The organism is Limnothrix sp. CMB-01, from assembly GCF_055193175.1.
The window spans coordinates 1,914,378-1,972,048 of the sequence record NZ_CM143720.1 but is presented as its reverse complement, the minus strand read 5'-3'; the positions used below and the strand labels follow the sequence as shown (position 1 = coordinate 1,972,048).

Here is a 57,671-nt window from a genome sequence, read left to right as displayed (position 1 = left end):
GCAATTTTCGGACTGTCACGCCACTACGGCCCCAACCGCCCGAAGTGGCCCGGCTGTCCCGTTGCGCTGATATCCTGAAAAGCATCAAGACTAATCATAAGAATTTCCCTTTTTCGCCCGCCATGTCCGTTACTGCGCCGCTCCAAACCCGAGACCCGATCGCCTTTCCGCTGACGGCGGTGATCGGCCAAGAGTCGATCAAGATGGCCCTGCTGTTGGCGGCGATCGATCCGGGCCTGGGGGGCGTGGCGATCGCCGGGCGACGCGGCACGGCCAAATCGGTCATGGCCCGGGCGATCCATGCCCTGCTGCCCCCGATCGAGGTGGTGGACGGCTCCCTCAGCAATTGCGACCCGGACGCGCCCGATCGCTGGGAAGACGGCTTGCAATTTAGCGGCGAAGTGCCCCGGAAAGTGATTCCCGCGCCCTTTGTGCAAATTCCCCTGGGCGTGACCGAAGATCGGCTGCTGGGTTCGGTGGATGTGGGCCAGTCCGTGAAGCGCGGCGAAACGGTGTTTCAGCCCGGCTTGCTGGCGGAGGCGAACCGGGGCGTGATGTATGTCGATGAAATCAATTTGCTTGATGACCAAATCGCCAATTTGTTGCTGGGATCCCTGAGCGAAGGGCGTAACCAAATTGAGCGTGAAGGGATCAGCTTTGCTCACCCCTGCCAAGCCCTGTTGATCGCCACCTACAACCCGGAAGAGGGGCCGCTGCGGGAGCATTTGCTCGATCGAATTGCGATCGCCCTGTCCGCCGATGGAGCGTTGGGCTTGGATCAGCGGGTGGAAGTGGTTGATCGCGCCGTGGGCTATGCCCGATCGCCCCAAGATTTCCTGGGGCAATACGCCGAAGAGTTGGACGGTCTGAAAACCCAAATCCTGTTGGCGCGGGAATGGTTGCGCGATGCCACGATCAGCCGCGAGCAGGTGGAATATTTGGTGCAAGAAGCCGTGCGCGGCCGGGTGCAGGGCCACCGGGCGGAACTGTTTGCGGTGCGGGTCGCCAAAGCCCACGCGGCCCTCGATGGGCGGACGGCGGTGAATGCCGATGACCTGCGGGTGGCGGTGGAATTGGTGATTGTGCCCCGGGCCACGGTGATTGAAACGCCGCCGGACGAGCAACAGCCGCCGCCGCCCCCGCCGCCGCAACAGCAGCCGGAAGCGGAGCAGGAACAGGACAACGAAACCGACAACGAAAACGAAGATCAAGACGAAAACGAAGACGAGGATCAACCGGACGAGCCGCCCGCCATCCCCGAGGAATTCGTGTTCGACCCGGAAGGGGTGGTGATGGATCCGTCGGTGCTGCTGTTTGCCCAAACCACGGCCCAGCGATCAGGCGGTAGCTCCGGCAGCCGATCGATCATCTTCTCGGACGATCGGGGGCGTTACATCAAGCCCGTGTTGCCCCGGGGCCCCGTGCGCCGAATTGCCGTGGATGCCACCCTGCGATCGGCCGCGCCCTACCAAAAAGCCCGCCGCACCCGCGCCGCCGCCGCTGGTCAAACGGGCCGCCGCGTGTTCGTCGAAGAAAGCGACGTGCGGGCCAAGCGCCTGGCCCGCAAGGCGGGGGCCTTGGTGGTGTTTGTGGTGGATGCGTCGGGGTCGATGGCCCTGAACCGGATGCAGTCGGCTAAGGGTGCGGTGTTGCGGTTGCTGACGGAGGCTTACCAAAACCGTGATCAGGTGTCGCTGATTCCCTTCCGGGGTGAGCAAGCGGAGGTGCTGTTGCCGCCCACGCGATCAATCTCGGCGGCCCGGCGACGGCTGGAAACCATGCCCTGTGGTGGCGGCTCGCCCTTGGCCCACGGTTTGACCCAGGCGGTGCGCGTGGGAACCAACGCCCGTCAGTCGGGGGATGTGGGTCAGGTGGTGATCGTGGCGATTACGGACGGTCGGGGAAATGTGCCCCTGGCGCGATCGCTCGGCCAGCCGATGGAGCCGGACGAGAAACCGGATGTGAAGCAAGAGCTGCTAGACATTTCCGGCAAAATTCGCGCCCTGAACATCAAGCTGCTGGTGATCGACACCCAAAGCAAATTCGTTTCGACGGGTTTCGCCAAGGAGCTAGCGGAAACGGCGGGCGGCAAGTATTACCACCTGCCGAAAGCCACCGATCGAGCGATCGCCGAAATGGCCCGAGGAGCGATCGCCGATTTGAAATAAGGGCGATCAACCGGTTACGGTTCCCGGCGCTTGAGCCAGCTAAATAACTCATCTACGGTGAGTGCCAAGGGCAAGTCCGGCAACACCGGCAGGCGATCGCTCCCCGACAACTCCAGCGGCAACGCATCGGGCAAAAACACCACCACCACCCGATCTCGCGGCATCACCAACCAGCCCAACTGGCTCCCGTGGCGTAAACAGTGCAACAGGTTTCGCACCACGCGGGTTTCACCCTGGGCTGGCGACAGGATTTCGATCGCCCAGTTAGGAGCCGCCGTCATGCCAAAGTCCGAAATTTCACCCGCCTGATCGATCGGCACGTCGGTCTCGCGGACAACGATCAGGTCAGGCACGATCGAGCGATCGCCAAAGGTGCAGCGCATCTCCGTTAGCGCTTCCCAGGGTGAATTAATAGCGTTAATCGCCCCACCTAAGCGAATTTGCAGACGGCTATGTTTTCCACCCGGCATCGGTTTTTGAATTGGCCCTTGATCGTGAAACTCCCAGGCCGGCGAGTCATCAATCTCCGGCTGCTGTAAAAATTCCGCAAGCGATAAACCCGGGGCGATCGTGACAACCATGATCGAATTGTTACCGTTCGATGAGTCAGGTCGATCCCTCAATCATGACGCAGCATCGGCCGAAATTTCTTGATCACCCTCATTGAGGAGAAAAGGATCAATCACTCGATGAGCGATTGATCCTTCAAGCGAAGTTATGAATTAACGTTGATCGTAATGATCGATCGTCGTCAAAACGGATAACATTTACGCTTCACTGACTAATTGATCGTCATTGCGACCTCCACAAAATACGTGAGGAAATTGTCAAAGGTCAGCGTCATGAAGCCATCACTAGGATCCTTGTAGGGATCTTCAGGAGCGATCACGTTTTTGCTATTGTCTTTCCCCCAAGGATTCCGAACCATAATCATCTGGTTCTGAGTGCTCGGGTCAACATAGGCGTTGTGAACACTGTAGGCATGACCTCCGGGGATGAGACCGCCAGAGCGCTGCGTCGCATCACCTGGGCTGCTGGCGACTACATAGCGCCCACCATCGAGAGCTGCCTGAATTCTCTGGAAGAGTTCGTTCCTGCCAATGGGCGCGTCAGTTGACGGTTGAAAGTCATTAACACCAATGTTGCCCGTCTCATCCGTTTCGCTAGAAGTTTCTACTGCAAGGAAAGGTTGAAACTTCGTCTGATCCTCTGTCCGTTCTGGCTTCAAATTAATGAATTCCGTCCTCTTACCGGTGAACCGACGGAGGGGAACAAAGCCAATGTCGCCATTGCCAATCACCGTGTATCCATCGCGGTTCTCGTCAATTCCGCGCTGTTTTGCATAAGCACGCTCCGCCACTGATCCCCAAATTGCAACACCATTAGCTTGCTCTGGATCATAGAGTCCTGGAGCAGGCAAATTGGAAAACAACCGTTGCGAATCGGGTTTGACAATCACTTGATTGTTGACACTTTGAACCTTCTCCTGGCCAGTCACGTAGTCATAGGTCTTGAGGCTATAAGTATTTGCTCCAGTCACCTGCAAATTGCTGTTCAGAATTGCGCTAGTAGCCGTTGCCGCGGCCGCCGGATTTTCAATCTTGCCAAAGGTTGCTGTGATGGCAGCCAGTGCCGCACAGTTGCCCAAACTGGTTTGGTTGATGCCATTGATGCGATAGGGCGCTTCAACCACACCGCCTGTCAAGGGCGCGTATTCCAGGTTAACGACCTTGGCGGCCGCTTCACCCCTTGCGGTATCGCCTTTACCGGTGTAGACGGGCGGTGGCAATTCTTCATCGGTACGACTGATGCGCGGAACGGTTGTGGTTGGAGTGCCGGTGACGCTAGCGGTGATGTTGTAAGCTCCCAAACCGGGAGCATCAACACTGGAGGCATAGACCAAGTACTGGCGAGCGGCATCCGTTGTGAACGTCACGCGAGCGTCATAATTACCGCCCTCGGTGTCAATATCATCATTCTCCGCAATCACTTCCCCAGTGAGGGCATCAACCACCGTCAAATAAGCATCAAACTCAGTAGACGATTGGGTTAACTCCACCGTTAGCCCGCTGAGCAAGTCCGGCAACTGATAGACATCCGCATAGTTATCCGGATCTCCAGGATCGGGGAAGTCGTTTTGATCAAGCCGCCCCCTATTGTCAATACCTGGGAGCAGTGGCTCAAAGTTCTCGATCTCCGCCCGATTGCCTCTCTCATTGAGAGCAGTGATTTGGTACGGTGTGGCAGCACTAGCTGCTTTCACGCTCACGTAGTAGTCCCCGGGTGTCAGCCCCCCATCCAGCAGGATGTCATTCTTGCCCTCGGCCACGACTTCCGACGGATCCAGCTCCCCATTCCCGTTGCTGTCGCGCCATAGTTGCAGATCCACATCACCCGTGCGATTGGAAGTGGTGATGTCCAAATACCCAATATCCACCGCCAGACGGTAAGTGTCGCTCTGGTCACTACCGCCAACAAAGTCGTTCAGTTGAGTATCCTCATTGGTCGGCAATGCTCGTGCAGAAGCTGCATTACTACCGGCCAGATCCTGTGGTGTTCCAGCGGTTCCCGCCACACTCAAGGTGTAGTTGCTGCTGCCTTCAAACTGAGTAACAGCTAGGAAATAGTCTCCGGGTTGCAGCAACATGTTGCTGATGGATTCTGCGGCATTTCCTGACTGGGCGGAAGAGGCGATCACTTCATCGATTCCCAATTCCCCGTCTCCGTCTGCATCTCGATACAGCTCAATGTCTATATCGCTGCCATTGGCAAGACCTGTGAGATTTGCTTCTAGGACTGATGGGTTGGTGACCGTAAACCGGAAGTAGTCGTTATAGTCTGCATCGCCAACAAAGTTGCTCGTGGAGGCTGCTACGCCGAGGTTACCCAGATTGTTGGCACCTGGCTCTACGTCATCGATCGTGGCTTTTCGGGTACTAAATGTCCCCGCCAATGCTGTGGGAGCGACTCCCTGCACACGAGCCAAGATGGCCCCGGTGGATGCGAGGCGGATGATGGTGTCGCTGCCATTGGCTTCCAGCCTGACATCGGCTTCGGAGAGGTTGTCGTTGTTGCCATCCGTCAAAGCGAATAAGTCGCCAGCTTCGGCATTGAAATCGGTGATTAGATCGGCTGAGGTAATGCTGGTAGCAGTTTGCAAGGTTGATAAAACAAATGCATCCGATCCATCACCACCAGTTAGGGTATCAACACCCACATCTCCGGCGAGAAAGTCATCCCCTTCATTACCTTCGAGGAGATCATTTCCGGCTCCACCCAATAAGACATCATTACCCCGCTGACCAAAAATTCGATCGGCCCCCTGACCACCAGCTAGAAAGTCGGAGTCTCGCCCACCATAAATCACATCATCCCCAGCATTGCCGAGGATATAGTCCCCACCGTTGTTGCCATAGATCACATCGGCACGCGCTGCCCCAAAGATGCGATCACTGCCATTCAATCCGCGAACACTAGCACCATTGGGAACGGTTGATCCAATGGTAAAGACATCATTTTGAGGAGTGAGATCAAAGTCCATCGATTAACTTATCCCTGATGTGTCAAGTTTTTAACAAAAGTATGCTTCAAGGAACGAAATTTCCTCGAAAGTCACGCTAGCTGCTTTGCAGAAAGTTTGTCAATTTAGAGAAAGAATTTGTAAGGTATTTAAGAGATTTTAGAAAAATTAAACTTAAAGAGAAAATGATGCCATCACTGATACTTTTTTATGAAAATTTTATAAACCAATTATCGTGGGTGTTGATTGTCAGTAGTGTTGGCAGCAATTCTCTCAGCTCGGAAAAGCGATCGAGCGTTCTCAATCACCCAGTAATTTCCAATTGCTCAAGAGTTCTCAGTCGTTGACGGCGGTTAAAACCGCCCGATGATGGTTGAAGATTCACCGGGAGAGAAAATGCCGTGACCGTCGCTTCCCAGCCAACGCCCGAGACCGATCGCACCTGGCATGGATCGTTTGCGTTGCGGTTTGACCGATCGGGCGATCGCACTCAGGTTCAGGCTAAAACCCGATCGCCCCTGCAATTTCAGCGGCCCTTTTATCCCGAAGGGCCAGCGGTTTGCCACGCGGCCATGTTGCATGTGGCGGGGGGGATGGTCGGGGGCGATCGCCTGTCGATTACGTTGGACTTGGAACCGGCAACGGCGGCCTTGGTGACAACGGTTTCGGCAGCCAAGATCTATGGCAGTCGGGGGCGATCGCTGGTTGACCCAGCCGGGCGGTTTGCCCAGCAGTCGGTGCGGGTGCGGGTGGGTGAGGGGGCGCACCTGGAATGGTTGCCCCAGGAGACGATTATTTTCGATGGCGCGTTGTACGAGCAGCGATCGCGCATTGATCTGGCGACCGGAGCCAGTTGGCTGGGCAGTGAGATTGTGCGGCTGGGGCGCACGGCCGGCGGTGAGCGCTACGGCTGCGGTGAGTGGCGATCGCGTCTGGAAGTGTGGCAGGGCGATCGATTGGTGTGGCTCGATCCCCAGCGGATTGACGCGACCGACCCGGCCACCCGCGACGGTTCCCACGGGTTGGTCGGCTGCCCGATCGTCGGAACGCTGGCTTGGATTGGTCAAGAAGTCCCGAAAGAGCTGATCACGGAAGCGCGATCGCACCTGCCCACAGGCGATCGAGTTGATTGCGGCATCACGCGGCTGCAAACGGGACTGCTTTGTCGCTATCGGGGCCATTCGGTGAGTGAGGCGCGGCGCTGGTTTTGGCAGGTGTGGGATTTAGTACGTCGCCACCAGCGCGATCGCCGGGCGATCGTCTCCCGGTTTTGGCCGCTATAGCTGCGATCGCCCCGAAACCCAAAATCTTCGCAATCAATCGGTGGCCTGCTAGACAAATCGCGGTACAACCAACAACAGAGTATTGGCAAGATGACCTGCGCGATCGCCCTATGCAACTCACGCCCCAAGAAAAGGACAAGCTGCTAATTTTCACCGCCGCGCTGCTGGCCGAGCGCCGCAAAAATCGCGGACTGAAGCTCAACTATCCGGAAGCCGTGGCCTATCTGACGGCGGCCATTTTGGAAGGGGCGCGAGACGGCAAAACCGTGGCGGAACTGATGGCGGAGGGGACAACGCTGCTCACCCGAGATGAGGTGATGGAAGGGGTAGCAGAGATGATCCACGATGTGCAGGTGGAGGCGACGTTTCCCGACGGCACGAAATTGGTGACCGTGCATGATCCCATTCGTTAATTTCGGTTGCGGCTTTGGTAGGGATCGATTCGCAATCGGCTCCTAGGATGATTGTCATCATTTGCGATAAGGAAAAATGCCATGATTCCCGGTGAATTAATTGTTGAACCTGGCGAGATTGAATTGAACGTGGGCCGATCGCCCGTGACGATCACGGTGGAAAACCGGGGCGATCGCCCAATTCAGGTTGGCTCCCATTTCCATTTTTTTGAAGTGAATGAAGCTCTTGTGTTTGATCGCGCGGCGGCTCGGGGAACCCATTTGGATATTCCCTCAGGAACGGCGGTGCGTTTTGAACCGGGGGATGAGAAAACGGTGACGCTGGTTCCTTTTGCCGGAACTCGGGAAATCTATGGGTTTAATGCACTGGTAGAAGGGCCGCTGGAGGGCAATCAGCCCAGCAAGAAGTCAAAGGAAAAAGCTGAGAAGAAAGCCGAGAAAAAATCCCGAAAATAACGTCAGATCGGGACAGATTACAGGGCTGGATGTATTAACTGATCGAGGGTTGGTGGGCCTCAGATGTTCTTGATTCTGATCTAGAGCCTGTAACGTAAACTTCTAGCCTGTCATTAACTAAACCCGATCAAGCAGTCAAAACGACCGCGCTGCTGATGACCTAGCTGACAATATTTGTAGGAGGTTGATATGTCAACAGAACCCAGTTTGCAAGGTATTGCTGAAAAGCTTGATGCACTCTCTGATGAATTGACAAAAACAAATGTTCGGTTGGAAGAAACGAACGCACGGCTCGATCGCAGTGATGAACGGTTTGAGGTTTATCAAAAAGCAACACAATGGGTTGTGCAGCTTGCCTTTGGGTTAATTGCTAGCGCCACGGTGACAATTTTGATTACTTCGATCGTTCGGCGATAGATTGGCTGATGATGCTCCATGGATCGGATTAATTGAACCCTTGTTTTTAAACTAAGGACCCCATTGGGAGAGAAGACGTGCCCTACAGAATCGATCGCCGCACCTACGCTGAAACCTATGGGCCCACCACGGGCGATCGCCTGCGATTGGCCGATACCGAATTGCTGATTGAAATCGAACAAGACCTGACGGTTTATGGCGATGAAGTGAAATTTGGTGGCGGCAAAACAATTCGGGATGGCATGGGTCAATCGCCCATTACTAACAGCGACGGGGCGATGGATACGGTGATTACCAATGCCGTGATCCTCGATTGGTGGGGCGTAATTAAAGCCGACATTGGCATTAAGCAGGGCAAAATCGCGGCGATCGGGAAGGCCGGCAACCCCTACACCCAAGCGGGCGTGGACATCATCATCGGCCCCGGCACGGAAATCATTGCGGGCGAAGGGGCGATCGTCACGGCCGGCGGCATCGACACCCACATCCACTTCATCTGTCCCCAACAAATCGAAACGGCTCTGGCCGCTGGGATCACGACGATGATTGGCGGCGGCACGGGCCCCGCCGCCGGCACCAACGCCACCACCTGCACCCCCGGCCCCTGGCACATGGCGCGGATGCTGGAAGCGGCGGAAGCCTTTCCGATGAATTTGGGCTTTTTGGGCAAGGGCAATAGTGGCCAACCGGCGGGCCTGGTGGAACAGGTGAAGGCCGGGGCGATCGGGCTGAAGCTGCATGAGGACTGGGGAACCACGCCCGCCGCGATCGACACCTGCCTGAGTGTCGCCGACGAGTACGACATCCAAGTAGCGATCCACACGGACACCCTGAATGAAGCGGGCTTTGTGGAAGCGACCGTGGCCGCCTTCAAGGGACGCACGATCCACACCTTCCACACCGAGGGCGCGGGCGGCGGCCATGCTCCGGACATCATCAAGGTCTGCGGTTTGCCCAACGTGCTGCCCTCTTCGACCAACCCAACGCGCCCCTACACGGTGAACACGATCGAGGAGCACCTCGATATGTTGATGGTTTGCCACCACCTCGATCGGGCGATTCCCGAGGACGTGGCCTTCGCCGAGTCACGGATTCGCCGGGAAACGATCGCCGCCGAAGACATCCTGCACGACCTAGGGGCGATCGCCATGATGTCGTCGGATTCCCAAGCCATGGGCCGCATCGGCGAAAGCATCATCCGCACCTGGCAAACGGCCCACAAAATGAAGGTACAGCGCGGCTCCCTGCCCCAAGACCCCGCCCGCCACGACAACACCCGCGCCAAACGCTACATCGCCAAATACACGATCAACCCGGCGATCGCCCACGGCATTGCCAACCATGTGGGGTCGATCGAACCGGGCAAACTGGCGGATCTCTGCCTCTGGAAACCGGCGTTTTTTGGCGTGAAACCGGAGTTGGTGATCAAGGGTGGGGCGATCGCCTGGGCCCAAATGGGCGATGCCAACGCCAGCATTCCCACGCCGCAACCGGTGCATGGCCGTCCGATGTTCGCCAGCTTCGGCAAAGCAATCCAGAGCACCAGCCTCACTTTTGTTTCTAAAGCGGCTCTGAAGGCTGGGGTTCCCGAAAAACTCGGTCTCCAGCGGCAAGTGGTGGCCGTGTCGGGGATTCGATCGATCCGCAAATCCGATATGAAATTGAACGATGCCCAACCGGCGATCGAGGTGGATCCGCAAACCTATGAAGTGTTTGCCGATGGGCAACTGCTGACCTGCGAACCGGCGGCGGTGCTGCCCATGGCCCAGCGATATTTCCTGTTCTAGCCTGTTCCAGATCGCTTGAGGGATTGCCGTTTGCCTGGGGGGCCAGTTTGGGATGCTTGGTTGAACCTGCTGGCCCCATTGGGCGATTATTTGATTTTTGTACAGATTTTTGCTAAATTGGAGAAGCTCTTTCGTCTTGAGGGTTTTCGGGATGGCCGCTGCCTCCGTTGCGACTCCAGTTCCTCCTACAATAGAAGCCGCTTCGATCGCTCCCCTAGCAGGCACCCCGGCCGATCAGGGCTTGCCGGAGCCGGCCACGGTGCGATCGGGCAGAAAATCTTCCATCACCGTTGACCCCCAGGCGACTATGGCTTCCAACGCATCCGCAAATTCTGACCCCACGGCGAAGACGGCCACCGCCAAGGAATCCGCCAGCAGCGCTAAAGGATCCAAGGACGCTAAGGAAGCGGCTAAGGAGTCGGCCAAAGAGAGCGCCGCCAAAGACGGGCCGACCAAGGAAATTAGCAAGGAAAAGGAAAAAGCCCTGGGGCTGGTGGTTCAGCAGATTGAACGCAGCTTTGGCAAAGGGGCGATCGTCCGGCTGGGAGATGCGGCCCGAATGCGGGTGGAAACCATTCCCAGCGGGGCCTTGACCTTGGATTTGGCCCTGGGCGGCGGCATTCCCAAGGGCCGTGTGGTGGAAATTTATGGCCCTGAAAGCTCCGGAAAAACGACCCTAGCACTCCATGCGATCGCGGAGGTACAGCGATCGGGCGGTATTGCGGCCTTTGTGGATGCAGAACACGCCTTGGATCCGGTTTATGCCAAGGCCCTTGGGGTGGATATTGATAATCTGCTGGTTTCCCAACCGGACACGGGGGAAATGGGGCTGGAAGTGGTGGATCAACTGGTGCGATCGGGCGCAATCGACCTGGTGGTGGTGGACTCGGTGGCCGCCTTGGTTCCCCGATCGGAAATTGAAGGGGAAATGGGCGCGGCCCAAGTGGGCAGCCAAGCCCGCCTCATGAGCCATGCCCTGCGGCGCATCACCGGCAACATCGGTAAATCGGGCTGTACGGTGATTTTCCTCAACCAATTGCGCCAAAAAATTGGAGTCACCTACGGCAGCCCGGAAACCACCACGGGCGGAAATGCCCTCAAGTTCTATGCGTCGGTGCGCTTGGACATTCGCCGCATTCAAACCCTGAAGAAGGGAACCGAAGAGTTTGGGATTCGGGCCAAGGTCAAAGTCGCCAAAAACAAAGTCGCGCCGCCGTTCCGGATCGCAGAATTTGACATCATCTTTGGCGAAGGCATCTCCTCGATCGGCTGCTTAGTGGACTTGGCTGAATCCACCGGAATTTTGGTGCGCAAGGGAGCTTGGTATAGCTACAAGGGCGAAAACATCAGCCAAGGGCGTGACAACGCTATTCAATATTTGAAGGAAAATCCGGCGATCGCGGCAGAAATGGAGTTGGCCGTGCGCCAAAAGCTGGAGGAAGCGGGGGCAATTACTGGGGGATCCACTGACGAGTTAGATGAAGCAGATCTGAGCGAAGCGTTCTAGGACAAATCTCGGAACACTCAAAATTTTGAGACACTCGATCGAGCGGAATCGACAAGCTGAGCTGAGTTAAACCCGACCAGACCAAACCCTAAACAGCGGTAACCCCAATCATTAGTTAAGCGGCCAGCTCCCTCATTCAGTTGGGGAGGTGGCTGTTTTTGATCAGCTTTGCATTTTGGGCTAGCGGCTGGGTTGAGGGCCTGGGGGAACGAAATCCCGGGGATTGAATCCCTGAACTGAAACCGAGAGTCTAGGCGTAGGATAAATCGCGGGCGGTGCAGGCCGGGGCGATCGAGTCAGCCACCGCCGCGATCGTGAAATTTTGCTGACCCAATAACCGTTCACGGGACTCTTGGCGCAAGCTTCCTGACAAAAACGCCCGCTGAAGGGCCATAAACGCTTCGAAGTCATCGGGGCCATATTTCCCGCGCATGAGTTGGCGCAGGGATTCCTCTGCCTCGATCGACAGGTATTGATGAGCTAACGCTTCGGACACAATCTCGCGAATGGAAGTCATGTTGCTTTGAGACCTACTCAACGACTGCAAGGATCTGGGAAGTTTCCGGTTGCCACAGTTTTTAGTATCGGGGGAAAGTCTAATCAGCGAAGTGACCGATCGCTGACCCCGCATGGATCTTGAGCGTCATCCCCTGAGATCAAAACAGGGCTTGGGTGCGATCGCCGTCACAGGGTGAAACCCCCTCCCCCAATGGACTGACCAGCCCTTGAATTCAGCCAGGCTGGAATTCAGTCACGGCCGATCGAGATCCAGTTGAGATCCATCGAGACCAAAGCCCACAACCAAGACTGATGCTGGGTTGCTGGTTCGTGGAGTGATTGAGCGAGCGTGCATCTAAGGCCCATGGCTGAGTGCGCTCCTGACCGCAGCCATGAGCCTTGATTCCCATTCCGAGGGCCAGAGGGTCGATCGCGATCGCAGCCTGGTTTCAACAACGGCTCAGGTTCCGGAACGAAGCTTTTGCTCCGCCCAACTTGCGCAACCGGTCACAATTACGGACGAAAACAGGAAAGAAAACGACGCAGGGAGACTAAGGAGAACCTAATTGAGATGCGTAGAAGCTAAGCGTAGATTGAGCAGTGGCAAGGTAAGGGAGAGTGCTCAAGGCTGAGGAAAGTGAAAAAAACAGCAATCAGCCGTTTTTCAAGGCGATTTAGGCAAATTCCTCAAATTTTTTGCCAAATTTGCTGAACCCTGACGAACTGTCTTCCCAAAAAGTTTCTTCGGAAAAAGTTCCTTGGGCAGCGCAACTCAATCGGGTCGCCATGGAAATGGTAGCAATCGAGCGCAATCGTCGGATCTCAGTTTAGCGACCCGTTTCCGGATTTGGGTGTGGTGATCATCACTTTTTGGCGGGTTTGGTCTGGCTGGGTCTGGCTGGGCCGGGTGAATGGAGACCTGGGTGGGGCGATCGCCTAAACATCACTTCGGGTCTGGCTCATGAGGGTCGATGACTAGCCGTTGCTGTGAATTGGCAAGGGCTGGCGGTTTTGGCGGCTCCAGGCCGGGGTTGGGTGCTAATGAAGAGCGCACCGATAGGCCAATGCGGCGGCGGTGGCATTGTTGGAGTCGATCGCCAGGTCACCAATCAAGCGCCAAAGATCGGGGCGGTGGGGCAAGGCCAAGCCGCCCGCCGGGGGATGATGCAGCCGATCGAGCCAAGCAGCCATGGCTTGCGACATTCCCTGTTGTTTCCCCTGTCGCTCCAAAACCGTCAAAAGATTCGCAATGGGTTCATGCCAGTAGGTATCCTTTTCCAGGGCTTGCAGATAGGCCACTAGGGGTTCCAAATCGTAGCCAGTGCCGACAGGCAAGGTTTTGAGGGCAAAGCCAGGGTGACTGTGGCCAAAGATCTGGACTAGCGATCGGGTCAAGGGCCCGTAGTGCGCCAGGTCTTGATCACTAAACTCCGGCTGGCGCTGGGCCCAAATTTCCGCCAGGGTGAGATAGGGAGCCGCCACTTGGGGAGCCAGCCCGATCGCCCGCTCGCAGAGTTGTTGAGCCGCATCCCACTGGTGCGATCGCGCCAAGGCCCAAGCCAGAGCATCCAAGAGCAGCGGATCCGTTGTGGCCTCAGCCGCCCGTTGCCAGGGAGCCGTGAGGGGTTGCCAATCGCGAACTTTGCGCAAAAAAAGCTGATAGCCGCTGAAAACCACCTCAAAACAGTGGGTAAACAGCAACATAAACAAGTCCACACCGAATTGTGGGCAATCTTCCGGCAAACCCACATAACGATAGTCATCAATCACCACCAGCCCACCCACCTTCACCAGGGGCCAGGTCATGACGGCATCGCGGAAGGCCACCCAAGGCGCATGGCAACCGTCAATGTAGGCCAGGTCGTAGTGATCAACCGGTAGCTGGGCCAGGGCTTCCCAAGAGAGCTGAGACAGAAGGGTGACCTGCGGGGCCCGACCGGTGCGATCGAGATTGTCCCGCAGGATGGGACGAATTTCCGGCTCAATGCAGGTGAGCCTTGCTTCCGGATTCAGCAGGACGCGATCGAGCAACCAGCAGGCAGACATCCCTTCAAAGCTGCCAATTTCCAAAGCTTGTACCGGCCCCCGATCGGCCAAGGGCTGCACCCAGTTCACCCAGTTGGGCAATTGATTGGAAAACCAGTCCCGGGAAAACCAATAGCCCCGATCGCCACTTTCGGGCCAGTCCCGCAGGCGATGGGCCTTGGCAAAGCAGGTTTGCGCCTCCGGAAGCTGATCACGACTGACCAACAGGGTTCCCAAATCCGTCCAGGCCTCGGGCATGGTGGGGTGCTGTCGAGCGAGGCGACGCAGCAGGGCTTCCGCCCAATCCCACTGGCCCGCCTGTTGGAACAGTTCGCCCCAACGACGATGCTCTTGGGGTTTTAGGAAGTCGGTGACCTGCAAATATAACTGACCGGCGCGATCGACCTGGCCCGCTGCGATCGCCGCTTGGGCCTGCTCAAAGCAAGAAACAACAGAATCCGCCATGGAAAACCATCCGTAAAAACCGCGAGCCACAAATAACGCAAGGGCAGTTCTGCGCTGCAAATTCTGCGCTGCAAACTTTGCCCGGCAAGTTCTGCCCGGCAAGTTCTGCCCGGCAAATATCTGCACCGCGAATCATCATGCGCCCGGGAACTCATCATGCGCCCGGGCCTGTACCCTAGCGCAGGGGAAAAGCCGTGTTGATTTGATTGCGCCCCCGCACAAACGCCCCTGCAATTACAAACCGTTGCCCATCGTTGGCCTCGCAAAACCGACTGGCTTGGGCGATCGGGGAATTTTCCGCCGCCGAAGGATCTTGAGGGAGTGCCAAGGCGGTTGTCCCAGGCGCAGCGGGCATCAGTTGAGCAACCGGCGCAACCACCGCTTGGGCCGAGGTCGATCGGTTGCCAGGCCGGTTATAACCGCACCAAGCCCAATCGGGCGCGCCCCCTGGGCAACTAATTTGATTGCGAGCCGCATAGCGAATCGATTCCAACACCTGTGCTTGGGAGCAGCGATCGGGAAACATCGTGGAAAACTTCTCCCGACTGGGATCGGCCCCATGGCTCCAGCGCACCCCATAGATCCCTCGCCGGTTGGGTGGTTGGGTCACTTGAAACCGGGCGACCGTGCGGGGATTAGTGCCGCCCGGTCGGGAATGGAACCCCTTGGGCCGACCGTTGCTAAATTCACCACAAAAAATATGGGGTTGGTTCACCTGGGGGCCGCTGGCAAAGTTGCTCCAGTGGGGCAGGCGATCGCAGCTCACCAGTTTGGGGGCCGCGGTTTGGCCCTCGGGAACCGCCAGCACCAGGGCCACAATTCCCGCCAGCACCAGACTCCAGCGCGATCGCCCTTTGCGGTAAGCCGAGGAGGAGGCAGTTTTCCCGATCGTTGGCTGATTCAACGGCTGAGTCATGTTGGTGTTGTCTGTGTTGTCTGTATTGATTGTCTGTATTGATTGTTGGTGTGGTTGCTGTGCCGGTGACTGTTTTTCGCTGGATTTGTGCCGGATTTGTGCCGAGTTTCCGGTGGGTTTTCGCCGGGTTCCCGCTGCGCTTCTGTTCTGTTATTGCCGTCTTTGTGCTGCTTTCCTGACTTTTGCCGGATTGCTATTTCGCCGTTGATTAACCCCTTGCTCAGCAAGCTCTTGCCACACAAGTTAAAGACTCGAACAGAGGACGGGTGCGGCAGGATTCGAACCTGCGACCGGCCGCTTAGAAGGCGGCTGCTCTATCCACTGAGCTACGCACCCAGACTGAGATCTGTAGAGATTTCCGTGAAAATTCCCACACACAACCCGGGGAAAATTCATCGGCGGAAGTTCCCAGGGCCTTGAAAAAACCATTGCTTCTCTTGATTGCAACAGTTCGCCAACGAATGCTGTCATCAGGGCGCTTCCGGCTCGATCGCGGCGGCGTGGGTTTCATCCGCGATTCAGGATGACACGCCCGGACTGGCCGCCTTTCAAGGTTTACGAATTGTATCGAGTTAACCTAACCCCAAGCAAGGCCGTTGAGGAGGTTGATGGGAGTGATCAACCCACCCTCAGAACATCCATTCAGAGGCAATTCCGCCAAGAGCCAGTTTTTAGAAGGTCGCGGGGTACACTTGAGAGACCAAAGTTGATTTTCGACCCTAGATCCCCCAATAGCTCTACGCTAAGGGCCCTGGGCTAGAATGATGCCCAGCGCAGGCTCAGTTCACCGGTTGGGAAGCTGTCTATGCAGCCCTCACGACCTTGCTGGGGCTAGCTTCTGGAGCAGCTCTGGTTGACCGACTGCATGAGTTCAAGCTAGATCAGCCCTGTGGCCTCTGGTTTGGATGGCGTAGCTCCAAGCATGAGTTCTTTGAATAACGCATGTTTATTCTGAAGCGGCAAGACGTGGATATTTCCAACGTCCGGCATCCCGAAAAAGATCAGCAAATTCCGATCCTGAGCTATCAGGGTCAAACATTCACGTTGCTGAATGTTTTTAGCGCAAATCAGGCGGAAGAGGCGCGGGCCTTGTGGCGAGATCTGACGGATAACCGAGGGAAAGCTTGCGTCCTGCTGGAAGAGCCGGATCGGTTCAGTGTGTGGGGCAAGGTGCGGCTCGATCGCCTGGGAGTCGCGGACGCTGGCGCAGGCGACAGCGGGGCGGCGAAGTCGTCCTATGTGCTGGCGGGGATGCTGCTGCTCCAGGCGGTGTACTTCGACATTGAAGATTTGCTGGGAGAACGCCAGGGCGCAAAGTTTCGCCAGGAAATTGGCGAGGTGTTCAAGCGGCTCCAGTTTCCAGGGCTGGACAACCAGGCGGCCGTGAGCAACATTTTGGAAGTGAACCCCTTTGAAACGGCCTTGCCGCCCTGGCAAGAATTGCAAATCGTGGGGTTGCTACAGGAACTGCACACGCTGGGTAAAGGCTATTTTGGCAATACCAATTTCACCAGCCGAGCGTTTGATGCGTTGCAGGAGATGGACGCGGGCGAGCGTTCGGAATTCATGGACTGGCTGGGGCGATCGCCCGCGGCCAAGCTCTGGCGCTAGCCTTGGGCGGCGCTAAACCGAATGGCCATGGCCGTCTGGGGCAATGGGGGCGATCGAATGCCCAACTGCAATCGACGGCTCCAGGCTCAGGGATGTTGGGCGATCCATCCCCGGTCTGCGGTGGTCTGTGTCCCTCATGAGATCGTCACCTCCTGGTTTTTAGAACCTTTTGAAGCCAACCCCTATGACTAAGACTGCGAGCGAATCGCCAAAACTGTTTTCATCGCGCAACCTAATTATCGGGGCTGTTTCTTGGTCTCTGGTTGCCTTGGCGGTGTTTCTGTTTTTCAGTGTGACTCCGTCAGGGGAAACCCTGCCCCAGTGGTACAGCATTGCCACTTCAGTGTTGGAAACAACGTCCTATCTGTGGGCGGCGCTGGTGTGCTTTCGGAACTGGCGCAGCAATCAAATCCTCAGTGGCCGGACGGTTTGGTTACTGATTGGGTTGGGAATGCTTTGCTATGGTTTGGGCAACTTACTGTTCAGCTATTGGGAAATTGGTCTGGGGATTGAGCCGGATGTGAGTCCCGGTGACCTGTTCTACATCGTCACCTATGCTTCCCTGGCGATCGGGCTGTTGTTGGCGGTGTTGCCCCGGCGTTTGAATTTGGAACTGTGGCAGTGGCTGACGATCGGGGGAATTGGTCTGGCGGGGACTGCCTTCGCCTTCTCGCCGTTGGTTTTGGGCGAGGCCGCTTGCCCGGAACGCACCGCCGAGTCCGTGGCCAATGTGCCGGCCTGGGCTGAGCAGATCCAAGGGGCCCTCTCGCCGATTGCAGACTATATTTTGCCGGTTTATACCGTTGGCGATATTGTGCTGCTGGTGTTGGCTTCGGCGTTGCTGTTGGCCTTTTGGGGCGGGCGATCGGCCCAATCTTGGCGGATGATTGCGGCGGCCTCCATTTCGCTTTACATTGCGGATATGTGGTTCAAGTACGCCACGGCCAACATTTGCAACTATGAAAGCGGTAGCCTGCTGGAAGTGTTCTGGATCTTCAGCGGCGTGCTGTTTGGCATCGGTGCCGTGTTGGAGTACGATCTTTCGACGCGATCGCGCCGTAGTGCCCGTCGGCGCTCATCGGGAGCGGCTAACTAGGGTTCAAGGTTGTCGCTGGCCCCGGGCGGTGGCGACCATCCTTTGGAGCCCTGAACTGTCCGCAGGCATTTGCACAATTCCCCAGGTTTGGGCATGACTCCTCCCAAGTTATCGGATTCCGAAAAATACGAACTGATTACGCTCTATCGCCAGGGCGGCCACACCATGGCCACCCTGGGGCAGCGCTATGGAGTCAGCACTTCAACCGTGGGCCGAATTTTGAAGTTGGCGGCCGAAGAGCCAGTTCCTGCGCCGGTTTCAGCCCCGGCCCCGATCGCCCCGCCTGTGGCCACTGCCGCACCGGAAGCTCCGATGCTGGAATTGGATCCCCAGCCGCCCCAGGTGGATCCCATGGTGGACTCCGGCGGGCGATCGGGCGGGCGATCAATCTCCAACCAATCAGCGGAACCGACCGACGGCACAACGGGTTCAAGACGGGTGCGCCGTCGATCGCGCAGTGGAGCCTCGGAGTTGTCGGAATCTGTGCTGCCGGAGTCCGTCGCGGCCCCGGAGCCAACGCCGGCCAAGCCCATGGAACTCCCCGCCATGGAAACCCTGCCGCTGTTTGAAACCGCCTTTGCCACTGCTGCGGCGGAACCCTTGACCGAGGTTGTTGCGGAGTTAGAAGCTGAGGCCAAGGAAGAGGTGCGATCGTCGCGGGTGGGCCGGCCGGTGAAAAAGCAGGCAGAAGCGACCACCAGCACCAATGGCAAAGGGGGGCGATCGAATCGGCGGCGCAAAGGTAGTGGCCCTGTCGTGGCCGAGATCAACGAAGCCAGCGCAGAAGAAGCCGACGATGCGGATCTGGGATCCGACTTAGATCTAGATGATGACGATCTGGATCTGGACGAAGATGATTTTGAATTTGGGGATGATGACGGTGAAGCGGGCATTGCCGCCATGTTTGGGCGCGGAGCCAATCCGGATCAACCGATCGAAATCATGCCCCTGGAAACCTCACGGATCCCCAACCCCTGCTATCTCGTGATCGATCGAGCAGCGGAGTTAGTGGCCCGTCCCTTAGAAGATTTTCGAGAATTGGGGCAAATTCCACCCCAAGAAGCCGCCAGTCGCACCCTACCGGTCTTTGACAACCATCGCGTGGCGCGGCGATTTTCAGCTCGCAATCAGCGCATCATTAAAGTGCCCGATGCCAATGACCTGTTCCAGAAAACAGGCCCCTATCTCCAGGCCAAGGGCATCACTCACCTGTTAATCGATGGGCAGGTTTACTTACTGTAGGCCTGGCTGCCGAATTTCTTGATTGCCCCCCTCAAGTCTGTGGAGCGCCCATCCCGTGAAGACGGAGCAGCAGCCCAATCAGCCTGCCGGTTGGTCTGAACCATCGGAGCAGGGGACTCCTCTGAAATCCGGGACAAACAAACCGGCATCGATCGGGCAGGGGGTTGACCATGGGCGCAGGCGGCAAAATTGCCGATCCCACTGGACATCCTGGATTCAATCCCTGTGCGTGATGGTGGCGCTGTTGCTGCTGGTGGCCCATGGGCTTTGGTATGGGGCAGTGCTGCCGGTGGCCCATAGTTTTCCTTTATTTGGGGTGCGGCGGGTGCTCACCACGGAGCCGCTGGTGGCCCTGACCTTTGATGATGGGCCCCAATCGCCCTACACGGAGCAGGTCTTGCAGGTGTTGGATCGCTTTGGGGTGAAGGCCACTTTCTTTGAAATTGGTCAGCAGATCGATCGGGAGCCGGCCTTAGCCCGATCGGTGGTGCAACGGGGCCATGAGTTGGGCAATCATTCCTACTCACACCGGAATTTGATCCTGCGTTGGCCGGGGGAAATTGCCGCTGAAATCCTCGAAACCGATCAACGACTGCGGGCGGCGGGGGCTGAGGGGCCGATCGCCCTGCGGCCGCCCTTGGGTAAGCGGTGGTTTGGTTTGCCCTACTGGCTATGGCGATCGGGGCGCACCTTGGCCATGTGGGAAGTGGATTCCGGTGACTATGACCCGGCCAATTCAGTGGCGGATTTGGTGCAAGGCGTGTTGCAGCGGGTGCAGCCCGGCTCCATTGTGCTGTTCCATGACGGCAGCTTCAAGACCCATCAGCCCCGCGATCGCACCGTGGCGGCGCTGGGTGAAATTATTCCAACCCTCCAGGCTCGGGGCTATCGCCTGGTGACCTTGGGGGAACTGTTGCGATCGGGAAAACCCAGCGGTGGTGGCCCCTGGGCAAGCCATCCCCTGGAGCCAGGGCCAAACCCCGCAAAACCTTGAGGCCCGCGACACCTTAAGGTATGAACTGGGTTCGGTGGCCGGTATCTGTCGATCGACGATCGTTGGGTCGCCGATCGCAAAGTTCCGCCATTGCTCCCGGCCCTAATCCGGCAGATCCTCCACAATGATCCAAGGGCCAGAGGGGTTATAGCGCCCTCGCAGAACGATCGAGCTACCGGATTCCAGTTGGCCAAGGTGGTAATTCACCCAAGGATGGAGCGCCACCAGAGAAATTGGCTCCGGGGTCAAGGCCGTTTCTAGGGCATAGTCCTGGGGGCCGCGCCGCTGAAACTGACCGGTGAACCCCAAGGTGGCTGAAGGTTCCGGCGGTGGAATCAGATTCAGGGGATGCTCCTGGGTGAGCAGTTGCTCGTAGGCTTGGGGATGGGCAATCCAGTGCTGCTGCTGCGATCGCCAATCATCGCGATCCGGCGTGAGGCCAAAACAGGGAATCACCGCCGCCGGAGCCTGTGGGTCATGGAGCAAGGCCGTTTGCACAGCGGCCACCGGCAGCGATCGGGGTTGGCAATGCTGCTGAACGCAAAGGGCCGCCGCCGCCCCCGCCGCTTGACCCAACCCCAACACCACCGGTTGGAGGCGCGTGGCTCCGTTGGCCATGTGGGACACAGAAATATTTTTGTCGCAAACCAACAGCCCATCGACCTGTTGCGGCACCAGGCAGCCATAGGGCAGCGCAAAGGCCGTCCCCGTCCAGCGACCACCCCATCGAAGTGATTTGGGCGCTAGGGGAAAGACCTCCCCGGGGTAGTGGTGATCATTGGGATAGTTGCCATAGGCGATCGCGCTGCTGGCTCCGCTGTGGGGATCTCGGGGCAGGGCCGCTCCCCAGCCTCCGACCACTGGCAAGATCTGGTTTTCCGTCACCGTTGCCAATCCCTGAAGGCGGCGGCTTTCCCGAAAGTAGGGATATAGGGCAAAGGCTCCGGTGTCGGGAAAGAGATGATCGGCCAAGCCATAGCGCCGTCCGAGGGTTTGTTGTAACCAGTGGGCAAATCCCAAACTGCGATCGTAGGCTGCTTGGAGCGCCGCTGCTCGATCGGCCGCTGTCCCCACCAGGCGATCGAGGTCATCCCCATAGTCATTGCCGGCCTGGGGCCAGTTGATCATGAACCGATCGCCCGCAATCCGCCCATAGTCCAACACGCGCTGGGCACTGGCATAGCCCGCAAAGGCTGCTTGGTAGCGGGTGGGGTCATAGTCAGCGGGGCAGGGAATTTCCGGGGCGATCGCTTCGGGGCCAAAATCCTGAAGATAAAAAACCCAAGTGGGAGCCTGCACCGGAAATCGTTCGGTCAAGGCCGTGGGCCCCGCCGGGGCCGTGGGTTCTTGCCATTGGTCTTGCCACTCCCAACCCCAACGATAGGGAACCTCCCCCAGGGCCAGCAGATCTCCCAATTCCGTGCCGTCGATCGTGATCTGGGCGGTTACCTGTAACCCCGAGTCAAAGGTAACCCCGGTGACTCGATCGCCCGATCGCTGCACCGACACCGGCCGCACTCCGGAAACCCAACGCAAATTGGGCAGGGCCGCCACCCAATCAGCAAAAATCTGCGCCCCGATCGCCGGTTCATAGGTAAAAAAGCTGACCCAACCCCAATCCAGTCCCTGGGGTTGGCGCTGGGCCAACTCCTGCAAAAATGCCCCCCAGAGACCCGTTTGTAAGGCCGTCAATTCATTGCCATCCGGCGCACAGACCCCCGCCGCCGTCAACATTCCGCCCAACCAGGAAAACTCCGTGGCCAACAGCACCCGCACCCCACAGCGGGCCGCTTGGATGGCCGCCGCCGTTCCCCCAGTGCCGCCACCCACCACCAAAACATCGGTTTCCGCGATCGAATTGTCGAGAATGGGGCTGTCTAGGGGCAGCGGATCAGGGGTCGGGGACACCGCCCCCAAGGGGAGAGCAAAACCCTCAATCGCTGTCTGAGGGAAGCGTTCCGTGGTCACCGAGCATTACTCCGAGCAGATCAACTGCCCAACCTTACCACGTGGGATCAATGCCCAAATTGACCGTCAGTGCTGAGATTCCGGTGGGTACGGCACTGATGCAAGCACAAACGGTTTGGGGGTCTTCGGAACGGTCGGGGGCCGCTGACGGATCAGGGCGATCGGGGCTGGGTAATGGTTGCGCTGCCCAATCCACTTCGCAGGCATGGCAAGACCCCATCAGGCAACCCGTGGGAATGGCAACCCCGGCGCGATCGGCCACGGTTAACAGCATCTCGCCCGGTTGGGCTGAGACGGTGACTTGATCGGGCAAAAAGGTAACAGAGATCTCCATAGGGCGGATGGCGGCGGTTTGGGGGTTGGGCAGTGGGGTTGATCAACAGTAATTAATTTACTAACGTTCGCTAACGTATGCCAATATTTAGATATGGCATACATCCCTCTCAGAAAAGCGGTCGAATTTCTGGGATTGCATCCAAATACGCTAAGAAAGTACGCAGATGAAGGGAAGATCGAAACCATCCGAAACGAAGCGGGACAGCGGCTTTATAACGTTGAGTCGTATGGACGCAACGCAACTCGATCTGCCGTTGTTTGCTATTGCCGCGTCAGTTCTGCCAAGCAACGAGACGATCTCGCAAGACAAGTCCAGTTCATGCGCGATCGCTACCCCAATGCCGAAATCATCCCAGACATCGGATCGGGACTCAATTTCAAGCGGAAAGGATTGCAATCCCTACTGGTCAGACTCATGCGTGGCGATAAACTCCAAATTGTGGTTGCCTGCCGCGACCGATTGTGTCGATTCGGATTCGAGTTGTTCGAGTTCATGGTTCAACAAAACGGTGGCGAACTCATGGTTCTTGACCAATCTGTTCACTGCCCAGAATCCGAACTCACAGCGGATCTGCTCGCCATCCTTCACCTCTTCTCTCGTCGAATGCCCGGACTCAGAAGCTACCGCAAGGCGATCCAGGAAGATCCGAATCTTCCTAAACCCTGATCAAAAAGCGCTCCTGAAGCAATGGTTTGGCGTTTCGAGATACGTCTACAACACCACGATCAAGCACCTTCAGGAGCCGGGAACCACAGCCAATTGGATGGCAGTTGCGCCCATCATCTTGGGTGCGCTTCCTGAATGGGCCAAGCCAGTTCCCTATCAGATCAAAAAGATTGCGGTCAAAGACGCTTGCACGGCCGTTCGGGAAGCCAAGAAAAGCTTCAAAAAAGACGGACAAATTCGCAAATGTCGCTTCCGTAGTCGCAAAGATCGGCAACAAACGATCTACATCCCCAAATCAGCCATCAGTGAAAACGGTGTTTACCACACCATCTTGGGGAAAGCCACCCTGAAAGAATCAATTCCTGATGGCTTCAGTGATGGTCGGTTGACACTTGCTTACGGTGAGTATTACCTGATCACCTCAACAGAAGTGCAACCCATTCAGTCCGAAAACCAAGGGCGAGTGGTTGCCTTAGATCCCGGTGTTCGCACATTCATGACCTTCTTTGCTGAGTCATCCTACGGATGGATTGGCAATGACTCGAACTTGCTGATTCAAAAGCTGTGCTTCAAGCTGGATCGCCTGGTTTCCAAAATTACCAAGGCTAAATCAGCCCAGAAGTGCCGCCTCAAGAAAGCTGCCGATCGCCTGCGTTCCAAGGTGCAACATCTGGTGAAAGAACTTCACCACAAAACCGCACGGTTCCTGACTGAAAACTTTGATGTAATTTTGCTGCCCAGTTTTGAATCATCTCAAATGGTGAGCAAATCACGTCGCAAGATCAAGTCGAAAACCGTGCGGCAAATGTTGACCCTATCACATTACCAGTTCAAGAAACATCTGGAGTGGAAAGCTTGGGAATTGGGCAAGATTGCCTTGACCAATATCAACGAAGCCTACACCTCTAAAACCGTTTCGTGGACAGGTGAAATCGTCAAGATTGGCGGCTCTCGGGTCATCAAGTCGAAAGTTGATGGGCGGTCAATGAATCGGGATCTGAATGGTGCTCGTGGGATTTTCCTGCGGGCATTGGTTGATACGCCTTGGTTGAGAGACCATCTCAACTTATGCATTTGTTAGCATCCGTTAGCAAAAAAGTATCGGTCAGTGATTGGGTGGCCTCAGCTCATTCCGTGGCCTCGGCGGACAGGGTGGGTCGATCGCCCCGAGCGTCCGGCTCGATCGGCAGGAACGATAATTCCGATTTGCGACCCGGCAGCAATTGGCGCGTGGTGATCGTGTTCAGGCGGGCCTCGGGTTTGTTGAGACTTAGCTCCGGCGACCAAGCGGGTTGCTGGGCCGCGGGCAGACCGTCGCCATGGGGGCCCATCTCCGAGGCCCCATTGGCCGACGGCGTTTGGGTAATGGGTAAGGTAATCGTAAATTCTGCACCCTGGCTAGGGGCCGATCGACAAACCATGCTGCCGCGATGGCGCTGAATGATTTGATAGCTAATTGATAGGCCCAATCCCGTGCCCTTGCCTAGGGGTTTTGTGGTGAAAAACGGATCAAATAATTGCGATTGAATCGCTTCCGGAATCCCCGGCCCATTGTCTCGAATGGTGACACCAATATGCTGAGGATCCGGTTGTGAAAGCTCAATCCAAATGCGACCAATGAAGGGCAATTGATCGCGACTCAGTTGCTCTTCTTGGGCCTCGCGCAAAGCATCGATCGCATTGGAAAGCAAGTTCATGCAAACCTGATGAATTTGACCGGAATAGCATTCAATGGGGGGAATGTTGTCATAATTCCGAATGATCTCAATTTCGGGATAGCTGCCATTGGGTTTCAGGTGATATTGCAAGATCATCAGGGTAGACTCGATCGCCTCTTGCAGGTAAAGGGCGTTGGTAATGGTGCGATCGACCCGTGAAAAACCACGCAGCGCCGAGACGATTTCCCGAATTCGATTAGTACCCAAATGCATTGAGTCCAGCAGTTTGGGAAAATCCCGTGCCAGAAAGTCTAAATCAAAGGTTTCCAGTAAGGCTTGAATCTGCTCCTGTGGTGCTTGCTGGGCTTCCAGTCGGGCCAGTTGAATCAAAAATTCAGAATATTCACGAATGGGGCCCAAGTTGCTATGAATAAACCCGATCGGGTTATTGATTTCATGGGCAACGCCAGCGATTAATTGCCCCAAAATTGACATCTTCTCGCTTTGGAGCAAATGCATTTGGGTTTGCTTTAGCTCATCCAGAGTTTGGGCCAATTCAGTCGCTTGCGATCGGGTTTGTTGCAGCAATTCCGTATGCTGAAGCGCCACACCCAGTTGCGCACAAACCTGGCGCAAAAACTCCACTTCCGAGTCTTGCCAGTCCCGGGGAGCGGTGCATTGGTGAATGCCCATCAGTCCCCACAGTTCCTCACTTTGAATGATCGGAATCACCAAATTGGCCTGCACTTGCCAAGTCCGCAACATTTCCAAGTGGCAATCGGGCATGGTCGAATTGTGGACATTCGGGATGCTGTGAACTTTGCCCACTTGGTATTGAAGAACATGCTGATCACTAAAGCAGGGATCTTCTAATTCCAAGTGCAAAATGGAGGTGCAACCCCGGGCCCGATCTTCCGCAATGATTTTGCCCTGGGCGGTCGGAGCGTGGGAACTAAAGGCAAACACCACCACGCGATCGGCCCGCAGCAGTTGCCGCACTTCCCGCGCCGTGGTGCGAAACACGGTTTCCAGATCCAAAGACTCGCGAATTTTGGCAATCAATCGCGCCAGGGTTTGTTGCTGATGGATCACCCGTTCCAGATCCGCAGTCGATCGCTGAAGTTCCTCGTTTGACTGTCGCAACTCCGCCGTGCGGGTTTGCACCTGGGCCTCCAAGCTGGCGTTCAGGCTGTTCACCTCTGTATACAGCCAATGCTGCTTGACCGCCGTGGCAAACCGTTCCCCCAATGCCTGGGCGAGCTTCACCTCAGAAACCGTCCATTGTTGGGCCTGGCCGATTCTGATTTGTCGCCACACCTCAAAGGAATGGCGGGCCATCAGTTGGCGCGTGTCCGGGTCGTGCCAGCCGGTCCACAGTTCATCGGTGTTGACCTCATCCCGAAAGATGCTGAGGCAACCCAGTAACTCACTGCCGTAATAGAGGGGAACCAAAATCAGCCCCCGGATCGGTAGCCACTGAAACGAGGGGGCCACCGATCGCAGCAGGGGTTCTCGATGGATGTCCCCGATCGCCCAAACGCGCTGGCTAAAACTGCTGCTGTCCTGGGGTGGGGCCGCCAGTCCATAGTTGGCGCGCATCCACTCCACAGACCAATCCTGAGTGGTGGTGCTGGGCGGTGGCTCGGGCACTGCGCCCGCTTTCAAAAAGGCATAGACCAGCCGGTGTTCCTCAAAGGGGCGCTGATCCGTGGTGGCCAAGGGATGGGGCTGGGGCCCCACCGTATACAGTTCCCGATCGGTCTGGCCCCCGGGCCAGAGACACAGCCGGCCGCCGCTCCCTCCCAAAATTTGCACCGTTTCTTCCAGGGCCTTTTGCAGTTGGCCCGTGGGCGCTTCGTGCAGCAGGGCCGTGACGCGGTTAATGCTCGCTTCCTGAAGGGCTTGATCCGTGACCCGCTGCACCAAAATTGACTGGGCGATCGCGATTTCTACCTGATCGACCACCGCTTGGATGAATTGCAGTTCCTCCTCATCCACCGATCGGGGTTCCGCGTGGTGAGAAACCAACAGCCCCCACAGGTTGCCCATGTGCAAGGTGCTGGAAACGGGCGGCTCAGAGGTGGCCGGAAAGTTATCCAGCACGATCGGAACCACCACCGACGACTGCACCCCCATCACCGTCAGATATTCCACATGGCATGGATCCACCGGACGGTAGCGCATCGTCGAAGGACTGCGTAATTCACCATCCCCCGGGGGATCCATGGCACTCAGGCCCGTTTGGCATTCAGCCACATCCACCACCACTCGCTGGCGGGCCCGCACGAACAACTCGCGGGCCTGAGGCGGAATATCATCCACTGGAAAATGCAACCCCTTCAAGGAAGGCAGTCGATCGGGCACGAGGGATTCGGCCACCACCGTGCCATGGCCCTCGGGCGAAAATTGGTAAATCTTGACCCGATCGGTCTCCAAAAAAGCCCGCACCTCCGCCACCGTCACCGCCAGGATTTCGCTCAGCTCCAGGGACTGCCGAATCCGGTTTGCAATCCCCATCAATAGCTGTTCCTGAGTGCCTTTGCGTGGCTTCTGTAACTCTAATTCCATAGCTGCTTAACCTGTGCATCAACACGATCGCCACCGTTGGCCCAAGACTAGCGATTGACGGGCTAGACGGTGCTGAACAGAGGATCGATCGTCCCCACCCGCAGACAACCCCAAAGCATCGCGCCTCGCCCCTGATCCCCAAGGGGCTGCTCCCCCAAGGCGCTGCTCCCCAAGCTGCTAACCCCAAGGCGCTAAATGGTGATGCACCAGTGCCGCTTGCTTTGCAGATCCCTAGATTTCAAGATCCCAATCTTTTACAGATGTCAATTTCTATCTTCAGGGAATGGGTCACTCAAAAGCAATGTACTGACCACGCACTGCGGAAACCGTAAGGTCAACGATTTTGGATCCCGCTGGATGAGCGGTCGATCGCGGCAATCAATTTGCGCCAAATATAAAAACGGTATGGAGATTCGTTAGAGTCGATAGGGGTCAGTACAAAACCAAAATTCCCCATATCCAACACCCAAGGTGGCCGCCTATGCATCTGAGCGAACTTACTCACCCCAATCAACTTCATGGGCTGTCGATCGCCCAATTAGAAGAAATTGCCCGCCAAATTCGAGAAAAACATCTGCAAACCGTTGCCACCAGCGGCGGTCACCTGGGCCCCGGTTTAGGCGTGGTGGAATTAACAGTCGCCCTCTATCAAACCCTTGACCTCGATCGCGACAAGGTGATCTGGGACGTGGGCCACCAAGCCTATCCCCACAAACTGATTACCGGTCGTTACAACGAGTTCCATACCCTGCGCCAAAAGGACGGCATTGCCGGTTATCTCAAGCGCTGTGAAAGTAAGTTCGATCACTTCGGCGCGGGCCACGCCTCCACCAGCATTTCCGCCGGTTTGGGCATGGCGATCGCCCGGGACATGGCCGGCGAAAACTACAAAGTGGTTTCGATCATCGGCGACGGTGCAATGACCGGCGGGATGGCCCTTGAAGCCATTAACCACGCGGGCCACCTGCCCGACACCAACCTGATGGTGGTGCTGAACGACAACGACATGTCCATTTCACCCAACGTCGGGGCCCTGTCGCGCTACCTGAACAAAATGCGCCTCAGCCCGCCGATGCAATTCCTGACGGACAACATCGAAGAGCAGGTGAAGCATTTGCCGTTCTTTGGCGGTTCCCTGTCGCCGGAACTCGATCGGGTCAAAGAAGGCATGAAGCGCCTGGCCGTGTCGAAAGTCGGCGCAGTGTTTGAAGAACTGGGCTTCACCTACATGGGCCCCGTTGACGGTCACAACATTAAAGAACTGATTGACATCTTCCGCGAAGGCCACAAGCAAAAGGGCCCTGTGCTCGTCCACGTGGCCACCACCAAAGGTAAGGGCTACGCGATCGCCGAAAAAGATCAAGTGGGTTACCACGCTCAAAATCCCTTTGATTTGGCAACGGGCAAGGCCAAACCCGCCAGCAAGCCCACGCCGCCCAGCTACTCCAAAGTTTTTGCAGAAACCCTGATTACACTCGCGGAAAACGATCCTCGAATTGTGGCGATCACGGCGGCCATGGCCACCGGCACGGGTTTGGATAAATTCCAAGCCAAGCTGCCGAACCAATATGTGGACGTGGGCATTGCGGAACAGCACGCCGTGACCATGGCGGCGGGCATGGCCTGCGAGGGAGCACGCCCGGTGGTGACGATCTATTCCACCTTCTTGCAACGGGCCTTTGACCAGGTGATCCATGATGTGTGTATCCAGGATCTGCCGGTCTTCTTCTGTATGGATCGGGCCGGCGTGGTTGGAGCCGACGGGCCCACCCACCAGGGGATGTATGACATTGCCTACCTGCGCTGTATCCCCAACCTGACGATCATGGCTCCCAAGGATGAGGCGGAGTTCCAGCGGATGTTGGTAACGGGTGTGACCCATCCAGGCCCGATCGCCGTGCGCTATCCCCGGGGCAGTGGCGTAGGTGCGCCGTTGTTGGAAGCGGGCTGGGAACCGATGTCGATCGGCAAGGGCGAAGTGCTGCGAACCGGCGACGATCTGTTGCTGGTGGGCTACGGCACGATGGTTTATCCGGCCATGCAAGCGGCGGAAATCCTTAGTGAGCACGGCATTGAAGCCACGGTGGTGAATGCCCGGTTCGTGAAGCCGCTGGATACGGAACTGATTGTACCCCTGGCCCAGAAGATTGGCCGGGTGGTGACGATCGAGGAAGGCTGCCTGATGGGTGGTTTCGGTTCAGCGGTACTGGAAGCCCTCAGCGATGCGGGTGTGGCCGTGCCGGTGACCCGCTTGGGTGTGCCGGACATTTTGGTGGAGCACGCCACGCCGAGCCAGTCGATGCAAAGCCTGGGTTTGACGGGGCCGCAGATTGCCGATCGCCTGTTGACGCAGTTGGGCCGCAAACCGGAAATGGCCGCAGTTTAGCCCCTAAAAGACTGTCGGGTTGGGCGATCGGGCGATCGCTCAACCGGGCCGCCCCGATCGCGAAGCTGTAGCTGTAGGGTGGGCATTGCCCACCACCCGCTAGCCCAAAGACATGATCACGCTCTACCAACCGGTGATCCAATTTGTTAGGCGGTTTCGTTAAGCGATTGATTACAGGTGGGCAGTGCCCACCCTACGGGCTTGTTTGATTCTATTTGGTTCTAGAAAATAATTTATTGAGCAATATGATTGGGCAATCTTCTATTTTGAAGACAAAGAGTTTTTATTTCTAATTCTTGGATTTGATTGTGATCTACAAATAATATTTTTTGTCGAATTTAGATCAAGTCTCTATTGTCAAGATTTCAGATCAAAAAATCTCCAAAATTGCTGCCAAATATAATTGACAAACCCAAGGAGGCGATGATAGGTTCAAAAACGTATGCCTAGCCTAATCCAATCAATCGAACAGCTCGATCGCCCCTAGCCCAATGAGTGGCGACTTGCGATTGCAACATCGATGGTTGGAGCGGAGGACCCGTGTTTTGGGGCTTACTTTCTGCGTGAAAGGGGACACCTCTCAGTCCTAGCCCGTCAGCTAACTTCGTCGGCAACGAGGGGAGACTCTACCCATGAAAAATCCGACCATTCCGGGCGGCGCTTCTGTGCGCCCATCTGCTCGTTTTGCTGGTCGCTGGCTCACCCGTTATGAGGCGATCGTCTTCCCGGCGATCGGCTTCGGGGGCCTGCTGCTGTTGTGGTGGTTGGTGGCGACGTTTGGCACTAAGTTGCTACCGACTCCTTGGGAAGCGCTGGTGGCCAATGCCGATGCAATTTTGACCCCGTTTCATCGTCGTGGCCCCGGTGATTTGGGGGTTGGCTGGCTGTTGTTGTCCAGCTTGCGACGGGTGTTTTTGGGATTTTTTTTGGGGTCGATCGTGGCGATTCCCGTGGGCTTTTTGATTGGCTCCTCTCGCTGGGCTATGTTGGCCATTAACCCGATCGTCCAAATCTTGCGCCCTGTGTCGCCCGTGGCTTGGTTGCCGGTGGCTTTGGCGACTTTTAATTTGGCGAATCCGTCTGCCATTTTCGTGATTTTCATTACGTCCCTTTGGCCGACGATCGTGAATACGGCTTTAGGCGTTTCTAGCGTGCCCCAAGACTATTTGGAAGTGGCAAAAATGCTGGAAATGTCCCCTTGGCGACGGATGACAGCGGTGGTTTGGCCGGCGAGTTTGCCCTACATTTTCACGGGTTTACGCATCAGTTTGGGCATTGCTTGGCTGGTGATTGTGGCGGTGGAAATGTTGACCGGTGGTGTGGGGATTGGCTTTTTTGTGTGGGATGAGTGGAGCCGCCTGAATTTGAATTCGGTCTTCCTGGCGATCGGGGCGATCGGGGGGACGGGGCTGGTGCTGGATTGGCTATTGGGCCAGTTGCAGCAGGCGATTACCCACCGGCCTGCGCCCAAACAGCTTTAGCACCGGTTGGGTTGCGCTTTTTGGGACTCAGCGCGATCGCTGTCATGCCTGCGGGCGTTGGGTTTCGTGCCTCAACCCAACCTACATGACCAACTTCCGGGTGTTGGGTTTTGCACTTCAACCCGACTGACCCAGCCAACTTAATTCAACGCACTCAACCAAGAGGTGATTTTGTGGGAACGCTCGATCGCCGCTCTGTTCTGTGGGGACTAGGGGGATTTGCCCTGGCAACGGGGCTGGCTGCCTATGATCCCCTGGCTCTGAAGCCCAACCGCCGGGCGATCGCCCAGGACATCAAGCCGGTGATCGATCCGGCGACGCTGGAAAAGCCTGATTTGACGATCGGGTTTGTGCCGGTGAATGACTGCGCCCCGATCGCGATCGCCTACGAAAAGGGCTTTTTCCAAAAATATGGGCTGAATGTCACCCTCAGCCGCGAGGCCAGTTGGGGCACGGCGCGGGATGGTGTGATCTTTGGCCGGTTAGATGCTTCGCCCGTGGTGTCGGGAGCCGTGACCAATGCGCGGGTGGGAGCTGAGGGCGCACGCCAGGCCCCCATGTGCGCCGCCATGACCATTCACCGTCACGGCAATGCCCTGACCATGAATCGGGCCATGTGGGAGGCGGGATTGCGGCCACTGCACGAATATGGCGGGAATTTGGATGCCTTTGGGCGAGATTTTGGCCGCTATTTTCGATCGCTCCCGCCCGAGCAACGGGTCTGGGCGGTGGTGCTGAGTTCGTCGATTTATGAATATTTTGTGCGCTATCTGGTGGCGGCCGTGGGCATTGACCCGCTGGCGGATTTGCGCCTGGTGATTATTCCGCCGCCGCAGATGGTCACGAATATGCGAATCGGGGCGATGCAGGGCTACATGGTGGCGGAACCCTGGAACACCCGGGCGATCGCGGGCAATGTGGGGGTGGGCTTCACCTGCGCCCAGGGTCGGGAAATTTGGCAGGGCCACCCCGATCGGGTGTTGGCGGTGATGGAGTCCTTCATCGATCGCTATCCCAAGACCTATCGATCGCTGGTGAAGGCGCTGATCGAAGCCTGTCAATATTGCGGCCGGCCGGAACATCGGGAGGAAATTGCTCGGCTGATTGTGGCGCGATCGTACACGGGAGCCGTGCCGCGCAAATGCAGCGTGCCCCAGGATATCAACCTCTCAAACCTGAAAGATTTGCCCAACTGCGCCACGCAGTTCACCGCTCCGGCCCTGGTAGGCAATTACAACTACGGCGGATTTGATGGCCGGCGGCGGGAGGTGCGATCGCCCGACACGACCATGTTTTTTGACCTCGCGCCGACCTTGGCCCAAGTGCCCGGCGACCATTCCACTTTCCTGTGGCAATCCCAGACCCTGTGGCTGATGACCCAGGCGGCCCGGTGGGGACAAATTCCCCGAATTCCGCCCAACGCCGAAGCCCTGGCCAAACGGGCTTGGCGCACGGATCTCTATCGGGAAATTGCCGGGGAATTGGGCATTGCTTGCCCCAGCGACGATTACAAAGTGGAGCCAGCCGATCACTTCATCGATCGCCGCGCCTTCGACCCCAGCGACCTCGATCGCTATCTGAACAGTTTTGAAATTCGCGCCCATCGTCCCCAACGGTTTTCCCTGTGGGGTTAGCGGCCAACCGCTGGTTTTTGCTTTTGAATTTCTGGTGTTTGACCCATGACGCAACCCAATCCGCCCCAGTCCACCGCCCAGCGCGATCGCACCAGCCCCGATCGGCAACCCTTCCTAAAGATTGAGCATCTCTACAAGGCGTTCACCAATCCCAAGGGCGATCGCACGGTGATCTTGAATGACATCAACCTAACCGTGGGCAGCACCGAATATATTTCGATCGTCGGGCACTCGGGCTGCGGCAAGTCCACCCTGCTGCGGATTGTCGGCGGTTTGGAAACAATCACCGCTGGCACTGTGGAAATTGAAGGGCGACCGATCACCAAGCCTGGAGCTGATCGGATGATGGTGTTTCAGCACTATGCCCTGCTGCCTTGGCTGACCGTGCGCGAAAACATTCGGCTGGCGATCGATGAAGTGCTGAAAACCGCCACGCCCGCCGAAAAAAGCGACCTGGTGAACGAACATATCGAAATGGTCAACCTGGCCGCCGCCGCCGACAAATATCCCGACCAAATTTCCGGCGGCATGAAGCAGCGCGTTGGCATCGCCCGCGCCCTGGCTGTGCGGCCCAAGGTGTTGCTGATGGATGAGCCGTTTGGGGCCTTGGATGCCCTGACTCGGGGCAAGCTCCAGCGCCAGGTGCTGGACATTTGGGAAAGCCATCGCCAGGCGGTGTTAATGGTGACGCATGATGTGGATGAGGCGCTGTATATGTCCGATCGGATCGTGTTGATGACCAACGGCCCGGCGGCCCAAATCGGCGAAATCCTGACCGTGCCCTTTGCCCACCCGCGCAACATCCACGAGATCCGCGAATCGCCTGAGTATTACGAGCTACGCAACCACGCCCTCAATTTTTTGGATCACAACTTTGTGCGCGACTAGGGCCAATCCCCGGAACCCTTTTAGACTAAGGGGTTAGACCATGGTTGTTAGATCACGATTAATTGACGGCTGAGCCGACTACATCCCAATGAATGCCCTATCAATTCCCACTTGGATCGTGCATGTTTCCAGCGTCATCGAGTGGATCGCGGCGATCGTGCTGATTTGGCGCTACGGCGACCTCACCGAAAATCCGAGCTGGCGGGCCTTGTCTTGGGGCATGTTGCCAGCCCTGGTGAGCGCCATGTGCGCCTGTACCTGGCACTTTTTTGACAATGCACCGCGCTTGGAGTGGCTGGTGACGGTGCAGGCGGCCACGACGGTGATTGGTAATTGCACGCTCTGTGCGGGGGCTTGGTGGATTTGGCGATCGCGCCCGATCGACCCGTCAGGATCTGAAAAAGATCTCTAGGAATTCGGTCTTAAAAGTCGGCCCCCTGTCCCAAACAGGGGCCTTGATTGTGATTGATCACTGTGACCGTCGTTGTTGAGCCGAATCGAATTTTTGTGGATATTTTAGATCTTTTGTCTTGGAAGAATTAGAAAATATTGCAATTTCAATTGATCTTTCAAAATTCGGTCATTTCTTCTGAATTTCGCATCTTATTCAGCTTTTGTATAAAATAATTCCACCCAAGAATGAAAATCAAAAAATATTTGCAATTACCCTGAGGACATTTCTTTAAACAGGAAACCTATTGCTTAAAGTTGTCATTAAAAAGCCATCATTATGCGATACCAAGCGTTCTTCATGAAGTCTTTGTCTAGAGATCACCTAATCTTTAAACCAACCTCTCAAGGTGTGATCTAAGATGTAGCTCAAGAACCTAAACGTTGGGTGCTAGATCTCTCCATTACTGCGGAAAAACTATCACTATGAAACGCTTCCAACAAATTGCTAGCACCCTGGCTCTTGCCCTAGTTCCTGCTCTGATTGCCACCCAGCCCGCACAAGCTGCCAATCTGGTTAAAAACGGCAGCTTTGAAGTGACCCCAGGCGCTCCCCTCAACGGCGGCTGGCGGACTTTTTCAGAAATTGAGGGCTGGTCTGCAACCAATGGCGGCAAAATTGAGGTGCAAGCCGGGGTAGCCGGGAAAGCCTACGACGGCAAAAACCTGGTGGAACTCGACAGCCACTTCTACGACAGCAAAGCATCCGAGCTGGGCCTGTTCCAAGACATCGTGACCAAAGCAGGAAAGACCTATGAACTTTCCTTTGCTTACTCGGCTCGTCCGGGAATTGCAAACAACTGGAAAGGCGGCAAAGACCAAAATGCCTTCTCCGTTCTGTTTGGTTCCAGCTTCAACCAAGTTTTCAATGCGGGTAACGGCGGCGGTCAAACCAACTGGCTTAACAGCGGCCCTCTGTTGGTGAAGGCGGTGTCTGACCTAACGCGCTTGCAGTTCAACTACCTGGGCACGCGGGACACCTACGGAGCCTACATTGATAATGTCATCTTGACGGAAGTGGCCTCGACCCCTGAGCCGGTTAGCTTGCTGGGTCTGTTGGCTGTGGGGACGGCGGTTGGCGTGGCTGCGAAAAAGCGCCAGCACGCGATCGACTAAATCGCGATTGCTAAGGGCTGCCGTTTTGGCTAGTTTTTGACAATTGTTCATGTTCTGTTGAGGGCGATCGCTTGGAAATCAGGCGATCGCCCTTGTTTTGTTCACGTCCCCATGGCGGCTGAAGATTTGCTTTGAAGATCTCCCGTGAATGGCAGAATTGCCTAATACGAGGATGGCTGGAGAGCCAGAGCTGCTTCACCCTGTGAGGTAGGCCTTTGGCGGCTGGCTCCGCTGTTGTTGTTAAGTCCCTGATTACTGGAATTGAACGTTTTGCTATGACCCCTCCCTATTTGCGGCCGGCTCCTTGGTGGAATTGGTTGGGCCTGTTGGCTCTGGTGACGGCGGTGTTGTGGTTGTTGCGGGGGGTGGGGCTGTTGGGCTTTGTGCCGGGAATTGTGTTTGGTGTTTTGTTTTTGGCGATGGGGGTGTTGCTGCTGTTGGGCGTTTGGGGGGTGCGATCTCGCCGTTGGTAGTGGATGGCGGGCCGTCCCGTGGCAGCGCCCTATTGCAGGGGCAAGAAGATGGTCATCACTTCGCCGCGCTGGGGCCGCTGCCGGATGGTGAGTTTGCCCCCGATCGCCTGGAACAGGTTTTTGGTGACATGTAAATTCAAGCCAAAGCTGCCGGTTTCCGGTTGGAAGGTCAGCAACTGCCCGATCGACTTCAGCGATTCCAGGCGGGTGGCCGCGCCCATTGCGTCGTAGCGCAATTGCACCTTCAGTTGGCTGCCGGCCGTTTCCGCTTCCATGTCGATGCGGCTACCGGCGGGCAGGGTGCGGGCCAGGTTTTCAATAATTTCCGCCAACATTCGATCGAGCAAGGTGGGGTCGCTGGCAACCGTGGGCAGTTTGTGCGGTAGCTTCACCGTCAGTTCCAAGTTGTGGCGGCTGGCCTGTTGTTGCCAACGGGGAATGCTGGATTGAAACACCTGGGCCAGGGGAATGGGCGTGAGGGACAGGTGGGCGCTGTTGCTGGTTTCCAGTTCAACGGCCTTGAAAATCAGGTCAAAGCGGTTGATTTGTTCGGTACATTCCCGATCGATTTTTTCGATGTAGTTCACCGCCTTGTCCTGCAAATTTTGCTGGCGCATCAGCAGGCGGGTGAAGGTGCGGATCGTGGCCAGGGGCGTGCGGACGCTGTGGGCGAGGGCTTGCAAAAGCTCCAGGTCGATCGCGGGTTTGGCCGGTTGCGGTCGGGCTGAGGCCCGCAGGGGGCGACGGCGCGGCTCCGAATGGGCGGGGTTGCTGGGAGCTGGCAGGGCTTGCAGCAGGCGCTCTGTGAAGGCGCTGACGATCCGATAGCTGGGTTCCACCAAAGGAAACTGTTGAGCCAGGGCATCAAACGGCCCGAGCTGCTGAGGGGCGTTCAGTTGCACCCGGGCCCGCAAGGCTTGCCAGACGGCGGCGATCGCCTGAGGCTCAAAGGAGAAGCGAAAAACCAGTTGGCCGGTGGAGTCTTCTTGGAGCGAGAGAGCCAAGCTAAAGTCCCGCATTCGCACCACGCAAAAGGATTCTGCGGCCAGGGGATCCACCGGAGCTAGGCCGATCGCCCGTTCCGTCACTTCCGGACAGGGTTCGCCCCCATCGGCGGAGGGCAACAGCCACAGGGATTGCCAAAGGTGGCTGCTGAATGTCCAGACCGAGAGGCGATCGAGCCAAGACCCCGTAAACAAGGGCAGGGGCCCCAACAGCACCACCCCTTGATCGATCGCTTCGGAGGGTAAGGCTTCCGCAAAGTCCGTGATGAAGGCCGCTTCGATCGCGTCGGCCGCTTCCATGGATTGGGCCATGATTTGGGCGATCGCCTTCGTGGCCCCCTGCCATTGGGCCTCGGCGGATAGGGTTCCTGGGCCCGCTCCGGGGGTAAGGGGAGCAAGCAGATGACCCACCGTTGGTAACACCCATCCATTCATAGTTGGTCGATCGATCCGTTGGCGATCGAGCGGGCGATCGCTCAGAGCAGGGGAGGGAAGCGGCATCGCGGGTTTGGGGTTCGCCGCAATCGTCGAGAGCGTCGTCACACGCGCTAGGGATTTAGACTTAGGGGATTTGCCTCAAGTGTATCGGCAAGGCCCCGGAGTCGCGCACCCCAAAACCGAACGTTGCGAGTCGCGATCGCCGCCATTGGTTTGGCCAACGCCCAATCGCTCCAGCACTTGAGCCAACACCAACGCAGTCCAATCAATATCCGCTTCCGTGGTGCTCTGGCCCAGGCTTAAGCGCAGGGCCGCTGTGGCTTCGGCGGAATCGTAGCCCATTGCCAACAGGGTGGGACTCGGGGTCAGGCTGCCGCTGCTACAGGCGGATCCAGAGCTGGCGGCAATGCCCGCCCGATCGAGCTGGCGCACCAAATCCCGACCACTGGGCAGGGGCAACCGTCCCCGTAAACAAAAGCTGACATGGTGGGGCAAGCGATGGAGCCGATCGCCCGTGGGATGCAAAGCGGGCAGGAGAGCCAAACGCTCAAACAAGCGATCTCGCAGTTGACCAAGCCGCTGAGCCTCCGTTTCCCAGGTTTGGGCCATGCGTTCCGCCGCCGCCCCAAAGGCCGCGATCGCCGGTAGAGCCTGAGTTCCCGATCGCCGCTTACTCTCCTGGCCACCGCCCAGCAACTGGGGAGCCAAATTAATCCCCGGCCGCGCCCACAGGGACCCAGCCCCTTGAATGCCGTAGATCTTGTGGCTGGAGAGGGACAGCAAATCCACCGGCAGGGTTTGCAAATCCACCGCCACCCGGCCCACCGCCTGCACCGCGTCCGTGTGGAATAATGCGCCCGATCGCCGGGTAATCGTTCCCAACTCCGCGATCGGTTGCAGGGTTCCCACCTCGCTTTGGGCAAAAATAATCGACACCAGCACCGTTTCCGGGCGAATGGCCAAAGCCAAGTCCGACGGATTCACCCGTCCGGCGCGATCGACCGGCAAGCGCGTAATCGCCCAGCCTTGAGCCTCCAGCCGCTCCAAGGTTCGCTCGATCGCCGAATGTTCCACCTGCGAGGAAATAATATGGCGCGGTTGGGTGAACCGCTGGGCCACCCCCAAGATCGCCAAATTGTCCGCCTCCGTGCCCCCCGAGGTGAAAATCACCCCCGTGGGATCCCCATTAATCAACGTCGCCACCTGCAACCGCGCCGTTTCCAGCACCATGGCCGAGCGATCGCCCCAACTATGAATGCTTGACGGATTTCCCCATAGTTCCGTCATCACCCGTTGGGCCGCCGCGATCGCCACATCACAGGGCGGCGTGGTGGCGCTGTGGTCTAGATAAATTTGCATGGGCAATCCATTGGCATCAAGGTTCAGGAATTGTGGCGCAGGAATTAAGGTTCAGGAATTTTGGTCTTTGGCCATTGAAGATGCAGTATTCAAGGTGCAGTCTTTAGGGTGCAGTATTCAAGGTGCAACATTGTCCATCGATTCTTCCGCCTCTCCTGCTGCGATCTCGATCGACAAAGAACCCAAAACCAAGCGATCGCTTAACTGAATCCATTGCTCCAGGCTCAGTTCTTCTGCCCGCGCCGTTTCAGGAATTGCCAGCTCAACCAAAGTATGACGCAACTGATCCAAATCCACGACGCTTTTTAGATTGTTGCGCAACATCTTACGGCGACTGGCAAAGCCCAATTTCAACAATGTTTCAAAGCGCTTCACATTTTGCGGCGACTGCGGAAAAGGGCGGGGCTGAATTTTCACCACCGCTGAATCGACCTTGGGCGGCGGTGAAAAAGCCTTGGCCCCCACATCGCAAACCCAAGAGCAATCCGCTAAAAAGCGCGATCGAATCGAAAGGGCGCTGTAATGTTTGCTGCCCAAATTCGCCACCAACCGCAGGGCCACTTCCTTTTGCACCAACAGCACGATCGACTCAAAGGGTTGCGATCGCGGTTGGGCGATCGTCCCCAATAAATGCTCCAAAATTGGGCCCGTAATGTTATAGGGAATATTGGCCACCACCTTATTGGGATTTTGGAACTGGGGATTCGGAAAAGCCGCCAACTGTTCCGGCCAATCTAAAGTCAAAATATCGCCCTGAAGCAGCAAGAAATTGTCCCGCTGCCCAAACTTTTTCACCAGCTCAGGACAAAGATCGCGATCTAACTCAACGGCAACCACTGCCCCCGCCTGATCCAGCAATTGCCGAGTCAAGACCCCCTGACCGGGGCCAATTTCCAAAACCCGATCCTCTGGGGTCAGTTCCGCCGCTGAAATAATTTTGGCAAGGGCTTTTTCACTTCTCAACCAATGTTGACCAAAGCGTTTCCGAGGTTTTGGCATGGCTTTGCTGCAATCTTTGCTCAGTGATCTGTACTCAGTAATTAATTCACTATTCAATCAGCATCAAAAATGAATTCATGATCCAAATCAATGACCGATCGCACTTTTGAAGGAATGATCATGAAGAATAGGGCAATGATGGATCTCGTGATGGATCTATGGATCTAATGAATCGAGAATCAGGAAATCATTGATCGGGGGTTAATTCATTGGGATTGATTCATCGGGTTGATTCATCGGATTGATTCATCATTGAATCGCTAATCGATACGTCGTTAAAGGGGAGTGGATGGTTGATGAATCCCGTATCAACGCTGATCACTCGGGTATTGCCAAGAAAAATGTGTCGCCTTTAACTTGTCTTGGTTCCAAAAACAGTGCCAGAGTCTGATGAGGCAGCGCTTGGGAGCATGACTCGCTCAGGCTTAGGGGGTGTTGTCATTTTTCGAGTGAGGCTGAAACGGTTGATCTTTCGTGCCCTAGTCGTCGTAACAAGGGGCTTAAGCCCCTTGCTCCCCACGATTCGCTAACAGCAGATCTAGGGTTTCATGCTCAATGACGACAGGCCCTAGGCTCCAGTACCAAGCCCAAGGGATTCACGCGAAATTGCCCCCACAGGCAAGCTGAACATCAAAAACCAGAATTGCTCAAGAAAGGAGAAAACCGAATGACGGACGTGGTTTGGCAATTGCTGCTGATTGGATTGGCGGCAGGGTTAGCGGGGGGCCTGTTTGGCATTGGCGGCGGGGCGATTATGGTGCCGGCCATGGTGCTGTGGCTGGGCCTAGACCAAAAATTAGCAACGGGCACATCCCTTGCGGCTCAGGTGTTGCCGATCGGGCTGTTGGGGGCGATGGTGTATTACCGCAACGGCAATCTCAACATCAAGTACGGGTTGTTGATTGTGGTGGGATTGCTGGTGGGGAATTACTTTGGGGCAATATTCGCCAATCAACCCTACATCAGTTCGGCCCTGATGAAGAAACTGTATGGGGGCTTTTTGCTGCTGATTGGGTTGCGCTATTTGACAGTGCGCTGAGAGGTTGATCAACAGGTTGGGCGATGATCGCACGGACTGGGAATAAAGGTGGGGGATGATCTGGCAAGCGCCATACATATGAAAACGATGGGAGAAAGTCGCCCATGATTGCTTGGGCTATTTTGCAGGCGGGTGGGCCGGTGGTTGTGCCCTTGCTGTTGGGATCGATCGCGACGGTGACGGTGGCGATCGAGCGGGCTTGGTTCTGGGCCCAGGTGCGGCGCGATCGATCCCAACTGGTTCCAGCGGTTTTTGAGCTGTATGGACGCGATGCCAAGGCGGCGATCGCCCGGTTCCAGCAATATGCCGACGGCCTCCCGATCGCCCGCATTAGTTTGGCCGCCTTGGAGCTACACCGCCCCCACCCGATCGCCTTTCGCTTGGCCCTCAGCGCCGCCACCCAAGCCGAACGGCCCCAACTGCGGCGCTTTGACCTGTGGTTGCAAACCGTGACGGCCCTGGCTCCGTTGTTGGGCCTGTTGGGCACGGTCACTGGCCTGATGGGAGCCTTTGCGGGTCTCGATTGGGCCGGGGAGGGCCCCAGCCGCGTGAATGCGGGTCTGAGTGAAGCGCTGGTTTCCACGGCGATCGGGCTGGTGGTGGCGCTGTTGGCCCTCACCCTGGGCAATCTGTTCCGGGCCTATGCTCGACGGGAGCAAATGGCCATTACGCGCGATTGTCGTACCCTAGAGCGGCTGTATTTGCATCATTACTGGCACTTCAACGCGCCCGATCGGCCCGGATACCACTGCCGTCGGCGCGATCGGCGCGATCGTTCAAGCCCCGCCCAGCTCTAGGATTACCCGATTTTCCAAGCTCCCGATTTTTCAAGTTCCCGGCTTTCCACTGCTCAGAATCCCTGAGTGTCCAGATCTAGTGTCCAAATCTCTGGTGTCCAAATCTCTGGTGTTCAAATTTCCCCAATATTCAAATTTCCACCGAATTCAAATTTCCACCGATTCTCTACGCCAGATTTACAGTGTTGCTTCATTGATGTTACATTTCTTCACAGGAGGCTAATTAGCCAACGCCCGGAGAACTGTCAAGCACTAACCGCCGCTTCAAGTTGCCATCAACCCTATTCGTTGAAACTGCTGAAACTGCGATGGTGTGCGTCTTTGTCACTCAAAATGCAAAGTCGATGACATCCCCGGCCAGGTTTTAATTGGTATTCTCCCAACACAGCAAGCACGGCCAGCCGCCCCAACGGCTGGCTTTTTCACGATCGGGGTAGCAATCACCGCTGCGATCGAACCCGTTGCCCAGCCCCCGGAGATCTTGGCCCAATTTGCAAAGCGTCGTGATAGACTTTTATGCCAGCAAACCAGCCGCTCGATCGATGCTGTTTTAACTGTTTGGTGAGTTTTGCTGCCCCCATCGTGGCAAAATCTTCAGCAGCAACACACCCGATCGACAACGCACGGGTCACACGGCTCCGGATGGCTAAAGGTCAGCGCTTGACTGCTCAAGACTGGCGACAGATCCTTTCCTTTCAATTGAGCAATAGCAAGTCTATTTGAATTGAATAGTTATCAAACAACCTTTATTCAGCAGCTTGCAGCAGAGCGTTTGATATCCCCGCGCGAGCTGTGTTTTGCTCAGAGCTGGCAAGTTTTCCAAACTTGTCTTTTCCATCGAGGTGCTCTCGATTCAATGGCAACCGAATGGTAACTGCCAACCACCACATCCAGTCACCCGGCGCTTAGTCTCCTGGCGCTTGCTGCAAACCATCAGAGGGATCCGTCATGTCCATTCGCCTGTACGTTGGCAATCTGCCCAAAGAAGTCGATCGCAAAGAACTCGAAGCCGTCTTTGCCGGCACGGGCGACCTGACCTCCACCAAGGTCATTGTCGATCGCAAAACCGGAAAATGTCGCGGTTTTGCATTCGTGACGGTTCCCACTGATGAACTCGCCGACCAAATCATCGAACAGTTCAACGGTTCCACCTTCAAAGACACCGTGCTGAAAATTGAAAAAGCCATGCCCCGCAAAGGCAAGGGCGATGACGAAGCCCCCGAAAGTGCCGAAGCTAGCCCCGTCAAGGCAGCTCGCCGCAGCGGTGGCGGTGGTGGTGGCAAAAAAGGCAACGGTGGCGGTCGTCGTGCTCCTGGTGGGGCTGTGGTTGCCGAAAGCAGCGCCGCTTCTGCCCAGCCAGATCCCCGCTGGGCCGGTGAGTTGGCGAAGCTGAAGCAACTGCTGAACGCTCAAACGACTGGCTCCTAAGGTTTTCTAGGTTTCCGGCGGGTCAATTGGGTTCAGGTCAGCGGTTCGATCGCCCTCAATTGCCCGAGAAGCCAGAAAAGATTGAACGCCCATTGAACGTCCATCGTGCAACAATTGACCCGATCGCAGCTCTGATCCTGTTGATGAACCCAACGGCTTAAGGTCGGCTTCAGTCGGTTGAGGTTAATTCCAGACCAGTTGCCCAAACCGCACAACGTTTTCCACTCTTCAGAAATTGCAATCACACCATGTTTGGTCGTGGGTTTGTCCCTTGCCAGATGTGGTGTTTTTTTTGGCTGAATGCCAGAAATTCTCAAGAGTAATCTCCAAGGGCAATCTCCAATGGCAATCTCCAAGGGCAATGTTCAAGAGCAATCTCCAAGCATGAGTTGGCGGAACCGGAGGGCAAGGGCGATCGCTCGATCGCTCCCCATCGTGATAGCAAGGGAAACATTGACCCTTTAAGGATCTCTCGGAAAAAATTACGAATTGGAAATTTTAGCTGAACATCTAATCGATCTTCAGAGTAAGCTCTAATTGGGGATTAGCAGTTCGCCATCTACTCCAATTTTCTGGAATCTACTCCAATCGGCTGGGATCTACTCTAATTCGCCTGCGCTGATCTCCTCTTCGCCAGTGCTTTCATCAGCCCATATCAGGGACAATTTCAGCGAAATCTGGCATCTTTGGTTAGCCTTGCTCTGCAAAATGCGATGTAAGACGCAACTCAAGATTTTCAACCCAAGATTTTCAACCCAAAGCTTTATTGAAAACTGAATCCCAGACTAGATTTCAGACTGAATCAGGGACTAGATCTTAGATTTAAGGCTGAATTTAGGCCGGAGTCTAAAAACCATATCCCGAATTGGAGGTTGGAATGGGTTAACCTCAATGCCATTCATTACAGTGATTCATTCAGTGCGATTAGTTCAGCACCATGAATCCAGTGATATTGATTCAGCGCGGTTCAGAGCCGATCGAGCAGCTTGCATGATCCCACTGCCCATTTGGTCATTGCCGATCGCGTCCTGACCCATTTTGATTGAGTTACTTGACCATTTTGCTGACGGATGATCAGGAGTCAGTGGCGCGTCTTTGAGCTGGACGCAGTGAGTTTTGCACCGGTTCTTAGGCGGAGGTTATACAGGGTGGTGGTGTGAATTCGCGATCGCCCGGTCACAGGTGCTTTGACCCATGAAAACTGCACTTCAACCAATCCTAAGGGTGTTAGGGTGTGCCCCCGATCGCAGCCTGCGGTTTTTCCTGGTTACAGACGCTGCATCAGGGAATCAACAGAATAGGAACGGCCGCATCATGATCGGCTGGATTGCGGGATGCTCAAGTGCAATTGAATGGGCGAAACCACAACATAGTCACTCCTTGTTCTACGTCACCCTTAACCTGGTAAACCCAAGGCTATGAAGATTCTGATCTATTCCTACAACTATCATCCTGAGCCGATCGGGATTGCACCGTTGATGACTGAGCTAGCGGAGGGGCTGGCTCGGCGTGGTCACGAAGTTCGCGTTTTGACGGGAATGCCAAACTACCCGGAACGGCGGATTTACGAAGGCTATCGGGGCAAGTTGTATTGCACGGAAGTGATTAACAATGTGCGAATCGATCGCTGCTATGTCTGGATTCGACCCAAGCCCGGCCTGCTGACGCGGTTGGCCCTGGATGGCAGTTTTGCGATCACGAGTTTCCTGCGGGCCCTGAATGGCTGGCGACCCGATGTGATGTTGATGACTTCGCCTCCGTTGGCGGCGACGGTTCCGGCGGCCCTGCTGCGGTGGATGTATCGCTGCCCGCTGATCCTAAATTTGCAAGATATTTTGCCGGAAGCGGCGGTGCATACGGGGCTGATTACCAGCAAGCGGGCGATTCAGGTTTTTGAGGCCCTGGAGCGATTTGCCTACAAAACCTCAACGGCGATCAGCGCGATCGCGGAGGGTTTTGTGGACAACCTGGTGAGCAAGGGGGTGTCGCCCAACAAGATTGCCCTGATTCCCAACTGGGTGGATGTGAACTTTGTGCAGCCCATGCCGAAAAACAATGCATTTCGTGCAGCCCATGGGTTACAGGGCAAGTTTGTGGTGCTTTATTCGGGCAACATTGCCTTGACCCAAGGGCTGGAAACGGTGATTGATGCGGCGAAGGTGCTGGATGGCCGGCCCGAGGCGGCCCAAATTCAGTTCGTGATTGTGGGTGAGGCGCGGGCGATCGAGCGATTGGGGCAATATTGCCGTGAAAATGCCGTGAGCGATCGGGTCAAGCTGTTGCCCTTTCAACCTCGGGAAGCACTGCCGGAAATGATGGCGGCGGCGGATGTGAGCTTGATTGTGCAGCGGCGCAACGTGGTGGGCTTCAATATGCCCTCGAAAACCCAGGTCATTTTGGCCAGTGGCCGGCCGATCATTGGATCTGTGCCGGGCCATGGCACGGCGGCCCAGGCCATCCGGCGCAGTGAGGCGGGGATTGTGGTGGAGCCGGAGTCGCCCCAGGCCTTGGCGGAGGCGATTTTGGCCCTGGCTCAGGATCCTGATCGGGCTGAACGGTTGGGTCGTCAGGGTCGCCAACATGCGCTGGAAATGTATAGCTTTGACTCGTCGCTCGATCGCTACGAACAGTTGTTTAACCACTTGGTGAAGCAGTCTCGCCGTCATTCGGCTGCGGTGACAGTTCCGGCAGACCTGACGGGCACAGCGCAACCGCTGCAACTGCCCCAACCCTCAGCCAGCAATCGATCGCACTAAATTACTCGCAATCTCAGCAATTAGCCTTCTTGATCCAGCGTGATTCAGCGAAATTCCGCCAGATCTCGCAAGGCTAGCCCAATGCGCCTGGGTCAAAAAGTCCTAGGTCAGCTTCAGGGCATCATAACTGCCGAACACCTTCAAGGTTTCCACCCGATCGCGCAGTTCTGCCAATGCTGCCTGGGTGCGAGCTTCCTGTTGCCCGGCTTCCAAATCCAAAAAGAAAACATAATCCCCCAGTCCACGCTTGGAAGGACGAGATTCAATCCGACAAAGATTGATGTCCCGTTCCGCCAAGGTGGCCAGGGGCTGCAAAAGGGAGCCGGGCCGGTTAATGGTTGAGAAGGCGATCGCTGTGTGGCTGCCGGTGAGGTGCGCCGGTTCTCGGGCAATGACCCAAAACCGGGTGCAATTGTCTGGGCAATCACTGATATCACGAGCCAAAACGGGCAAATCGTACAGTTGGGCCGCTCGCTCTGAGGAAATGGCAGCGGTTTGGGGCTGTTCCTGCACGTTGGTCAAGGCTTCGGCGGTGGAATTGGTGGGCAGGGGCTTGGCATTGGGCAAATGGGTTTCGATCCACCGCTGACATTGAGCCAGGGCTTGGGGATGGGAATAGACCGTGGTGATCGCCTTCAGGTCTGGGGCTTGGGTCACCAGCACATGGGCGATCGGGAGCAACACCGCCTGTTGCACATGTAGCCCCTCCAGTTGCCAAAGGGTGTCGAGGGTGGTGGTGACGCTGCCTTGAATGGAATTTTCCACGGGTACGACAACCAGGGGCACTTCGCCGCTGGCGGCCGCTTCCAGGGTTTTGGCAATGCTTGGGTAGGGGCGAAACTCCCCTCGGAAGGCTTCCTGGCTCGATCGCCACTGGGCATAGCCGGTGGTGGCGGCCTCGGCATAGGTTCCCGCCGGGCCAAGGTAGCCAATCGTGATTGGGTGGGGGGAATCGGTCATCGCCATCGCCATCGCCAGAATATGGGGTATGAAATCCGGTATGCGGAGTTAGAAAGTTGCAGGATGCAGAATCGGCAGCGGCCATCAAGAACCGTTGATGAACCCTCGTTTTGAATCGCTGCCCAGTTTGCAGAAGGTTCTCCGCAGATAGTTCTTCGCAGATAGTTCTCAGAATACGATTTCCAGATCCCGACTGTGCCGGTTGATGCGCCCAGTCTTGGGCCGAATTGGAGCCAACAGATCGCCCCGAGACCAGGGTTTTGGCAAAATGCACCGCCACTCTGGGCGATCGCTCGGGTTCGGCTGGCCGCCCCCCGCCGATCGCCAAACCGGTATGATGGAATGCATTGGGTAGCGTTAAGTCATGCTTAGTTCCCAAAATTTGGGTCTAATCGGGTCTAATCCGTGTCAACCGCTTGCCAAGGAGCTGTCCTGTGGTGACAGCCCGGCGGTGACCACCGTTGCCCAAGGATGAGTTGAACCTAACGCGGAGACTTTTTCGGTGGCTGCTGGCTTCTCTGCCTCACAGACGATCGATATGCCGATGCCGCCAATGCGTCGCCCGGTCGCTGAATATCTGCGTCAGCCGCACCGGGTCGCGTTGGCGGCGGCCCAACCGGGGCACTTAGTGGCCCTGGGGGGCGATCGCTATCGGCTTTCGGTGCCAACCCTAACCTTTGCTCATTTGCAGTTCCAACCCATGGTGGATTTGCGGGTTTGGACTGACGAAGCAGGCGTAGTGCGGATGCGATCGGTTGGTTGCCAACTGGTGGGCCTCAAGGGGTTGGACAACGGCTTTTCCCTGGAGTTGACGGGCCAAATGCGAGCCATTAGCACCTCAGCGGGCGATCGCCTGAAGGGCGTGGTGGATTTAGGGGTGCGTGTAAAATTGCCCCCACCGCTCGATCGCCTGCCGGCCGCCACCATGCAGTCCACGGGTCAACTGCTGTTGACCCAAGTGCTGGCCAAGATGAAATATCGCTTGGTAGACCGGTTGAGCGCTGACTATCGCCGTTGGGCCACGGAGTCCACCTCCGCCTCGCTGCCCCTGCGCTCTATCCCAGGCTCCAATGCCGCCCGCCGCAAGACCCCATGACCTCCGATTCCAGCCCTGCAATCAATCCCATGACCCCTTTGCCCGAGTCGGCCCTCGATCGCCCCGCCACCGTGCGGATTGTGGGCGCGGGGCCCGGTGACCCCGACCTCATTTCCGTGCGAGGTCAAAAACTCCTGGCGGCGGCCGATACGGTCTTTTTTGCTGGCTCCCTTGTGCCGGAAGCGATGTTGAGCCATTGCCAGCCAGAGGTGGAAGTGATCGACACCCGATCGCTCGTCTTGGAAGATTGGTTGCCCACGTTGATCGATCGGGCCCGGGCCGGAAAACAGGTGGTGCGACTGCAAGACGGCGACCCCTCCCTCTATGGCGCACTCCATGAAGTGGTGGCCCAACTGTTGGAGCAAGAAATTCCCTTTGAAGTGGTTCCCGGAATCAGCGCCTTCCAAGCGGCCGCCGCCCGTTTGGCCGTGGAGCTGACCGTGCCCAACCTGGTGCAAAGCATCATCCTCACCCGGGCCCGAGGCGAAACCCAAGTGCCCGACGCGGAAGATCTAGCCAGCCTGGCCGCCCACAAAGCCAGCCTTTGTCTGTACCTGAGTGCCCACCATGCCCAGCGGGCCCAAGACCAGCTCGCGGCCCATTACCCACCGGAGATGACCATCGCGGTTTGCTACCGAATCGGGTGGGAGGATGAGCGAGTGGTGCTTTGCCGGTTGGATGAGTTGGCCAGCATCACCCACCAGGAAAAACTAACGCGCACCGTTCTTTATGTGATTAGTCCGGCCCTGGATGCCATGACCACGGCCACCACCGCCCGATCGCGCCTTTACAGTGGCGATCACCGCCACATTTTCCGCCCCAAAGCCAGCCAAGCCTAGACTTGAGGGGATCAACTACCCATCGCTGGAATGGGTATAGCCCAGCAGCGATAGAGTTTCGAGTAGTGCCAGAATTCAGTAATGATGAGCGCCTGCAAGCCTCGCGGCATAAGCTATCCGTTACCGAAAGCCATCACCACACAGGCACTACTCGCTTCTGAATATAATGGTCTCCTAACTCAGAATTGATCCCTATCTCCATGCCGAAGTCTGCCGCATCCACCACTAATCAGGGTGCCAACCTTGGTTATGAGTCCGACCTGTTTAAAGCAGCGGATAAGTTACGGGGCAACATGGAGCCATCGGACTATAAGCACGTTGCCTTGGGCTTAATTTTTCTGAAGCACATTGGCGATCGCTTTGAAGGGCGGCGGCAAGAACTGATCGCAGAATTTCCCGATGATGCGGAAGCTCTGGAAGACCGGGACGAGTACATGGCCGAAAACGTTTTTTGGGTTCCCCCGGTGGCCCGGTGGTCACATCTGCAAGCGAATGCCAAACAGCCGACGATCGGGAAGTTGATTGATGAGGCAATGTTGGCGATCGAAAAAGAGAATGCTTCACTCAAAGGTGTGCTGCCGAAGGAATACGCCCGGCCAGCGCTTAGTGCAGTGATGCTGGGTGAATTAATCGATCTGATTTCCAATATTGCGTTGGGCGAGACTCAGGATACTGCCAGAGACGTTTTGGGGCGGGTCTATGAGTATTTTTTGGGTCAATTTGCCGGGTCGGAAGGGAAGCGGGGCGGCGAGTTTTACACGCCCCGATCGGTCGTGCGGGTGATGGTGGAAATGCTGCAACCATTCCAAGGGCGGGTCTATGACCCCTGTTGTGGTTCCGGCGGTATGTTTGTGCAGTCGGAAAAGTTTGTGCAAGACCACGCGGGGCGAATTGGCGACATTGCCATTTATGGCCAGGAAAGCAACTACACCACTTGGCGACTGTGCAAGATGAATTTGGCGGTTCGGGGGATTGATTCCGATATTCGTTGGAATTCAGACGGATCGTTTCATAAGAATGAATTGCCCGATTTGCGCGCCGATTTTATTTTGGCGAATCCGCCCTTTAATATTTCCGATTGGGGTGGCGATCGCCTGCGGGAAGATGGGCGCTGGAAATTTGGTATTCCGCCAGCGGGCAATGCAAACTATGCCTGGTTGCAGCACATTTGGCATCATTTGGCCCCCAAGGGAACGGCGGGCGTGGTGTTAGCAAATGGGTCGATGTCGTCGCAACAGAGCGGTGAGGGTGAGATTCGCAAGGCAATGATTGAAGGGGACGCGATCGACTGCATGATTGCGTTGCCGGGTCAGTTGTTTTATTCAACGCAAATTCCGGCCTGTTTGTGGTTTTTGGCCAAGGACAAATCAAACGGCATTGCGAGGGATAAAAAGCTGCGCGATCGGCGGGGAGAAATCCTATTTATTGATGCCCGCAAGTTGGGCTACATGGCCGATCGCACCCGTCGCGAATTTAGCGATCAGGACGTGGCGAAAATTGCGGATACCTATCACGCTTGGCGCGAAGGCAGCGGCTATGAAGACGTGGCGGGTTTTTGCAAATCGGCGACCTTAGACGAAATCCGCGGCCATAACTATGTGCTCACGCCGGGGCGGTATGTGGGGGCGGCGGCAACGGAGGAGGACGATGTGCCCTTTGAGGAGCGGATGGCGGAGTTGACGGCAACGCTGGCGGAACAGTTCAAGGAGTCGGCAAGACTGGAGGGGGCAATTCGGGAGAATTTGCGGGGCTTGGGCTATGACTTTTGAGGTCTTTTGCTAGGCGGTGGTATCGATTCCTGATGTTTGTAGTTGTTCGATCGCCCATGGGAAGGCTGAAGCGATGGCAGATATGGAAATTACTGGCGATGTTCCGCAGGCTCCGGGGGGGCAAATTCTGATTTATCAGGATGGGGGGCTGAATTTACAGGTGCGTTTGGCTGGGGAGACGGTGTGGCTAACCCAGCGCTTGATGGCTGACTTATACCAAGTCTCGGTTAAGACCATTAATGAGCACCTTGTCAACATTTACAGCGAAGGTGAACTGGACTCGTCGGCAACTGTCCGGAAATTCCGGATAGTTCAAACGGAAGGAGCGCGGCAAGTCAAGCGAAACCTCGACCATTACAGCCTTGAGGCGATTTTGGCGGTGGGGATGCGGGTGCGATCGGCGCGGGGAACAGTGTTTCGGCAGTGGGCGATCGCGCGTTTGGGGGAACTCCTGGTGAAGGGGTTCACGATGGATGATGAGCGCATCAAGGCGGGGCGGACGCTGGGGGATGACTATTTTGAGGAGTTGCTGGCACGGATTCGGGATATCCGATCGTCGGAGCGGCTGTTTTATCAAAAGGTCTTGGACATCTACGCCACGAGCATTGATTACGATGGCAATGCGGAGGCATCACAGCTATTTTTTAAGACGGTGCAAAATAAGATGCACTGGGCGGCCCATGGTCACACGGCGGCGGAAATTATCGCAGAGCGGGCGGATGCAAACCAGCCGAATATGGGTTTAACGTCTTGGAAAAATGCACCCCATGGCAAGGTTCGCAAGGGAGATGTGGCAATTGCCAAAAATTATTTGAGTCAGGATGAATTGGAGGCGTTGAATCGAATTGTGTCGGCGTATTTGGAGTTTGCGGAGCTTCAGGCGCTGAATCGAAGACCGATGTATATGAGCGATTGGATCACAAAGTTAGATGATTTTTTGAAGTTGTCGGATCGGGAGATTTTGACCCATGCGGGCAAGATTTCAGCAGCCCTGGCGAGGTCAAAGGCGGAGGCAGAATACGAAAAATTTCATGAGTTTCAGTTGGGGGAACCGCAACCGGTGGATGATGATTTTGGTGAGGTTATGGGCAAGGTTAAGAAAATTGAGACGATAACGAAGCGAAAAACTACCCGTAAGAAAAAGAGTACTGATTGATAAGAAGGTGGCGATCAATGAGTAATCTAAAAGAAAGACCGCATCTTAGCTTGCTACAGCAGAAACGAGAGGATATTCTCGCGATCGCCCAAAAACACGGGGCTAAGAATGTCAGGATTTTTGGTTCTGTGGCTAGGGGTGAAGCGGGTGAGGATAGCGATATTGATTTTTTGATTGATTATGACCTCGATAAAATATCGCCTTGGTTTCCTGCGGGTTTACTGCTAGATTTGGAAGCGCTGCTGGGGTTTAGGGTTGATGTGGTGACTGAGCAGGGACTCAAGCCGCGAATTAGAGAGCGCGTACTCAAGGAGGCTCTTTTGTTATGAGAATTCTGGCTAGAAGTTGTGGGCTGTTTTGCCGAGTGTGGCGCGATTGACAGCGGCGTTAGATGAAATTATTGAAGGTCAAAAGAAGGAAATCAATGAGTGAATTTCAGACATCTACGCTTGATGATATGTGCGATTTGATTATTGATTGCCCACACTTTACACCTGAATGGACTACAGAAGGTTTTGTTGTTATTAGAAATCAAAATATTCGTCATGGAAAATTAGATTTAAGTGATCAAAACTTTACTCATAGAGAAGATTTTGAACGCCGTATCAAGCGAGCAAAGCCTAGGGCGGGAGACATCATTTTTACTCGGGAAGCTCCAATGGGTGAAGTATGTCTTATTCCAAAAGGGCTAGAGTGCTGTCTAGGACAACGACAGGTTCTCTTACGCCCTAAAGTAGATATTAGCGGTCAATATCTATTTTTTGCCTTACAGTCACCCTACGTTAGACACCAAATATTCTGGAATGAGGGTACAGGATCTACAGTTAGTAATGTTCGTATTCCAGTTCTCAAAGCACTAAGGATTCCGCGTCAATTAAATGAAGAAGCGATCGCCCGTATTCTCTCTTCCCTCGACGACAAAATCGAGCTGAATCGGCGGATGAACGAAACCTTGGAGGCCATAGCCAGGACAATTTTCAAGGATTGGTTTGTGGACTTTGGCCCCACCCGCGCCAAACAGGAGGGCCGCACCGCCTATCTGCCGGAGCATTTGTGGTCGCTGTTCCCAGGGGCGATCGACCCTGAGACAGGCTTACCGCAAGGGTGGGAATTAACAGCTTTAGGATCTATTGCAGAATCAGTAAATAGAACTGTTAATCCCACAGAAATTGACGAAAAAACTCCCTACATTGGATTAGAGCATATGCCACGCCATTCTATAGCTTTGTCTGAATGGGAAGGCGCTGGCAAAGTTACGAGTAATAAACTCGGGTTTGAAACTGGCGAATTTTTATTTGGAAAGTTACGGCCTTATTTTCATAAAGTAGGGATTGCACCATTAAGCGGGATTTGTTCGACAGACATCGTTGTAGTTCGCGCAAAATCTGAAATATGGTCATCATTCGTATTAATGGCTATTTCAACCAACAATTTCGTTGAGTACACAAATTCAACATCAACCGGAACTAAAATGCCCCGGACAAGTTGGAGCATTATGGCTAAATATGAATTGCCATTGTCTACTGAACACCTTGTAAAACACTTTAATTTGATGATTAAACCTTGCACAAGTCAAATAACTAGCAATATCCATCTAGATCACACCTTAGCTGCCCTACGCGATCGCCTCCTCCCCAAGCTCATGTCCGGCGAAATTCGGGTTAGAGATGCTGAGAAACTCGTGGAGGAGGCGGTATGACAGCAGATTGGTATCCCGGCATTCGGGCATTCTGCCAACATTGGAATCATGCCCAAACCCTACAAAACACCTTCGCAACATTAGAACAAACCTTTGCTGAAGAACAGGATGCTTGTATTGACGCGGCAAAAGCAATGGTTGAGTGTGCCTGTAGGGTCATTATCGAAACCCTAGATGATCCTCAGAATCCCAAAAAACCTACTGAATCTGATCCTAAGCTTGGCAAGCTTCTTGGGATTGCCACCCAGATGTTAAAGCTAGGAGAAATCAGACATCGCGCCTTTTCAGATTTAATCCGAGAATATAACCGTCTTGCAGAAGCACTGCGAGTTCTCAGAAATGAAGCAGGCACAATTAGTCACGGGAGAGATGGTTTTATCACCAAACTCTCAATTCACCATCGCCGCACCGCAATTCTAGCCGCCGATGCAATTGTAACCTTTTTACATGAAGCCTATATAGAGCAAGGATTAGACCCCTTGCACACTCTGGAACCTTACGATCGGTTTGAACTTTCCAACACGATAATTGATAAATTTACTGTCTTAAAGGTGAATGAATATCAAGATGATGGGTTTCTCTCCATCACAGCTAAATTACCCAATGACGATGAAATTCCTCTTGCCATTGAACCTTCGCGGCTCTTATTTGGGGTCGATCGGCAGGCTTATAAGGTGGCCCTTGATGCCTGCCGAGATGCTGAGTTGATGGATATTAAATCCCCAGAGACTAATCTAGAAGAAGCTGACTAGCAGTACTTAACCAAGTCTAGCTTAGAAATACTTTGAAATCCTTCTAAAACTTCGCCTTAAAGTTTGTTGACTCCTTAAGCCAATCCAATGTTAAAAGACATCATTGCCGTTAAACCCATTCAGGACTATCAACTTTTTCTAACCGTTGAAGATAATCAACAGGGAATTGTTGATCTGATCAAAATCATCGAATTTACAGGCATCTTTGAACCCCTCAAAAATCACGAATACTTTTTAACCGTCCGCGTCGATCCCGACCTCGGCACAATTTGTTGGGACAACGGCGCAGACATCGATCCCGTCCTTTTGTATAGCAAGCTCTCTCAGCCCGATCGCACCCTGGCCGACCTGCGCGATCGCCTCCTTCCCCAGAGCTTCATGTCTGGCAAAATCCGAGTCAAAGAAGCCGAAAAAATGGCTGAAGAGGTGCTGTAGTGCTGAATCAGGAAGAATTTGAAACATTGATCAACGACCCAAATAAATTGATCGAAGGCGATATTGCTTGGAAAAAAGAGCGATCGCCTTGGTCAGGTTTTCGGGCAGAAATCATCAGTCCTGCGGGCTATCCCCTCTTTCTCAAAGGCAGCTACAACCCGATTATTGCTGCCCTGTCCTATCACATTATTCATCACGCCGCTGGACGGATTTATGGACTCGATCTTGGCAAAGATCATCGCAACCCCAACGGCGAATATGTCGGCGAAAAACACAAACACCGCTGGTACGAACCCCTACGGGACAAACAAGCCTACGTTCCGCCAGATATTACCGCCCCCGCCACTGACCCCATCCAGGTTTGGCAGCAGTTCTGCCAAGAAGCAAAAGTCATCCATAATGGCATCATGACACCGCCCCCCGCCGCACAACTCAACCTGTTCCTATGACCACCTCGCCCTGCCAACTGATTGCAGACACCATCGGGCAACTCTACACCTGCTCCGAGGTGAATGGCTTGGTGCGGATTCGGACTCCCTATCTTTATCCCGACGGCGACGTAATCGACTTATTTCTTAAGCCCGAAACCCAAACCTTAACCGACCTCGGCGAAACCCTACGCTGGCTAGATCTGCAAACATTTCGGCAGTCCCTGTCTAAAAAGCAAGAATGGTTTCTGCAAGATATTCAAGTGACTTACGGCGTTGAATTATACGAGGGAATGCTGTTAGTTCGGGTGCAAAATAACCTAGCAGAAGCCATCACTCGGCTCGCCCAAGGCGCGATCGCTGCATCTAATTTGTGGTTGCTGAATCGAACTCGACTCGCCAGCACGGTGAATGATGATCTTGCCGACCTTCTAGAAGAGCGTCAAATTCCCTATGAACGAGATATTAAGGTAGTGGGGCGATCGGCTCGCTCTTGGTCGATGGACTTTCAAACGAGACACCCACGACGCAGCACCTTAATTAAAGTTCTAAGCACCGGCAATCGGGGCGCAGCCAATAGCAAAGTGAATAACGCTGTGGCTGCTTGGGTTGACTTAAATCAATTGCAACTCACCACAGAACCATTACACTTCATTTCGTTATTTGATGACAGCTTAGATGTGTGGAGTTCTAGCCATCTCAGCCAACTTGCTGAATTTTCCAATATTTGCTACCTATCTCAGCCAGAAGAACTGATTGAACAATTGGTAACATGATCTATTTGAACCGCTATGGCCTACAACAACTTCACCCTAAACTCCGTCAAAGACCTATTTAAACTCAAAGTTAAAGACGCTCCCTTCTGCGAAACCTTGCCGCCCGCAGAACCCTCGCCCGAAATGGCCAGCATTCTCGCTGAATGGTTCCCGATCGCCCAGGCCGCCCGCACCGAAAAAGCACTGTCTGAAATGTTGGTGAGTCCCATCCTGCTCGAAGCCAGAAGACTTGCTAACCGACATGTACAACTCTTTTCGGGTGAAGAATTTGATGTCGATCGCGATCGGGGTCTGAATGGCTTCTGTGATTTTTTATTTAGTCGATCAGAAAGTCGATTAACGATTGATGCACCCGTCCTAATGATCGTGGAAGCCAAACGCGGCGAGTTGGAATCTGGCCTCGGCCAATGCGTCGCCGAAATGGTCGCCGCCCAAATTTATAACCAACAACAGGAACAGCCCATTTCAGTGATTTATGGCTCAGTCACCAGCGGCAAACTTTGGCAATTTCTCAAACTAGAAGCCAACACCGTCACCGTTGATTTGACCACCTATCCCGCCATGCCCGTCCAAAAAGTCCTGGGTATTCTGAAATGGATGTTAGTTCAGTGAAAAACCGATAACAGAAACCTTGATCAAAAATCAGCAGCTCCCGCCATGCCCTACCTCAGCGAAGCCCAGGTTGAACAACTCCTCCTTGAGCAATTCCAAACCCTTGGCTATGGCTACCGGGCGGATGTTGTGGTTAACCCCGACGGCTCCCAGCCAGAACGGGAAGCTTATGCCGATACGATCCTGAGCCAACGGTTGCGAACCGCCCTTGATCGCCTGAACCCAAGAATTCCCGCCGCTGCCCGCGATGATGCATTTAAAAAAATCATTGCCACCGAAAAGCCCAATTTAATTGAAGAAAATCGGCGACTCCATCAAGCCTTAGTTGAAGGAATTGATGTGGAGTTTTACGCCGAAGATGGCACGATTCGCGGTGATAAAGTCTATGCGATCGACTTTGCCAACCCCGACAATAACGATTGGTTAGTCCTCAACCAATTTACGGTCATTGAAAACGGCCACAAACGCCGCCCCGATGTGGTTGTTTTCATTAATGGTCTGCCGATCGCCGTGATCGAAATTAAAAAACCCGGCAGCTCCACCGACACGCTCACGGCCGCCCACAACCAACTCCAAACCTATAAAGCGGAAATTTCGGCCCTCTTCCGCACCAACGCCGCCCTCATCACCACCGACGGCCTCACTGCCCACATCGGCTCCCTCACGGCCGATCGAGAACGCTTCGCACCTTGGCCCACGATCGACGGAATAGCGATCGCGCCCAAAGGTCAACCCCAAATGGCCGTGCTGATTGAGGGCGTATTTGAAAAACAACGCTTCCTAGACCTTATTCAAAACTTCACGGTCTTTAGCGACTCCGGTTCCGGCATCCGTAAAATCATCGCTGGCTATCACCAGTTCCACGCCGTCCACAAGGCGATCGCCCGCACTGTTTCTGCGATCCAAACTGATCAAAAAGCCGGCGTGATTTGGCATACCCAAGGCTCCGGCAAAAGCTTCCTAATGGCATTTTATGCTGGCCAACTGGTGCGCCATCCTGACCTACAAAATCCGACGATCGTTGTGATCACCGATCGCAACGACCTAGACGATCAACTCTTTGGCACGTTTTCCATGTGCCGCGACCTGATTCGCCAAACGCCCCAACAGGCCGACAGCCGCGAAGACCTGCAAGCCATTCTGAACCGAGCCGCCGGGGGTGTTGTCTTCACCACAATCCAAAAATTCGCCCCCACGAAAAGCGAAACCACCTATCCCACGTTGAGCGATCGGCGCAACATCATCGTGATTGCCGACGAGGCCCACCGCAGCCAATACGGGTTTAACGCCAAGGTCGATCGCACCA

General features: G+C 55.6%; 50 protein-coding genes, 1 tRNA gene and 1 riboswitch (1 of these 52 only partly in view). Of the genes, 37 read left to right on the top strand and 14 right to left on the bottom strand.

The annotated features are described in order from the left end of the window. Positions 1-122: 122 nt before the first annotated feature. Positions 123-2,168 (top strand): magnesium chelatase ATPase subunit D, encoded by a 2,046-nt coding sequence (gene bchD / locus ACZA91_RS08315; RefSeq protein ID WP_463186011.1) that lies wholly within the window; start codon positions 123-125, stop codon positions 2,166-2,168. A 14-nt stretch (positions 2,169-2,182) separates the two neighbouring features. Here the strand turns inward: bchD and ACZA91_RS08310 are convergent, their stop codons facing one another. Together ACZA91_RS08310 and ACZA91_RS08305 are read right to left on the bottom strand one after the other, a co-directional pair. Beyond that, positions 2,183-2,749 carry a Uma2 family endonuclease gene (locus tag ACZA91_RS08310; protein ID WP_463186010.1) on the bottom strand — a complete coding sequence of 189 codons (567 nt, stop codon included), beginning with the start codon at positions 2,747-2,749 and terminating at the stop codon, positions 2,183-2,185. Between the two features lie 200 nt (positions 2,750-2,949). Continuing rightward, positions 2,950-5,709 carry a pre-peptidase C-terminal domain-containing protein gene (locus tag ACZA91_RS08305; RefSeq protein ID WP_463186008.1) on the bottom strand — a complete coding sequence of 920 codons (2,760 nt, stop codon included), beginning with the start codon at positions 5,707-5,709 and terminating at the stop codon, positions 2,950-2,952. 380 nt (positions 5,710-6,089) lie between these two features. Here ACZA91_RS08305 and ACZA91_RS08300 point away from each other — a divergent pair, with 380 nt between their 5' ends. From ACZA91_RS08300 to recA, 6 genes are all read left to right on the top strand, one after another. After that, positions 6,090-6,971: an urease accessory protein UreD gene (locus tag ACZA91_RS08300; protein ID WP_463186006.1), complete on the top strand. Its 882-nt coding sequence runs from the start codon at positions 6,090-6,092 to the stop codon at positions 6,969-6,971. 110 nt (positions 6,972-7,081) lie between these two features. After that, a complete protein-coding gene (ureA, locus tag ACZA91_RS08295; RefSeq protein WP_099534820.1) occupies positions 7,082-7,384 on the top strand; it encodes an urease subunit gamma in 303 nt (100 codons plus the stop codon). A gap of 81 nt (positions 7,385-7,465) precedes the next feature. Beyond that, complete coding sequence (locus tag ACZA91_RS08290; RefSeq protein ID WP_463186004.1) at positions 7,466-7,840, top strand: urease subunit beta; 375 nt, start codon at positions 7,466-7,468, stop codon at positions 7,838-7,840. A 189-nt stretch (positions 7,841-8,029) separates the two neighbouring features. Next, positions 8,030-8,257, top strand: coding sequence for a ssr2422 family thylakoid membrane protein (locus ACZA91_RS08285; RefSeq protein ID WP_190528191.1), 228 nt, complete (start codon positions 8,030-8,032; stop codon positions 8,255-8,257). A 77-nt stretch (positions 8,258-8,334) separates the two neighbouring features. Continuing rightward, positions 8,335-10,044, top strand: coding sequence for an urease subunit alpha (ureC, locus tag ACZA91_RS08280; protein WP_463186002.1), 1,710 nt, complete (start codon positions 8,335-8,337; stop codon positions 10,042-10,044). A gap of 460 nt (positions 10,045-10,504) precedes the next feature. After that, on the top strand, positions 10,505-11,551 hold the full coding sequence (gene recA, locus ACZA91_RS08275; RefSeq protein WP_370567078.1) for a recombinase RecA: 1,047 nt from the start codon (positions 10,505-10,507) through the stop codon (positions 11,549-11,551). Positions 11,552-11,801: 250 nt separating this feature from the next. Here recA and ACZA91_RS08270 read toward each other — a convergent pair whose 3' ends face one another. The 4 genes from ACZA91_RS08270 to ACZA91_RS08255 form a co-directional block, all read right to left on the bottom strand. Then, on the bottom strand, positions 11,802-12,068 hold the full coding sequence (locus ACZA91_RS08270) for a hypothetical protein (RefSeq protein WP_199291370.1): 267 nt from the start codon (positions 12,066-12,068) through the stop codon (positions 11,802-11,804). Positions 12,069-13,087: 1,019 nt separating this feature from the next. After that, positions 13,088-14,539: a class I SAM-dependent methyltransferase gene (locus tag ACZA91_RS08265; protein WP_463185999.1), complete on the bottom strand. Its 1,452-nt coding sequence runs from the start codon at positions 14,537-14,539 to the stop codon at positions 13,088-13,090. A 175-nt stretch (positions 14,540-14,714) separates the two neighbouring features. Continuing rightward, positions 14,715-15,455: an EndoU domain-containing protein gene (locus ACZA91_RS08260; protein WP_463185997.1), complete on the bottom strand. Its 741-nt coding sequence runs from the start codon at positions 15,453-15,455 to the stop codon at positions 14,715-14,717. 263 nt (positions 15,456-15,718) lie between these two features. Then, positions 15,719-15,791 (bottom strand) — tRNA-Arg (locus ACZA91_RS08255). A 606-nt stretch (positions 15,792-16,397) separates the two neighbouring features. Between ACZA91_RS08255 and ACZA91_RS08250 the strand changes: the two genes are divergently transcribed. The 5 genes from ACZA91_RS08250 (at position 16,398) to ACZA91_RS08230 (ending at position 20,398) form a co-directional block, all read left to right on the top strand. Further along, entirely contained in the window at positions 16,398-17,066 is a 669-nt protein-coding gene (locus ACZA91_RS08250) for an Npun_F0813 family protein (protein ID WP_099534826.1), read from the top strand. 27 nt (positions 17,067-17,093) lie between these two features. Beyond that, a complete protein-coding gene (locus ACZA91_RS08245) occupies positions 17,094-17,258 on the top strand; it encodes a hypothetical protein (RefSeq protein WP_190533564.1) in 165 nt (54 codons plus the stop codon). Further along, positions 17,251-18,162: a hypothetical protein gene (locus tag ACZA91_RS08240; RefSeq protein ID WP_099534827.1), complete on the top strand. Its 912-nt coding sequence runs from the start codon at positions 17,251-17,253 to the stop codon at positions 18,160-18,162. Before ACZA91_RS08245 ends, ACZA91_RS08240 begins: the two co-directional genes overlap by 8 nt. Positions 18,163-18,255: 93 nt before the next feature. Next, complete coding sequence (locus tag ACZA91_RS08235) at positions 18,256-19,404, top strand: hypothetical protein (RefSeq protein WP_463185993.1); 1,149 nt, start codon at positions 18,256-18,258, stop codon at positions 19,402-19,404. A 55-nt stretch (positions 19,405-19,459) separates the two neighbouring features. After that, complete coding sequence (locus ACZA91_RS08230; protein ID WP_463185991.1) at positions 19,460-20,398, top strand: polysaccharide deacetylase family protein; 939 nt, start codon at positions 19,460-19,462, stop codon at positions 20,396-20,398. Positions 20,399-20,500: 102 nt separating this feature from the next. Here ACZA91_RS08230 and ACZA91_RS08225 read toward each other — a convergent pair whose 3' ends face one another. Both ACZA91_RS08225 and ACZA91_RS08220 read right to left on the bottom strand, forming a co-directional pair. Next, positions 20,501-22,267: an FAD-dependent oxidoreductase gene (locus tag ACZA91_RS08225; RefSeq protein WP_463186410.1), complete on the bottom strand. Its 1,767-nt coding sequence runs from the start codon at positions 22,265-22,267 to the stop codon at positions 20,501-20,503. 133 nt (positions 22,268-22,400) lie between these two features. Beyond that, entirely contained in the window at positions 22,401-22,700 is a 300-nt protein-coding gene (locus tag ACZA91_RS08220; RefSeq protein WP_099534830.1) for a 2Fe-2S iron-sulfur cluster binding domain-containing protein, read from the bottom strand. 93 nt (positions 22,701-22,793) lie between these two features. On the opposite strand from ACZA91_RS08220, the gene ACZA91_RS08215 reads away from it, so the two are divergent. After that, positions 22,794-23,369 (top strand): IS607 family transposase, encoded by a 576-nt coding sequence (locus ACZA91_RS08215; RefSeq protein WP_463185988.1) that lies wholly within the window; start codon positions 22,794-22,796, stop codon positions 23,367-23,369. Continuing rightward, positions 23,272-24,450, top strand: coding sequence for an RNA-guided endonuclease InsQ/TnpB family protein (locus ACZA91_RS08210; protein ID WP_463186409.1), 1,179 nt, complete (start codon positions 23,272-23,274; stop codon positions 24,448-24,450). The genes ACZA91_RS08215 and ACZA91_RS08210 overlap by 98 nt, the downstream gene beginning before the upstream one ends. A 46-nt stretch (positions 24,451-24,496) precedes the next feature. Here ACZA91_RS08210 and ACZA91_RS08205 read toward each other — a convergent pair whose 3' ends face one another. Then, on the bottom strand, positions 24,497-27,544 hold the full coding sequence (locus tag ACZA91_RS08205) for a GAF domain-containing sensor histidine kinase (protein WP_463185986.1): 3,048 nt from the start codon (positions 27,542-27,544) through the stop codon (positions 24,497-24,499). Between the two features lie 532 nt (positions 27,545-28,076). Between ACZA91_RS08205 and dxs the strand changes: the two genes are divergently transcribed. The 7 genes from dxs (at position 28,077) to ACZA91_RS08170 (ending at position 36,023) form a co-directional block, all read left to right on the top strand. Next, complete coding sequence (gene dxs, locus ACZA91_RS08200; protein ID WP_463185984.1) at positions 28,077-29,981, top strand: 1-deoxy-D-xylulose-5-phosphate synthase; 1,905 nt, start codon at positions 28,077-28,079, stop codon at positions 29,979-29,981. Between the two features lie 500 nt (positions 29,982-30,481). Beyond that, positions 30,482-30,609, top strand: a riboswitch (cyclic di-AMP (ydaO/yuaA leader). Positions 30,610-30,613: 4 nt separating this feature from the next. Then, positions 30,614-31,462, top strand: a complete 849-nt coding sequence (gene ntrB / locus ACZA91_RS08195) for a nitrate ABC transporter permease (protein ID WP_463185982.1) — start codon at positions 30,614-30,616, stop codon at positions 31,460-31,462. A 173-nt stretch (positions 31,463-31,635) separates the two neighbouring features. Next, entirely contained in the window at positions 31,636-33,096 is a 1,461-nt protein-coding gene (locus ACZA91_RS08190; RefSeq protein WP_463185980.1) for a CmpA/NrtA family ABC transporter substrate-binding protein, read from the top strand. 45 nt (positions 33,097-33,141) lie between these two features. Further along, a complete protein-coding gene (locus ACZA91_RS08185) occupies positions 33,142-33,984 on the top strand; it encodes an ABC transporter ATP-binding protein (RefSeq protein WP_099534836.1) in 843 nt (280 codons plus the stop codon). 88 nt (positions 33,985-34,072) lie between these two features. Continuing rightward, positions 34,073-34,396, top strand: coding sequence for a DUF2499 domain-containing protein (locus ACZA91_RS08180; protein ID WP_463185977.1), 324 nt, complete (start codon positions 34,073-34,075; stop codon positions 34,394-34,396). 464 nt (positions 34,397-34,860) lie between these two features. Continuing rightward, positions 34,861-35,550 (top strand): PEP-CTERM sorting domain-containing protein, encoded by a 690-nt coding sequence (locus ACZA91_RS08175; RefSeq protein ID WP_463185975.1) that lies wholly within the window; start codon positions 34,861-34,863, stop codon positions 35,548-35,550. Between the two features lie 275 nt (positions 35,551-35,825). Continuing rightward, entirely contained in the window at positions 35,826-36,023 is a 198-nt protein-coding gene (locus ACZA91_RS08170) for a hypothetical protein (protein WP_099533487.1), read from the top strand. A 29-nt stretch (positions 36,024-36,052) separates the two neighbouring features. Here the strand turns inward: ACZA91_RS08170 and ACZA91_RS08165 are convergent, their stop codons facing one another. The 3 genes from ACZA91_RS08165 to rsmA form a co-directional block, all read right to left on the bottom strand. Beyond that, positions 36,053-37,528 (bottom strand): sensor histidine kinase, encoded by a 1,476-nt coding sequence (locus ACZA91_RS08165; RefSeq protein ID WP_143473029.1) that lies wholly within the window; start codon positions 37,526-37,528, stop codon positions 36,053-36,055. A gap of 75 nt (positions 37,529-37,603) precedes the next feature. After that, positions 37,604-38,824, bottom strand: a complete 1,221-nt coding sequence (locus ACZA91_RS08160) for a cysteine desulfurase family protein (protein WP_463185972.1) — start codon at positions 38,822-38,824, stop codon at positions 37,604-37,606. Between the two features lie 117 nt (positions 38,825-38,941). Then, positions 38,942-39,823, bottom strand: a complete 882-nt coding sequence (rsmA, locus tag ACZA91_RS08155; protein WP_190535310.1) for a 16S rRNA (adenine(1518)-N(6)/adenine(1519)-N(6))-dimethyltransferase RsmA — start codon at positions 39,821-39,823, stop codon at positions 38,942-38,944. A 667-nt stretch (positions 39,824-40,490) separates the two neighbouring features. On the opposite strand from rsmA, the gene ACZA91_RS08150 reads away from it, so the two are divergent. From ACZA91_RS08150 to ACZA91_RS08140, 3 genes are all read left to right on the top strand, one after another. Beyond that, positions 40,491-40,862: a sulfite exporter TauE/SafE family protein gene (locus ACZA91_RS08150; protein WP_099533483.1), complete on the top strand. Its 372-nt coding sequence runs from the start codon at positions 40,491-40,493 to the stop codon at positions 40,860-40,862. Positions 40,863-40,966: 104 nt separating this feature from the next. Further along, the gene (locus ACZA91_RS08145) at positions 40,967-41,659 is read left to right on the top strand and encodes a MotA/TolQ/ExbB proton channel family protein (protein WP_463185969.1); all 693 of its coding nucleotides are present in this window, start codon (positions 40,967-40,969) and stop codon (positions 41,657-41,659) included. A gap of 948 nt (positions 41,660-42,607) precedes the next feature. Further along, the gene (locus ACZA91_RS08140) at positions 42,608-43,087 is read left to right on the top strand and encodes an RNA recognition motif domain-containing protein (protein WP_099533481.1); all 480 of its coding nucleotides are present in this window, start codon (positions 42,608-42,610) and stop codon (positions 43,085-43,087) included. A 32-nt stretch (positions 43,088-43,119) separates the two neighbouring features. Here ACZA91_RS08140 and ACZA91_RS08135 read toward each other — a convergent pair whose 3' ends face one another. Further along, positions 43,120-43,443, bottom strand: a complete 324-nt coding sequence (locus ACZA91_RS08135) for a hypothetical protein (RefSeq protein WP_463185967.1) — start codon at positions 43,441-43,443, stop codon at positions 43,120-43,122. A gap of 1,062 nt (positions 43,444-44,505) precedes the next feature. Here ACZA91_RS08135 and ACZA91_RS08130 point away from each other — a divergent pair. Continuing rightward, entirely contained in the window at positions 44,506-45,843 is a 1,338-nt protein-coding gene (locus ACZA91_RS08130) for a glycosyltransferase family 4 protein (protein WP_463185966.1), read from the top strand. Between the two features lie 102 nt (positions 45,844-45,945). On the opposite strand, the gene pheA is transcribed toward ACZA91_RS08130, so the two are convergent. After that, entirely contained in the window at positions 45,946-46,803 is an 858-nt protein-coding gene (pheA, locus tag ACZA91_RS08125) for a prephenate dehydratase (RefSeq protein WP_463185964.1), read from the bottom strand. A 502-nt stretch (positions 46,804-47,305) separates the two neighbouring features. Here pheA and ACZA91_RS08120 point away from each other — a divergent pair. The 12 genes from ACZA91_RS08120 to ACZA91_RS08065 all read left to right on the top strand — a co-directional run. Further along, entirely contained in the window at positions 47,306-47,899 is a 594-nt protein-coding gene (locus ACZA91_RS08120) for a DUF1997 domain-containing protein (protein WP_190528221.1), read from the top strand. A gap of 29 nt (positions 47,900-47,928) precedes the next feature. Beyond that, positions 47,929-48,738 (top strand): precorrin-4 C(11)-methyltransferase, encoded by an 810-nt coding sequence (gene cobM / locus ACZA91_RS08115; protein WP_190535322.1) that lies wholly within the window; start codon positions 47,929-47,931, stop codon positions 48,736-48,738. Between the two features lie 200 nt (positions 48,739-48,938). After that, positions 48,939-50,507: a class I SAM-dependent DNA methyltransferase gene (locus tag ACZA91_RS08110; RefSeq protein ID WP_463185962.1), complete on the top strand. Its 1,569-nt coding sequence runs from the start codon at positions 48,939-48,941 to the stop codon at positions 50,505-50,507. A 73-nt stretch (positions 50,508-50,580) separates the two neighbouring features. Then, positions 50,581-51,663 carry a virulence RhuM family protein gene (locus ACZA91_RS08105; RefSeq protein WP_463185960.1) on the top strand — a complete coding sequence of 361 codons (1,083 nt, stop codon included), beginning with the start codon at positions 50,581-50,583 and terminating at the stop codon, positions 51,661-51,663. A 17-nt stretch (positions 51,664-51,680) separates the two neighbouring features. Beyond that, positions 51,681-51,992, top strand: coding sequence for a nucleotidyltransferase family protein (locus ACZA91_RS08100; RefSeq protein ID WP_463185959.1), 312 nt, complete (start codon positions 51,681-51,683; stop codon positions 51,990-51,992). A gap of 62 nt (positions 51,993-52,054) precedes the next feature. Next, positions 52,055-53,362, top strand: a complete 1,308-nt coding sequence (locus tag ACZA91_RS08095) for a restriction endonuclease subunit S (RefSeq protein WP_463185957.1) — start codon at positions 52,055-52,057, stop codon at positions 53,360-53,362. Further along, on the top strand, positions 53,359-54,114 hold the full coding sequence (locus ACZA91_RS08090; protein ID WP_463185955.1) for an abortive infection family protein: 756 nt from the start codon (positions 53,359-53,361) through the stop codon (positions 54,112-54,114). The genes ACZA91_RS08095 and ACZA91_RS08090 overlap by 4 nt, the downstream gene beginning before the upstream one ends. A gap of 87 nt (positions 54,115-54,201) precedes the next feature. Further along, complete coding sequence (locus ACZA91_RS08085; protein WP_463185954.1) at positions 54,202-54,549, top strand: DUF2442 domain-containing protein; 348 nt, start codon at positions 54,202-54,204, stop codon at positions 54,547-54,549. Further along, positions 54,549-54,998 carry a DUF6978 family protein gene (locus ACZA91_RS08080; RefSeq protein ID WP_099533471.1) on the top strand — a complete coding sequence of 150 codons (450 nt, stop codon included), beginning with the start codon at positions 54,549-54,551 and terminating at the stop codon, positions 54,996-54,998. Before ACZA91_RS08085 ends, ACZA91_RS08080 begins: the two co-directional genes overlap by 1 nt. Next, positions 54,995-55,753, top strand: coding sequence for a DUF1828 domain-containing protein (locus ACZA91_RS08075; RefSeq protein WP_099533470.1), 759 nt, complete (start codon positions 54,995-54,997; stop codon positions 55,751-55,753). Before ACZA91_RS08080 ends, ACZA91_RS08075 begins: the two co-directional genes overlap by 4 nt. Before the next feature lie 15 nt (positions 55,754-55,768). Then, positions 55,769-56,365 carry a hypothetical protein gene (locus tag ACZA91_RS08070; RefSeq protein ID WP_190533097.1) on the top strand — a complete coding sequence of 199 codons (597 nt, stop codon included), beginning with the start codon at positions 55,769-55,771 and terminating at the stop codon, positions 56,363-56,365. Between the two features lie 45 nt (positions 56,366-56,410). Further along, on the top strand, positions 56,411-57,671 hold the 5' portion of the coding sequence (locus tag ACZA91_RS08065; RefSeq protein WP_190533093.1) for a type I restriction endonuclease subunit R. Its footprint extends 1,877 nt past the window's final position; 1,261 of the gene's 3,138 nt are visible here — the first part of the coding sequence; it begins with the start codon at positions 56,411-56,413; its stop codon lies beyond the right edge, outside the window.

Excerpts from the sequence above, each read along its gene's own strand:
- ACZA91_RS08090 (WP_463185955.1), top strand. The coding sequence starts at position 53,359 with ATGACAGCAGATTGGTATCCCGGCATTCGGGCATTCTGCCAACATTGG.
- ACZA91_RS08180 (WP_463185977.1), top strand. The coding sequence starts at position 34,073 with ATGAATGCCCTATCAATTCCCACTTGGATCGTGCATGTTTCCAGCGTC.
- ACZA91_RS08305 (WP_463186008.1), bottom strand. The coding sequence starts at position 5,709 with ATGGACTTTGATCTCACTCCTCAAAATGATGTCTTTACCATTGGATCA.
- ACZA91_RS08185 (WP_099534836.1), top strand. The coding sequence starts at position 33,142 with ATGACGCAACCCAATCCGCCCCAGTCCACCGCCCAGCGCGATCGCACC.
- dxs (WP_463185984.1), top strand. The coding sequence starts at position 28,077 with ATGCATCTGAGCGAACTTACTCACCCCAATCAACTTCATGGGCTGTCG.
- ACZA91_RS08165 (WP_143473029.1), bottom strand. The coding sequence starts at position 37,528 with ATGCCGCTTCCCTCCCCTGCTCTGAGCGATCGCCCGCTCGATCGCCAA.
- ACZA91_RS08215 (WP_463185988.1), top strand. The coding sequence starts at position 22,794 with ATGGCATACATCCCTCTCAGAAAAGCGGTCGAATTTCTGGGATTGCAT.
- ACZA91_RS08085 (WP_463185954.1), top strand. The coding sequence starts at position 54,202 with ATGTTAAAAGACATCATTGCCGTTAAACCCATTCAGGACTATCAACTT.
- ACZA91_RS08070 (WP_190533097.1), top strand. The coding sequence starts at position 55,769 with ATGGCCTACAACAACTTCACCCTAAACTCCGTCAAAGACCTATTTAAA.
- ntrB (WP_463185982.1), top strand. The coding sequence starts at position 30,614 with ATGAAAAATCCGACCATTCCGGGCGGCGCTTCTGTGCGCCCATCTGCT.
- ACZA91_RS08245 (WP_190533564.1), top strand. The coding sequence starts at position 17,094 with ATGGCCGTCTGGGGCAATGGGGGCGATCGAATGCCCAACTGCAATCGA.
- ACZA91_RS08290 (WP_463186004.1), top strand. The coding sequence starts at position 7,466 with ATGATTCCCGGTGAATTAATTGTTGAACCTGGCGAGATTGAATTGAAC.
- ACZA91_RS08235 (WP_463185993.1), top strand. The coding sequence starts at position 18,256 with ATGACTCCTCCCAAGTTATCGGATTCCGAAAAATACGAACTGATTACG.
- ACZA91_RS08170 (WP_099533487.1), top strand. The coding sequence starts at position 35,826 with ATGACCCCTCCCTATTTGCGGCCGGCTCCTTGGTGGAATTGGTTGGGC.
- ACZA91_RS08265 (WP_463185999.1), bottom strand. The coding sequence starts at position 14,539 with ATGGCGGATTCTGTTGTTTCTTGCTTTGAGCAGGCCCAAGCGGCGATC.
- ACZA91_RS08260 (WP_463185997.1), bottom strand. The coding sequence starts at position 15,455 with ATGACTCAGCCGTTGAATCAGCCAACGATCGGGAAAACTGCCTCCTCC.
- ACZA91_RS08220 (WP_099534830.1), bottom strand. The coding sequence starts at position 22,700 with ATGGAGATCTCTGTTACCTTTTTGCCCGATCAAGTCACCGTCTCAGCC.
- ACZA91_RS08130 (WP_463185966.1), top strand. The coding sequence starts at position 44,506 with ATGAAGATTCTGATCTATTCCTACAACTATCATCCTGAGCCGATCGGG.
- ureA (WP_099534820.1), top strand. The coding sequence starts at position 7,082 with ATGCAACTCACGCCCCAAGAAAAGGACAAGCTGCTAATTTTCACCGCC.
- bchD (WP_463186011.1), top strand. The coding sequence starts at position 123 with ATGTCCGTTACTGCGCCGCTCCAAACCCGAGACCCGATCGCCTTTCCG.
- cobM (WP_190535322.1), top strand. The coding sequence starts at position 47,929 with ATGACCCCTTTGCCCGAGTCGGCCCTCGATCGCCCCGCCACCGTGCGG.
- ACZA91_RS08110 (WP_463185962.1), top strand. The coding sequence starts at position 48,939 with ATGCCGAAGTCTGCCGCATCCACCACTAATCAGGGTGCCAACCTTGGT.
- ACZA91_RS08285 (WP_190528191.1), top strand. The coding sequence starts at position 8,030 with ATGTCAACAGAACCCAGTTTGCAAGGTATTGCTGAAAAGCTTGATGCA.
- ACZA91_RS08145 (WP_463185969.1), top strand. The coding sequence starts at position 40,967 with ATGATTGCTTGGGCTATTTTGCAGGCGGGTGGGCCGGTGGTTGTGCCC.
- ACZA91_RS08310 (WP_463186010.1), bottom strand. The coding sequence starts at position 2,749 with ATGGTTGTCACGATCGCCCCGGGTTTATCGCTTGCGGAATTTTTACAG.
- ACZA91_RS08270 (WP_199291370.1), bottom strand. The coding sequence starts at position 12,068 with ATGACTTCCATTCGCGAGATTGTGTCCGAAGCGTTAGCTCATCAATAC.
- ACZA91_RS08140 (WP_099533481.1), top strand. The coding sequence starts at position 42,608 with ATGTCCATTCGCCTGTACGTTGGCAATCTGCCCAAAGAAGTCGATCGC.
- ACZA91_RS08175 (WP_463185975.1), top strand. The coding sequence starts at position 34,861 with ATGAAACGCTTCCAACAAATTGCTAGCACCCTGGCTCTTGCCCTAGTT.
- ACZA91_RS08160 (WP_463185972.1), bottom strand. The coding sequence starts at position 38,824 with ATGCAAATTTATCTAGACCACAGCGCCACCACGCCGCCCTGTGATGTG.
- ACZA91_RS08095 (WP_463185957.1), top strand. The coding sequence starts at position 52,055 with ATGAAATTATTGAAGGTCAAAAGAAGGAAATCAATGAGTGAATTTCAG.
- ACZA91_RS08105 (WP_463185960.1), top strand. The coding sequence starts at position 50,581 with ATGGCAGATATGGAAATTACTGGCGATGTTCCGCAGGCTCCGGGGGGG.
- pheA (WP_463185964.1), bottom strand. The coding sequence starts at position 46,803 with ATGACCGATTCCCCCCACCCAATCACGATTGGCTACCTTGGCCCGGCG.
- ACZA91_RS08100 (WP_463185959.1), top strand. The coding sequence starts at position 51,681 with ATGAGTAATCTAAAAGAAAGACCGCATCTTAGCTTGCTACAGCAGAAA.
- ACZA91_RS08075 (WP_099533470.1), top strand. The coding sequence starts at position 54,995 with ATGACCACCTCGCCCTGCCAACTGATTGCAGACACCATCGGGCAACTC.
- rsmA (WP_190535310.1), bottom strand. The coding sequence starts at position 39,823 with ATGCCAAAACCTCGGAAACGCTTTGGTCAACATTGGTTGAGAAGTGAA.
- ACZA91_RS08250 (WP_099534826.1), top strand. The coding sequence starts at position 16,398 with ATGTTTATTCTGAAGCGGCAAGACGTGGATATTTCCAACGTCCGGCAT.
- ACZA91_RS08205 (WP_463185986.1), bottom strand. The coding sequence starts at position 27,544 with ATGGGGATTGCAAACCGGATTCGGCAGTCCCTGGAGCTGAGCGAAATC.
- ACZA91_RS08150 (WP_099533483.1), top strand. The coding sequence starts at position 40,491 with ATGACGGACGTGGTTTGGCAATTGCTGCTGATTGGATTGGCGGCAGGG.
- ACZA91_RS08240 (WP_099534827.1), top strand. The coding sequence starts at position 17,251 with ATGACTAAGACTGCGAGCGAATCGCCAAAACTGTTTTCATCGCGCAAC.